The following is a 56,580-nucleotide window of genomic DNA, read 5'->3' on the forward strand; positions in this document are numbered from 1 at the left end:
GGGCCTGAACTGGAGCCGAAGGCAGCGCAGAAAGGCTCTAATCCCGATCGCCCATGGCATGTCCTCAAACAACTCATCCTCGCCATCAGCCGGCACATCCCGATCGTCTGCGCCGCAGGAAACAGTGGCGAGAGCCAGCTGATCTATCCGGCTAGTCTTGCCGCCGACAACAACGGCATCATTGCAGTTGGAGCCGTTACCGTCGAAGGTTTCCGTTCGGGCTACAGCAATTACGGCGAAGGATTGACGGTTGTCTCCCCCTCTGACGACGGGGAGGTCTTCAACAGGCATCAGTTGCGCCTCGACCGGCTTTCTCCATTTGCCGCGCAGCACGACTACAGCGCTTTTCGAACGCGGGAATACTACTATTCGCACTTCTCGCTGCTGACGACGGACCTGCCGGGGATTTTCGGTTATAATCATGGCTCCGATCCGTGGTCGGCCATCGTGCCGTTCGGTACCAATCCGGGCATCGGGGGCGGATACTACACCCCCTTCGGGGGCACATCAGGCGCGTCGGCGCAGGTGGGCGGGTTATGCGCTCTGATACAGCGGGCCCACAAAAGCCGCCACAATCCCGGTGACCGCCTCTCGGGGCCTCAAGTCAAGTCAATTCTGAAAGCCGCCTCTCGCCTGGACGCCATTGTCGCACCCGGAACGAGACAACTGACGGCAGATTGCATGAACGCCGAAAGCGAGGACGCTCTCGACGCGGTCTATTTCTTCGGGTCGGGCCTGCCGAATGCGCGGGCGGCGGTTGAGGCCGCTCTGGCGATCTGACTGCTGCGGCTGCGTTATCCAGAATTCTAAGCCTCCTCGATCTTGGAGGCTTTTTCTTTGTTTACGTCATTTTTACGGATTTTTAACGCCAAACTGGCGGGCCAATGACGCCCTTGGGGAATAGTGCCTCTCAACCGACGACGCGCAACGTTCCGATGCCGGGCAAAGCCGTCCCGAACTCCGGCATTTTTGCCCGAGATGCAACCTTGATCCGCCCGAAGACAAACTCTCGGAGGCTGCCGATGTCCGCGTCCCGCATACAACAGTTGGCAGATGAGGCGCGCCTCCTGCTCAAGCGCAATCCCCTGATGGCAAGTTCCGTCTCCCTCCAGCGCGTGGCAACACGCAACCTTTTGAAGCGACGCTTCCAATATGGCCGCACGCTTGCGGCGGCTTCGAAGCTCGCCGGTTGTTCGGCTGGGGTAGAGGCACTGTCAGGCTATTTCCCCGACCTTGCAGATGGCCGATACACTCGCCTGCCGGAGCTTCCGCCAGCGGTTGCCGGACCGGTCCGCGCCGACCCTTACCGTTCATCCGTACTTGCGGCCTGGATGGATGCGCTCGCGCGCAGTCTGGAATGGCAGGCAGCCCGCCCCGATGTGCAGGTTGTCGGCCGCTATCTGCAGCCGGATCTGATCGCATCGGATCTTGAACTCGAACGTCAGACAGCGTGCCGGCTCTCTTGCGGCATCGGCCTCATGCACATCGAAAGTCCGGCGCGTAGCCGTATCATGCAAGCCCTCCTGCGCCGATGCATGCCGGACTATCCCCGGCCCGGCTTTCCGATCTCCGACGATGCGCAATTGGATCGAATCGCCGACCATCTGGAGAAGGCCTTCGCATTGATCGCGGACTTGGACGAGTATGGCCATCAGCGTCTGATCGCCGGCCTGCACACGCTTTACGTTGGCGTGCGGCGCGAACCGCAGTGCTCCTTTTCGAGTTCGAACGAATTGCCGGGCAGCGCGCTCATCGTCCTTTCCAGCGAGAGATTACGCGCCGGCGATCATGCCGCGACAGCGGCCCAACTGCTTCATGAGGCGGGGAATATCCTGCTCGGGTTCTATACGACCTCGGCGGCGGCATCCCTGCCCGGCGAGTTCCAATATGTTTCCCCATACAAGAAGGACCTACAGACGCTCGAGAGCATCCTGCATACGGCCTACACCATTCCCTGGGAGTGCGCCTTGCGCATGGCATGCCTATCCACCGAGGCGGATCCTAAGCGCCGCTCCCGGAAAGCGGCATTCATAATCGCCTATGCCGCGCGGCAAGTCCCGCTTATCGACATCGCTCGGAAAGGGATCGAACGTCTCGGCGGCGATGTCCTCCTCGACCTCCCAGACATCGCCGCCATTCCTTCCTGGAGTAGTCGGATCTTGTTCCTCGTCAGCCAGTTGCTTGCCGAAGAACCCATTGCGCACCGGCAGGCGCATCTTGCCGAGCGCCAGCGAGTTCTCGATCGCCAAGCCTGGGATATCGGACAGATGCTGCTGCGCGGCAAGGAGCCGATCGATCCTCGGATGGGCCGGCGAGAGATCGATGACAGCGGCGACAATGTCAGCCTGTGGTACGACGGCAAATTCCACGTGATTGTGAAGACACCCGATTATGCGATGGGCGAGGATTACGGTCACTACGCCGCGACGATCCGCGGAGTTGCGCCCCGCGAGATGGAGGCGATGTGATGGTCAATTATCGGTCCAAACGATTATCGGCGGCTGCCAGCGTATCCGTCGACTTCCCGAACCTTGTCACCCACAGCCTGGGGCGGGGCGGCCGGGGGGCTCTGTTCACCGGCAATAGTGCTGATTCTGTCGAGGAACAGAGCCCCCATGTTACCAGGCCTGCATTCGTCGTCTCGTTGGAGGCTCCAGATATGCCGGCGACGGACGAATATGATCCCGCCGCAGTCGATCATCACGACCCCTTCCTGGCGCCTCTTTGCCATCGGCAACGCGACATCGCACTGTTTGGCGACATCGACTTCGTCATCATCGGATGCGGCGGCTTGGGCTCGCAGATCGCCATCCAGCTCGCGGCCCTTGGCGCGCGTCGTTTCCTTCTCGTGGATGCGGATCGTATCGATGAGAACGACTTGAACCATCTCCCATGGGCATGCGAGGCTGATCTCGGCCGGCTGAAGACGGACAGGCTGGCGACCCATCTGGCCGCGGGTTTCTCGGCCACTGTCTTCGCGCTGCCGGAATTTGCGGAAGGCGCCTCGGCGCTGCGGTTAATCGCAAACTACGCCAATAACCCGTTCCTCATCCTCGCCGGCGGCGATTCTCGTCCAACCCAAGATCTCCTGTCAGCCTGCCTGGCATTGGAAGCCGGCCTGCCGCCTCATCTGCATCTGGGCCGCTCTGCAAACTATTGCATGGCAGGGCCTTTGGCCTTGGTGCATGAGGACGCATGTTCCGTCTGCCATTGCGCTACCCAAGTCACGGCCGACGACGGCTTACGCGCGCCGCAGGCTACCGTCGACAGCCCATTGGTCGCCGGCCTTGCCGTGTCGCAGATTGTCCAAAAATGCCTTTCGAGACACTCGCTCGCCCGGGGACGCCAATGGATATTGGACCTCAAAGGCGACCAGGCCAAGCTGCGCTCTCTCCAAAGAACCCGAATGTAAGGTATGTCCATGATCGCGCTATTTTCCTCGGAATATCATTGCTCCGTTGGGGCAACTGCCGGAACGAACGATGAGCTGACGATAACCGAAGCTCTTGGTGATCCACTGATCGCCATGGTGATGCGCGCGGATGGCGTAACCTCCGAAGAATTCAAGCGACTTCTTGAGGCGGCAGCCCGCGAGCTAAAAGCCAAGCTTGCTTCCCACCAAAGGGAAGAAAGGCGACGTGATTGTCGAAACGACACCGAAGATGGTTGACGAGCATGTGTGGCCAATCCCGGTCCGAAACCATGGCCCGGCATTGGCACTGGCCGTCCCGCGGAGTTCAGGGGGCAATGAGATTCGATATGTTCAAAAGTTTCCCAACGATAATTCTGGTTTTTGCGGAAGGGAAAGATCGCAAGGTGATCCATACCGCTCGCGAGGCTGCCCAACTGTTGCTGAAGGAATGGCCCACCGACGACGGTGAGGAATTTCTCACGGCGGTGAGCATCTGTTTGGAGGTCCTTACCGGAGAGAGCGAGCCTGAGAAATTGCATGAGGCAATCGTCCGCGCCGCATATGAGGCGGGTATTGCAGCGATCACGACTGATAACCGCCTTGGGATTTTCAGGATTTATCCCGTCAGCGAGGCCAGGTAGTTAACCGCCGCGCGGGCGCTCATCGCAATCCTAGAACAGTGGCAATCGGACTGATCCGGCCCGTTACTGGAAGCGATCGAGCGTCTTGTAATAGAGCCCGACGAGCGGCAGGAACCACGGCTTGCCGAAATGGCCGGGGACGGCGGGCCAGTCGAGCCCCTTGATCGGATTAAGGTCGGCCTTGCCGAGGATGGCGTCGGCCATGATCATGCCGAGATGGGTGGAGAGCTGGGCGCCGTGGCCGGAATAGCCCATGGCATACCAGACACCGTCGACATAGCCGGCGCGCGGATAGCGGTCCTTCGTCATGTCGACGAGCCCGCCCCAGCAATAGTCGATTTCGACGCCGGCAAGCTGCGGGAAGATTTCAGCAAGGCTGGCGCGCAGAATATCGCCGCTCCTTGCGTCCGAGCGCTGATCCGACGTGGCGGAAAATCGCGCACGGCCGCCGAAGATCAGCCGTTTGTCCGGCGATAGCCGGAAATAATTACCGATGTTCATCGACGTCACGCAGGTCCGGTTGCCCGGCATCGTAGCGGCGATTTCGGCGTCGGTCAGCGGACGGGTGGCGATCAGAAAGCTGCCGACGGAAATAATCCGGCGGCGGAAATAATTAAAAAGCGACGGCGTATAGGCGCCTGTCGCGACCAGCACGTGGTCTGCGGTGACGGTACCGCGTGCCGTCGTCAGGCTGTGGCGGCCGTTGCCCTGCCGGTGGGCGGTCACGGCCGCCTTTTCGAAGATGGTCGCGCCGTGACGCGCGGCCGCCGTGGCGAGCCCCACGACATAGCAGCCCATATGCATCATCGCGCTTTTCTTCGAGAGCATGGCGCCATGGAAGGGCGACCCAACCTCGCTTTTCAGGTCACTCGCCGTCAGAAGTGCCGTGTCGGGATCGACTTCTCTGTGAACAGCCTCGAAATTGCGGGCAATGGCGTCGAAATGCTGCGGCTTGGAGGCAAGCTTCAGCTTGCCGGCGCGGCGGAAACTGCAGTCGATCTCCTCTTCGGCGATAATCGCCTCGATCGTGTCGATGGAATCGTCGAACGCCTTGTAGAGGGCGACGGCCCGCTCCACGCCGAGTGCTGATTTGGCAGACAGGAAACTGTGGGCGAGCCCGTTGTTGAGATGGCCGCCATTGCGCCCCGATGCCCCCCAGCCGACCCGTTCAGCCTCCAGCACGACGACCTTGACGCCGGCCTTTGCAAGCTGGCGCGCCGCGGCAAGCCCGGTGAAGCCGGCGCCGATGATGGCGACGTCATAATGTCCTTCGACGGGGCCCTGAGCGCCGCCGGCAAAGGCTGGTGCCGTGTCGTGCCAGTAGGATTCGAACCACATCCGCGTCTCTCCGTCAGAGCCCGACGACGCCAGGCAGGCCCGAGATATCGGGAATTTCGACATAGCCGTAATAGGGATTGGCCGGCTCGTGGCCACGATTGACCCAAACCTTGTTCTTGATGCCGAGGTCGTGGGCCGACATCAGGTCATAGCGGAAGGAGGACGAGCAATGCAGCACGTCTTCCGGCCCGCAGCCCAGCATATCGAGCATATATTCGAAGCCCTTGAAGCGTGGCTTGTAGGACTGCGCCTGCTCGGCGGTATAGACCGCGTGGAAGGGCGCGCCCAGTTTTTCAACGTTCGACATGATCTGCGAATTCATGGCGTTGGAGAGGATGACCAAGGGGATTTCCTTGGCGACCTTGGCGAGACCGGCCGGGACGTCTGAATGTGGCCCCCAGGTCGGAACCCGCTCATAGACCATCCGGGCGGCTTCGTCGCGAAATGTCACGCCGTTGCGCTTGCATGTCCGCTCGAGCGAATTGTGCACCACCTCGGCATAGGGTTTCCAGTCGCCCATGATCTCGTCGAGGCGATAGGCAGCGAAATTCTTGATGAACTCCGCCATGCGTGGCTCGTCGAGCTCTTCGCCGTAGAGATCGCGTGCCGCCTCCGCCATCTGAAAGTTGGTCAGCGTGCCGTAGCAGTCGAAGGTGATGTATTTCGGACGGAACGTCGTCATTTGAGTATCCTTGAGCGATCGGAACTGGGGACGTGTCACAATCATAGGGACCGCTTCACCCACAGCTCGCCTGAATTGCCGCCATCGGAAGCAGAATCTATCGTATCGAAAGCAGGGTTTGGCAGAAGGTTGTGCGCCTGCCCGCCGTCAACGGCCGGCGGAGTGACGCCTTCAATCGCCGTCGTGATCATCATCGTGATGCGACGGAAGGTCGAGGCCGAAGGTGGTGACGAGATCGGCCACCTGCGCCGGGCTGAGGAAACGGGGATTGAGGTTGCGCAACAGCAGATAGAGCTTCGCCGTTTCCTCCAGTTCCTCGGTCGCAAAGACCGCCGCTTCCAGGCTGTCGCCGGCAACAACAGGTCCGTGATTGGCCAGAAGCACTGACGAATACTTGCCCGCCAGTCCGCGGATCGCGTCGGCCACCGCCGGATCGCCGGGACGATAATAGGGCACCAGCGCGGTTTCGCCGGCGCGCATCAGATAATACGGCGTCATCGGCGGCAGGGCGGCGCGCGGATCGATCTCCGGCAGCATGGTCAGTGCCACCGCGTGGGTGGAGTGAAGATGGACGATGGCGCGGGCACTGCCGCGCGTATCATAGAGGGCAGTGTGTAGCGGGATCTCCTTGGTCGGCTTGTCGCCGGACAGGAGCCTGCCTTCGGCATCGAGCCTGGAGATCCGTGCCGGGTCGAGAAAGCCGAGCGAGGCGTTGGTCGGCGTGACCAGCCAGTCGCCATCCTCCAGCCGCAACGATATGTTGCCCGATGAACCAGGCGTCAGCCCGCGCTCGAACAGCGAGCGGCCGTATCGGCAGATTTCCTCACGCAGGCGCGCGTCGGACATGACAGTTCCTCCAATATTACGCGGTTGCCCCTTCGATCAGTTCAAAGCCGAGATCGACGGCCTGCGGCGGCGCATTCGTGACGACCAACTGCGCGGCCATCTGTCCGGTCGCGACACGCGGCGTTCGGATGGTCGATAAGGGTTGCGGTGTTGCCCGGCCGATATCGAGGCCGTTATAGCCGAAAATGGCGAGCTTCGAGGGGATCGCTATCCCCTCGGCCAGACAATGAAAATAGCCGCCCAGCGCCATGTCGTCGTTGGAGAAATAAACCGCATCGAGATCCCTCGTCCGGGCAAGCAGCCGCTCCAGCCCCAGCCTGCCGTTTTCCACGGATGAAGCGCCGGCGAGAATTTCACGGGCGACGAGCGGGGCGTCATGCGCGCCGAGCGTTTCACAAAAGCTGGAAAAACGCTTGCCGGCACGGGTATCGCGGTTCAGGTCGTGACCGACATAGCCGATCCGGCGATACCCCCGCTTGAGCAGGAAGGCAGCGCTCTCCCGCCCGGCCGCGCGGTTCGAGAAGCCGACGGCGATATCGAGAGCATCACCGTCCAGATCCAGCAGTTCGACGACCCGGCACCCGCTGGCGCGCAGCATCTTCACCGTGCCCTCGCTATGCTCGCACCCCGCCAGCATGACCGCCGCCGGCCGCCAGGCAAGCATCGCAGCGGCGAGCGCTTCTTCCTTGCCCGGATCATAGTCGGTCACCGAGAAAACCGCCTGATACCGGTTTTCCTCCAGAACGGCACTGGCACCGCGCAGCACATCGGGAAAGACGATGTTGGACAAAGAGGGAATGACGAAGGCGACAAGACGCGAACCGGTGGAGGCAAGCGTTCCCGCGATCCGGTTCGGCACATAGCCCAGTTGCTCGACGGCGGCCATCACCCGCTCGCGCGTCTTGTCGGAAAACGAACCATGGTTGCGCAGCACGCGCGACACCGTGCTCTCGCCGACACCGGCGGTTTCCGCGACTTCGGCAAGCGTTACCGTCGGCTGATGTTTGAATTCCATCACTACGTCTGACCCAGCTTGCGGCCTGGTTGCCCGGCCTGTCCGCCGATGGCCACTTCCCCATCACCTGTTTCATCGCTCCCGACAAGAAGCAAGACTTTTTTGGCAGCGCTACCATTTGGAGTTGGCAACGCTGCCAAAATGCTCTAATGAAATTGGCAGCGCTGCCAACGTGCGACTGACGTACCTTCTGCCTCCCAGACCTGACACCCGGAGGCGCAGACCTTTTCTCACAAGACTGGAGAACCTGCTCATGCCACCGCTTGCTGAAAACTCGGGCTCGGCCGTTCTCGCAGCCGTCATCGGTCTTGGCTCCATGGGGCTTGGAATGGCCCGGTCGATGAAGCGCGCAGGTCTCGACGTCGTTGGATATGACATCATGCCGGCGGCAGTAGACCGCTTCATCGCCGACGGCGGACGTGGGGCGGCGACCCCTGCCGCTGCGGCAAAGGACGCCGACATTGTCGTCTCCGTGGTCGTCAACGGCGCGCAGACCGAGGCCGTGATGTTCGGGCCTCAAGGCGTCGCGAGCACAATGAAGCCCAGCGCCGTCTTCATCTCGTCGGCCACCATGGATCCCGCCGTCGCGCGCGATCTGGCCGGGCGGGTGGAGGCTCTCGGCCTGCATTACCTCGACGCGCCGATTTCAGGCGGCGCGGCCAAGGCGGCGCGGGGCGAACTGACGATCATGGCCTCCGGCTCCAGACAGGCCTTCGACACCGCGCGTCCGGGTCTCGATGCCATGGCCGCCAAGGTCTACGAGCTTGGCGACGAGGCCGGAAAAGGTGCTGCCTTCAAGATGATCAACCAGCTTCTCGCCGGCGTCCACATCGCGGCCGCCTGTGAGGCGATAACCTTTGCCGCCAAGCAGGGCCTCGACCTCGACAAGGTCTATGAGGTGATCACCGCGTCGGCCGGCAATTCCTGGATGTTCGAAAACCGCGTGCCGCATGTGCTGGCCGGAGACTATACTCCGCTCAGCAGCATCGAGATTTTCGTCAAGGATCTCGGTATCGTCCAAGACATGGCCCGCTCTGAGCGTTACCCGGTACCGCTCGCGGCAGCAGCCTTGCAGATGTATCTTGCCGCCTCCGGGGCGGGCATGGGCCGTGACGACGATTCCTCGCTCGCGCGGCTCTACGCCAAGCTTTCGGGCGCTGAATTGCCCGGTTCCACCAAAGGGCTGCAGAGCCTGTAAAAGGAACGCTCGACATGCCGGTTTTCGCCGCCAACCTGACGATGATGTTCAACGAATGGGCGTTCCTCGACCGCTTCGACGCCGCAGCCGATGCAGGCTTTGCCGCCGTCGAATACCTCTTTCCCTATGAAGCCGCGCCCGAGGCGATCGCCGAACGGCTTGACCGCAACAATCTGCAGCAGGCCCTCTTCAATCTGCCGCCAGGCGACTGGGCATCCGGCGAGCGGGGCATCGCGGCCCTTCCCGGACGCTTCGATGCGCTGAAAGCCGATGTCGAGCGGGCATTGGACTATGCGGAGGCGACCGGGGTCAGACGGTTGCACCTGATGGCAGGCATCGCCGACCATCATGACGAAGGCGCCTCCTCCTGTTATCGGCGCTCCGTCACCTATGCTGCAGAGCGGCTTGCGGAAAAAGGCATCGATCTGCTGCTCGAGCCGATCAACGGGCGAAACATGCCTGGATATTTCCTCAACGACTTCGGCGCCGCCGAACGGCTGATTGCCGAATCCGGTCTGCCGAACCTGAAGCTGCAGTTCGACATCTATCACCGTCAGATCATCCATGGCGACGTCACCATGGCATTGCGACGCCTGCTGCCGATCACCGGCCATATCCAGATCGCCAGTGTGCCGTCACGCAATGAGCCGGATGGGGAGGAGTTGAACTATCCCTATCTGTTCGGCGAAATCGACCGCCTGGCTTACGACGGTTTCGTCGGCTGCGAATACATTCCGCGCGACCACACTCTCGACGGTCTTGGCTGGTTCAAACCTTTTGCACGGAGCTAGACGATGGCTATTTTCCTCGGATCAATCGCTGACGACTATACGGGCGCATCCGACCTCGCCAACACCCTGACGAAGAACGGTCTGCGCACGGTACAGACGGTCGGCATTCCCGACCCGTCGCTGGCACTACCGGATGTCGACGCCGTGGTCGTTTCCCTGAAGATCCGCTCCGTCTCGGCCTCGGACGCCGTGACGGCTGCCATCAGCGCTGAGCGATGGCTGCGCCAGCGGGGTGCCGGCCATGTGCTCTACAAGATCTGCTCGACATTCGATTCCACCGATGCCGGCAATATCGGTCCGGTCACCGAAGCCTTGAGGGAGGCGGCGGGCGGCGGCGTCGTGCTGGTAACACCCGCCTTTCCGGAAACGGGACGCACCGTCTATCTTGGCCATCTCTTCGTCGGTGGACAGCCGCTGAACGAAAGCCCGCTCAAGGACCACCCCCTCAATCCGATGCATGACGCCAATCTCGTGCGGGTTCTCACCCGACAATCGCGCAACGCTGTCGGACTGGTCGATCTCACGACCATCGCGGCCGGACCCGGCGCCGTCAAGGCGAGGCTCGATGACCTGCGCATGGCAGGTTGCACTGCTGTGATCGCCGATGCAGTTTTCGAACGGGATCTTGAAACGCTCGGCGAGATCGCTCTGGAAACGCCAGTGTCCACCGGTGCGTCCGGCCTCGGCCTCGGCCTTGCCCGCGCGCTCGTCCGCTCCGGTCGGATTTCCTCCGGCGGTGCAACGACGACGGACGCCATTCGCCCGGTGGGCGGGCTTTCCGCGATCGTTGCCGGCAGTTGCTCCAAGGCGACGCTCCGCCAGCTCGACATCGCCGAACGGTCGATGCCCGTCCTGCGGCTCGACCCGGAGCGGCTGCTTGCCGGTCCCGATGAAATCGCCGCGGCGATTTCCTGGGCCGGAGACCGCATCTCCGCCGGCCCCGTCGTCATCGCCGCGAGTGCTGCGCCTGAAACCGTGTCCCGGCTGCAATCGCTCCATGGACGAGAGGCATCCGGCCACGCGATCGAGACCGCGACGTCGATCATCACAGCCGAACTGGTGGAGAGAGGCGTGCGGCGCCTGGTGGTCGCCGGCGGCGAAACCTCGGGCGCGGCCGTCGACAGGCTCGCCATTCCGGCATTTCTGATCGGCCCGGAGATTGCGCCCGGCGTGCCGGTGCTGCGCACGATCGGCAATGCGCAGGGCGACATGCTTCTGGCGCTGAAATCAGGAAACTTCGGAGGCGAGGATTTCTTTACGGCAGCGCTGGCGATGATGCGCTGACAGACCTGGGATCCGATGAATATCGGTCGGTTCTAGCATAAGATGCGGCGCCCCATGACAGCAACGCCATAAGATACTGCTTGAACCATGGCCTTCAGACGATCTGCCCGCCGGCGCTCCGGCAGACTGGCGGGCACGACATGAAGGACGGCCCCATGCAAACAAGTCAGATCGAAATCGTCCCGTTCGGCCCCGATCATCTGGAAGCCGCCGTCGCGCTCTCAAGACAGGCGGGCTGGCCGCATCGGACGGAAGACTGGCAGCTGGCGCTCGCCTTGAGCGACGGGATGGTTGCGGTCGAGGATGGCAGGGTCGTCGGCACCGTCCTCGTCACGCCGTACAAGGGAGATTGTGCGACGATCAATATGGTCATCGTCGACGAGACGATGCGCGGCAGGGGTCTCGGCCGCAAGCTCATGGACGCCGCATTGCTGGCCGCCGGAGACCGGCCGCTGAGGCTGGTGGCGACGACGGCAGGTCTGCCGCTCTACCAGAAGCTTGGTTTCCACGAGACGGGACCCGTGGCGCAACATCAGGGCCTTGCCGGCGACATCGCCGCGCCGGCGGAAACGCAAGCCGCCACCGACGCCGACCTCCCGGCTATCGCGGCACTCGATCGCCGTGCCTTCGGCGCCGACCGCGAAGGGTTGCTCTCTTATTTCGCCGGGATCGGCGAATTCGCCGTCATTCGTCGCGATGGCCGCGTCTCCGGCTTCGCTTGCCTGCGTCCCTTCGGCCGCGGCGAAGTGATCGGACCCGTGGTGGCCGCCAACCTCGGCGAGGCCCGAAAACTCATCGAACATTTCATCGCCAGACGGTCCGGACGGTTCCTCAGGGTCGACACCACTGATGAGACCAGGCTTTCCCGATGGCTCGCCGAACACGGGCTCGCCCATGTCGGCGGTGGGATCACGATGGAAAAGCCGTTGGTTCGCCAAGCTGCCGACCCTGCCGTCACCACCTTTGCCCTCGCCAGCCAGGCGCTCGGCTGATCCGGAGATCTCCATGTACAGCAATTCCCTCATCGAACTCGATCGCGCTCACCTCATCCATCCGGTCGCCTCCTACCGCGGCCACGAAAAGCTCGGCGTGCGTGTGCTGGCCTCGGCCAAGGGCGCGACGGTCACCGACGCCTCTGGCAAGCAGCTGATCGACGGCTTCGCCGGCCTCTGGTGCGTCAATGCCGGTTACGGCCACGAGAGCATCGTCGAGGCAGCGGCCCGGCAGATGCGCGAGCTTCCCTATGCGACGGCCTATTTCGGCCTCGGCTCCGAGCCCGCGATCCGGCTTGCCGGCGAACTCGCCGACCGCGCGCCTGGCGATCTCAACCATGTCTATTTCACGCTCGGCGGCTCCGATGCGGTGGACAGCACGGTCCGCTTCATCCGCTACTATTGGCATGCCCGTGGACAGCCTCAGCGCGATCAGTTCATCTCCGTCGAACAGGGCTATCATGGTTCCTCGACGGTCGGCGCGGGTCTGACCGCGCTGCCTGCCTTCCATGCCGGCTTCGGCGTTCCATTCGATTGGCAGCATAAGATTCCGTCTCACTACGCCTATCGCAACCCGGTGGGCGACAATCCGCAGGCGATCATCGACGCCTCGCTTGCGGCGCTGAAAAGCAAGGTCGAGGCGATCGGGCCGGAACGCGTTGCCGCCTTCTATGTCGAGCCGATCCAGGGCTCGGGCGGCGTTCTGGTGCCGCCGAAAGGCTGGATGAAAGCCATGCGCGAATTCTGCCGCGCGCACGACATCCTTTTCGTCGCGGACGAAGTGATCACCGGCTTTGGCCGCACCGGCCCGCTTTTTGCCTGCACCGAGGATGAGATCGTGCCCGATTTCATGACGACCGCCAAGGGCCTCACCTCCGGCTACGTCCCCATGGGCGCCGTCTTGATGGCCGATCACGTCTATCAAACGATTGCCGAGGGCGCCGGTGCTGCCGCCGTCGGCCATGGCTACACCTATTCGGCCCATCCCGTCAGCGCCGCGGTCGGCCTCGAAGTCCTGAGGCTTTACGAAAATGGCCTTCTCGAAAACGGCGTCAGGGCCGGCGCGCGGCTGATGCGGGGACTGGAGTCGCTGAGGGATCATCCGCTCGTCGGCGATGTCCGCGGCCGCGGCATGCTGGCCGCCGTCGAGCTCGTGGTCGACAAGGTGAACAAGACGCCGTTGCCGGCATCCGCCGAACCCGCCCGCCGCATCTTCGATCGCGCCTGGGAAAACGGCCTCGTCATCCGCGCGTTCGGCAATGGTGTGCTCGGCTATGCGCCGCCGCTCTGCTGCACCGAAACGGAGATAGACGCGATCGTCGAGCGCACCCGCATCACGCTGGACGAGACGCTGGAGGACCCGGACGTGCGGCGGGCGCTGCAGGCCTGAGAATATCGGGAAACGGTCAGATTCGGTATTTTGTGCCGCCTTGTGACGTCTATTCGGCGAATCCGGCGCAGTGCAGGTGACAAACTGAAGTCAACGAAAGGCCTGGATCCCGGCAGATGCGGCCTTCCCATACAAGAGCGGGACAATGACCCCGCCAGCGGAACAGAATTTTCTTCTTCGAGAAGCCGCGCTCCGACAGGAGCCGAAACACTGGGGAATTCACGTGAGCAAGAGCCTTTCGGAATTCAAATACATGACCTTCGACGTCGTCGGCACGCTTATCGACTTCGAGGGCGGTCTCAAGGCCTGCCTTGCCGAGATTGCCACCGAGGCGGGGACTGAAATCAACGGTGAGCAGGCCCTTAGCCTCTACCGGGCAGCCCGCTACTCCGAAGACGCCGATCTTTTTCCCGACGACCTTGCGCGCGTCTACCTCGCGATCGCGCCGAAGCTCGGCCTGCCCACTGAGCAAAAATATGGCGAACGGCTGCGGGACTCGGCGAAGAGCTGGAAGGGTTTTGCAGACAGCGCCGCAGCGCTGGCCAGTCTTGCTAGGCATTACCGCCTCGTTGCGATGACCAATGCCCGCCGCTGGGCATTCGATTTCTTCGAGAAAGAGCTTGGCAATCCCTTTTATGCCGCCTTCACCGCGGATGATACCGGGACTGAGAAACCCGATCCCGCCTTCTTCGAGACGGTATTCGACTACGTCGCCTCGCAAGGGCATTCGAAGGACGACATCCTGCATGTCGCCCAGAGCCAGTACCACGATATCGGGATTTCCCGGAAACTCGGGCTGACCAATTGCTGGATCGAGCGGCGACATGCCGAGAAGGGTTACGGCGGCACGATCGAACCGGCCGAGTTCACCAAACCCGATTACCATTTCACCTCCATGGCCGGCCTTGCCGATGCCGTGGCCGCCGCGCGCGCCTGACTTTGAAAGCAGATCGGGCCTGCCCGCAACGGGCAGCCCGCCACACAAGAAAAGGGGAATGAGATGAACGACAAGATCACCAATTGGACCAGATCCGACGACTCCATGGTCGAAAGCGCCATCCGTCGTGGCGCCACTCGTCGCGAGTTGTTGCATATGATGCTCGCGGGCGGCGTGGCCCTGTCTGCCGGCGGGCTCGTGCTTGGCCGTGCCGGCAAGGCGCTCGCCGCCACGCCCGTTTCCGGCGGCTCGCTCAAGGCGGCCGGCTGGTCGTCCTCGACGGCCGATACGCTCGACCCCGCCAAGGCGTCGCTCTCCACCGACTATGTCCGGTGCTGCTCCTTCTATAACCGCCTTACCTTCCTCGACAAATCAGGCACGCCGCAGATGGAGCTTGCCGACGCGATCGAGTCCAAGGATGCGAAGACCTGGACGGTCAAGCTGAAGAACGGCGTTACTTTCCATGACGGCAAGCCGCTGACCGCCGATGACGTAGTTTTCTCGCTGAAGCGCCATCTCGACCCATCCGTCGGCTCGAAGGTCGCCAAGATCGCCGCCCAGATGACCGGCTTCAAGGCGGTCGACAAACAAACCGTCGAGATCACGCTCGCCAGCCCGAATGCCGACCTGCCGACCATTCTGTCGATGCATCACTTCATGATCGTCGCCGACGGCACGACCGATTTCACCAAGGCCAACGGCACCGGCGCCTTCGTCAAGGAAGTCTTCGAGCCGGGCGTTCGCTCGGTCGGGATCAAGAACAAGAATTACTGGAAATCCGGCCCGAACGTCGATTCCTTCGAATATTTCGCCATCAGCGACGACAATGCCCGCGTTAACGCGCTGCTTTCGGGCGACATCCACCTCGCAGCCTCGATCAATCCGCGCTCGATGCGCCTCGTCGAGACCCAGGGCGACGGCTTCACCTTGTCGAAGACCACCTCCGGCAACTACACCAATCTCAACATGCGACTCGATATGGAGCCCGGCAACAAGCGGGATTTCGTCGAGGGCATGAAGTATCTCGTCAACCGCGAACAGATCGTCAAAGCGGCGCTGCGCGGTCTCGGCGAAGTTGGCAACGACCAACCCGTTTCGCCTGCGAATTTCTATCATGACGCAGAGCTGAAAGCGCGGGCCTTCGATCCCGACAAGGCGAAGTTCCACTTCGACAAGGCCGGTGTGCTTGGCCAATCCATCCCGATCATCGCCTCCGATGCGGCGGCTTCCTCGATCGACATGGCCATGATCATCCAGGCGGCCGGCGCCGAAATCGGCATGAAGCTCGACGTCCAGCGGGTACCTTCCGACGGTTACTGGGACAATTACTGGCTCAAGGCGCCGATCCACTTCGGCAATATCAACCCGCGTCCGACCCCTGATATCCTCTTCTCCCTGCTCTACACCTCGGACGCTCCGTGGAACGAAAGCCAGTACAAGTCGGAGAAGTTCGACAAGATGCTGATCGAGGCGCGCGGCTCTCTCGATCAACACAAGCGCAAGACGATCTATAACGAGATGCAGGGCATGGTCGCCCAGGAAGCCGGCACTATCATTCCGGCCTATATCTCGAACGTCGATGCCACGACAGCCAAGCTCAAGGGCCTGGAAGCCAACCCGCTTGGCGGCCAGATGGGATATGCTTTTGCGGAATATGTCTGGCTTGAAGCCTGATACGGCAAAGGAGACTGGGGCTGCAGCCGCGCCCCAGTTCCTCCATCTGCATTGATGGAACTTAACTCGAACGCAAAGGGAAGACGCCCGTGAACCGCCAGGTCTTATCCCTTGTACTGAGCAGATTGTTCGTCGCCGTGATCACCCTGGTGATCGTCTCCTTCGCCGTCTTCTTCGCGACAACGCTGTTGCCGGGAGATACGGCGACGATCCTGCTCGGCCAAGCCGCCACGCCGGAAGCCGTCGAAGGCCTGCGCAAGGCCATGCATCTCGACGAACCAGCGCTCTTTCGTTTCCTGCGCTGGATCGTCGGGTTGCTGCAGGGCGATCTCGGCACGTCCTATGCCAACGAAATGCCGGTCGCCGCTCTCATTGCGGGCCGCTTCGTCAATACGCTGAAACTTGCCGGCGTCACCGCGCTGTTCTCCGTGCCGATTGCGCTGACGCTCGGGATCACCGCGGCGATGCTGCGCGGCACCCTTTACGACCGGATCGTCACCGTGATCACCATCGGCGTCATCTCCGTGCCGGAGTTCATGGTCGCGACCTCCGCCGCGCTCATCTTCGCCGTCTATCTGAAATGGCTGCCGGCGCTGTCTTTCGCCAATGAGGTGCACAGTCTGACCGATCTGTTGCGCGTCTATGCCATGCCGGTGATCACCCTCACCTTCGTCGTCTCGGCCCAGATGATCCGCATGACGCGCGCGGCTGTAATCGAGACGCTCAACACACCCTATGTCGAGATGGCATTGCTCAAGGGCGCTTCCCGCCCGCGCATCGTTTTTCGCCATGCACTGCCGAATGCGCTCGGCCCGATCGTCAATGCCGTTGCGCTTTCGCTGTCCTATTTGCTTGGAGGCGTCATCATCGTCGAGACCATTTTCAACTATCCCGGTATCGCCAAGCTGATGCTGGATGCCGTCGCCACCCGCGACCTGCCGCTGATCCAGAGCTGCGCGATGATTTTCTGCCTGGGTTATCTGCTCCTGATCACCATCGCCGATATCATCGCCATCCTTTCCAATCCGAGGCTCCGATGACCATGACCAGTTCCGAAACCACCTCCGGCCGGCTGTCCGGAACCCGGTTTGGCTATCGCTTCAACATCGTCGGCGCGATTGGCTTCACTGTGATCCTCTCATGGGCGCTCGTTGCGATCTTCGCGCCATGGGTCATCCCCTACCCCGTCGGCGAGATTATCGATCTCGACTATTTCGGCCCGATGAGTCGGGAACTCTGGCTCGGCTCCGATTATCTCGGCCGCGACATGCTCTCGCGGATTCTGATGGGCGCGCGCTATACAGTCGGTATCTCGCTCGCTGCGGTAACGATCGCCTGCTTCAGCGGCGTCGTGCTCGGCATGATCGCAGCGGTCGCCGGCGGCTGGCTGGACACGATCCTCAGCCGCTTCCTCGACGCCCTCAACTCCATCCCGAGCAAGTTGTTCGGCCTGGTGGTCGTCGCTGCCGTCGGCTCGTCGGTCCCGGTGCTGATCATGACGCTGTCGGTGATCTACATCCCAGGCGCTTATCGCTTCGCCCGGGCGCTCGCCGTCAACATCAATGCGATGGATTTTATCACGGTCGCGCGCATCCGCGGCGAAAGCACCCTCTATCTCATTCGCTCGGAAATCCTGCCCAACATCGTCGGGCCGGTGCTTGCCGATCTCGGCATCCGCTTCGTCTTCATCGTTCTGCTGCTCTCCGGGCTTTCCTTCCTCGGCCTTGGCGTCCAGCCGCCCTATGCCGATTGGGGTGCGCTCGTACGTGAGAACATCGGCGGCCTGCCATTCGGTGCGCCGGCGGTGATGTTTCCCTCGCTTGCCATCGCCAGCCTGACGATCAGCGTCAACCTGCTGATCGACAACCTGCCGCAGAAAATTCGCGACCGGAGCACGTCATGAGCAATTTCATCGAAATCCGTGACCTGAAGGTCGAGGCCACCACCGATTCCGGCCGACGCGTCGAAATCATCAAGGGTGTCAGCCTCGATGTTGCCGAGGGCGAGATCGTTGCGCTGATCGGCGAGAGCGGCTCGGGCAAGACAACCATCGCCCTGACCCTGATGGGCCATACCCGTGCGGGCTGTCGTATCTCCGGCGGCAGCGTTTCGGTCGGCGGCAAGGACATGGTCACGCTCAGCGAGAAGCAGCGCGCCAAGGTGCGCGGCACCGAAGTCGCCTATGTCCCGCAATCGGCGGCTGCCGCGTTCAACCCGGCCACATCGATCATGGACCAAGTGATCGAAGTCACGCGTATTCACCAGCTGATGTCGCCTGATGATGCGCGGGCCCGGGCCGTCGAGCTCTTCCGGGCGCTGTCCCTGCCGGAGCCCGAGACGATCGGCAACCGTTATCCGCACCAGGTTTCCGGCGGCCAGCTGCAACGTCTGGCGGCCGCCATGGCGCTGATCGGCGACCCGACCCTCGTCATCTTCGACGAGCCGACGACGGCGCTCGACGTCACGACCCAGATCGAAGTGCTGCGCGCTTTCAAATCGGTCATGAAAAAGGGCGGCATCGCTGGCGTTTATGTCTCGCACGACCTTGCCGTCGTCGCCCAGATCGCCGACCGCATCGTGGTCTTGAAAGGCGGAGAGACCCAGGAAACTGGCACCACAGACGAAATCCTCAACAATGCCAAGCATCCCTATACCAGGGAGCTGCTCGCAGCCTTCGAACCGAAACCGCGTGGCGCAACTGGCCCCGCCGAACCCGCGACGGCTCCCCTGCTGAGCATCGAAGGTCTTGTCGCGGGCTATGGGCAGCGCCAGGCCGATGGCCTGCCGCTCGTTCGCGCGGTCGAGCATGTGAGCCTGAAGGTGGAAAGAGGCCGCAATCTCGGTATTATCGGCGAATCCGGTTGCGGCAAGTCGACGCTCGCCCGCACAATCGCCGGCATCCTGCCGGCGGCGGTCGGCAAGATCGTCTTCGACGGCACGGAACTGCATCGCAACGCGCGCGAGCGCTCGCGTGATGAGTTGCGCGAGATGCAGATCGTCTTCCAATATGCCGATACCGCACTCAACCCGGCAAAATCGGTAGAGGACATCCTCGACAGACCTTTGGTCTTTTACCACCGCATGGATCGAAAGGCGCGGAACGCCCGGATCGATCAGCTGCTCGACATGGTACGTCTGCCCCGCAACCTGCGCCATCGCCGGCCGGGCGAACTCTCGGGCGGGCAGAAGCAGCGCGTCAACTTCGCCCGGGCACTCGCCGCCGATCCGAAGCTGATCCTCTGCGATGAGATCACCTCGGCGCTCGACACGGTGGTCGCCGCCGCGGTCATCGACCTGCTCAAGGAATTGCAGCGCGAACTCGGCCTCTCCTACATCTTCATCAGCCACGACCTCTCGGTGGTGGAGGCGATCTGCGACGAGATCGTCGTGATGTATGGCGGCCGCAAGGTCGAGGAAATCACATCCCTGACGGTGAAGGCACCGCAACACCCCTATTCGCAACTGCTCTTCTCGTCGGTGCCGACGCTCGATCCGGCCTGGCTCGACGGGCTCCAGCAGGATCCGGAACTGGTGCGGGCCTACTGCCGGCATTGAGCGCCGATTCTACTGCAAAATTTCTCAGGTCGGATTTGCTTCAAGAAATTGTGCGGCAAACTGCACTCCCCTCCTCGAACCAAGAGTTGGGCGCTTACTCGATCAAGCGCGCACCGGGTCAGGGTCGTGCTGGAAAGCCTCGACTCCACGGCAGGAGCCCGGCAAGTGGCAGCGAACATGGCTTTGGAAGGTAAGGCCGAAAATTTTGTCGCAAGTCCTTCCAACCAGTAGAAGCTGATAGTTATAGCGAGAACAACCTACGACAGAGAGAACCTGTATCCGCGCAGGACTGGTGAGAGACGCGAAAAAAATGCGCAGTTTTGCTGAAATAGCTCTAATGCGGAAATAGGGTGGTCAGCGGCATGTGGGCCTTGATAATCGGCGATTTCAGGACAACGAAGCTGAAATATTTGTCGATGCCGACGTCCAGGTCGGTCAGCCGCTCCATGATCGTCTGGTATTCGTCTATCCCGGCAGTGACGAATTTCAGCATATAATCGTAGCCGCCCGAAACCAGATGACATTCGATCACCTGGTCGACCTTCTCGATCGCCGCCAGGAAGCGGGCGAAGTCGATCTGCCGGTGGTTTTTCAGGGTGATCTCGGTGAACACGGTCAGCGTCTGCCCCAGTTTGCTGACGTTGATCTGAGCCGAATAACCTTCGATATATCCCTCCGACTGCAGCTTCTTCACCCGCATCAGGCAGGGGCTTGGCGAAAGATTGACCAGTTCGGCGAGTTCCACATTGGTGACGCGGCCGTTCTTCTGCAGTTCGTAGAGAATTTTTACGTCGATCCGGTCGAGTTTCATCTCACACGCCCTCATTTGCTCGAGATCGCCAATCACGCAGCAGATTATGCTGCTGCTTGCCGGCACCAACCTTAACACATGACGTTGGCCTGTCGATCGCGTTGCAGGACAGGCCGAAGCACAAACGACTGCTGGCATGCTCCCGACACGGAATCTTCTGCTGCCACCAACCGATCTCCGGCAAAGCCGTGGCGTCGGATCCGCTACACTACGCTTAAAACGGAGACTCTCCCATGCCCGCACCGCTCAATCGCGTCGACACCACGCCGGAACTGCCTTCCACCGCTGATGTCGTGGTCATCGGCGGCGGCATCGTCGGCGTTTTCACGGCCTATTATCTCGCCCGGCGCGGATTGAAGGTGGCCCTCGTCGAGAAGGGTCTGATCGGCGCCGAACAATCGAGCCGCAACTGGGGCTGGTGCCGCCAGCAGAACCGCGACGCCCGCGAACTGCCGATGTCGACGAAGAGCCTCGACCTGTGGGAGCGCTTCGCCACTGAGACCGGGGAGGACACCGGCTTCCATCGTTGCGGCCTCTTCTATCTCAGCAATAGCGACGAGGAACTGTCCGGTTGGGCCCGCTGGCGCGATTTCGCCCGCTCGGTCGGCGTCACGACGCATATGCTGAACAGCGCCGAGGCAACCGAACGCGGGCATGCCACCGGCACTTCATGGAAAGGCGGGGTGTTTTCGCCGACCGACGGCACCGCCGATCCGGCGAGCGCTGCACCGGCCGTCGCGCGTGCGATCCTGAAACTCGGCGGCACGGTGCATCAGTCCTGCGCGGCCAGAGGCCTCGACGTCGAAGGCGGCCGGCTCTCGGGCGTCGTCACCGAGCATGGCACGATCCGGACAAAGATCGCCGTCCTCGCCGGTGGTGCCTGGGCCTCCTCCTTCTGTCGTCAGCTCGGCATTCGATTTCCGCAAGCCTCGATACGCTCCTCGATCCTCGCCGTATCTCCAGGCGCGAGCGGCCTGCCGGATGCGCTGCATACATCAGCCGTTTCGGTAACGCGGCGCCGCGATGGTGGTCACACGCTCGCGATCAGCGGCCGCGCCCGTGTCGATCCGACGCCACAGCAGTTCCGCTTCGCGCGGCAATTCCTGCCGATGTTCGCCCGGCGCTGGCGCAGTCTCGCACCAGGCGGGCTGGAGGGCTTTCGCTCCGGCCACGAATCTCTGGCCCGCTGGCGGCTCGACAGACCGACGCCAATGGAGCGCATGCGAATCCTCGACCCGACGGTCGACGAGGCCACCATCGCGCTTACGCATTCGCGGGCGCTCGAGCTTCTCCCTGCCTTGAAGAAAACCGCCATCAGCGCGACTTGGGCCGGCTATGTCGACAGCACGCCCGACGGCGTACCAGGGATCGGCGAGATCGCCACCTTGCCCGGTTTCATCCTCGCTGCCGGCTTCAGCGGCCACGGCTTCGGCATCGGGCCTGGCGCCGGTCATCTGATTGCCGATATCGTCACCGGCGATGAGCCGATCGTTGATCCGAGACCCTACCACCCCGACCGCTTCGGTGGATCCGCCTGGGGCAAAGTGGCCGATTTTTAGGACACGGTCGGCCTTTGCGCGGCGTTCGACGACGCGGATCGGCACGACTTTGGTACCGGCCATAGGAGCCGATGCGTCGCGCTTCGATCGCCACGATCACGAAAAACCGGCGGTCAAGGGAAGGTGTGTCCGCTTCGGTTCCTCACTGGCATTATTAGCAATCAAGGCGCGCAATGCTGCCGCCACAGGCGTGCCGAGGACAGCGAGATCGCGCACCGTGCTCATGTGATTGCCGTCTGCGACCTGCGATGCCCGCACGTCAAGCCCTTGGGCGGCAAGAATGCCCCTGAAGGCATTTGCCTGAATTTTGAACGGACCAGTTTCCTGTTCGCCGGTCATGATGGCGACACGCGTTGCAGGATCGTGCTCATGACGCATGGGCGTAAACCGTCGCACCTCCTCGTCGCTCAGGGCGATCTCGTCCCGCAGGAAAGACGTCTGCAGGGGTTCCAGATCGTATAGCCCGCCAAGCAGGAAAGCAGCGACGACCCCCGAAGGCGCTGAGCGATGAAAGAGAAAGGTTGCAAGATGTGCACCGGCGGAGTGGCCGCTGACGGAAAACCGCTTTGACGTGGCGCCAAAACGATCGGCATGCGCCAGCAGAAAAGCCTTGGCCTTCAGGACCTGACCAACCAGGGCGTCCATTCTCGCCGTGGGCATCAACGAATAATCGACGATGGCTGCGACCGCGCCGGCGCCGGTGATCGTTTCAGCGACGCAGGAATAGTCCTCCTTGGAAAACATCCGCCAATAGCCGCCATGGATGAACATGTGGATCGGCATGTCCGAGCCGGCGCTGTTTGGCAGGAAGATATCGAGCGTCTCGCCAGGCCTATCCCCGTAGGCGATGTTGGCCTCCATGGCGACAGTGCGCCGCGTTGCAAGGCTGCGAGCTCGGATATCGTCAACGATCGCGTCGAAATCTGCGACATGGTCACGAATGCGGAACGGATCGGCGGCCACAGGTTCCTCCCTCAGAAACTTGTCGCAATGTACTTGGCTTCCATGAACTCGGCGATACCGTGATGCTGCCCTCCTTCACGTCCAAGGCCGCTCTGTTTCACACCGCCAAAGGGAGCGGCGGGATCGGAGACCAGTCCACGATTGAGCGCGATCATGCCGGCCTCGATCTTGGAGGCGACGCGCATGCCGCGGCCAATGTCGCGGGTATAGATGTAGGCGGCGAGGCCATATTCCGTATCGTTGGCGGCAGCGATGACTTCTGCCTCGCTCTCGAAACGGTAGAGCGGCGCGACGGGACCGAAAATCTCCTCGCAGCCCATATCGGAGGCCGGGGAAACATCGACAAGCACCGTCGGCCGATAAAAAAAGCCGCGGCCTGCCAATGATCGTCCGCCGCAGAGGACACGCGCTCCCCGCGAAATGGCGTCCTCAACAAGGCGCTCGATCTTGCCCACCGCCTTGCGCGTGATCATCGGACCGCATTCCGTATCCGCATCCACACCCGAGCCTACGTTGAGGGCGGCCATGCGTTGGGTAAATTTTTCGGCGAAGGCATCGTGGATACCGGACTGGATATAAATGCGGTTTGCCGCCGTGCAGGCCTCACCCGCATTGCGCATTTTCGCGACCATCAGACCCTCGATCGCCGCGTCGATGTCCGCATCGTCGAAAACGATGAACGGCGCGTTGCCGCCAAGTTCCATGGAGCAGGAGATGACATTTTTCGCCGCTTCCGCCAGAAGGGTACGGCCGACACCCGTCGAGCCTGTGAAGGAAAGTTTTCGCACGCGCGGGTCGGCCAGCATGGCGGCGATGACGGGGCCCGGCGTCGATGTTGTCATCACGTTCACGACGCCCGGCGGCACGCCAGCCTCCTCGTAGAGAGCCGCAAGCGCATAGGCCGTCAGCGGCGTCTCGCTCGCCGGCTTCAAGATGACGGTGCAACCTGCGGCAAGGGCAGGCGCGATCTTGCGGGTCGCCATCGCGGCCGGGAAGTTCCACGGTGTGATGAGAACGCAGATGCCGATAGGCTGGTAATCGACGACGATGCGGTTTCCACCGGCCGGGGCAATGCCGAACTCACCAGAAATGCGCACCGCCTCCTCGGCGTTCCACCGAAAGAACTCCGCCGCATAGGCCACCTCGCCGCGCGCGTCGCGCAACGCCTTCCCGTTCTCGAGCGAAATGAGCCTGGCAAGCGTTTCGGAGCGCTCCACCATAAGTTCGAAGCAGCGGCGCAGGATCTCGGAACGCTTTCTCGGCGGCGTCTCGCGCCAGCTTTCCGCGGCGCTTGCGGCGGCCTCCACGGCCGCTGCCGCATCCGCAAGGGTCGCATCCGGCACGGCGGCAATGACGGCCTCGGTCGAGGGGTCGATCACCTCGATCCGACCCTCGCCCGCCGCAGGCCGCCAGGCGCCGCCAATATAGAGGCCGCGGGAGAACGAGTGGAGCCCGAAGGGATCGTGGTCTGGATGCGCAGAATGCTGGTTGACGTTCATGATGGTTTCCCAGGTCAGAGGGCGGAAGCGGCCAGGTCGCCGTCATAGGCGGCCCGCACCAGGCCGCGCATGGCGGCCGCATCGAAGGAGCGTGGATTATTCTTGATCAGCCGGCCGATGCCGAGCGCCTGCTCTGCGGCCCAGTCGATCCGGTCTTCCGGCAGTCCGAGCCCAGCAAGCGTCGGCGCGATGCCGATCGCGGCGAAGAGGCGGCTCACCTCGCCGATCGCGGCATCGGCGAGCGTCTCGTCGTCCTCCACACCGGTGGGATCGAGGCCGAGCGCCCTACCGACAATGGCGATGTCCGCGCCCGCGACGCGGCGATTATATGTCATCACATAGGGCAGCATGGTCGCAACCCCGAGGCCGTGCGGCGTATGGGTCAAGGCGCCGACCGGATATTGCACGGCATGGGCCGCAGCAGTACCCGCCGTTCCGAAGGCGCAGCCGGCTGCGAGCGCGCCCATCATCACATCGGCGCGCGCATCGATGTCGGCGCCGTCGACGAAGGCCTTTTCCAGGCTCCGGCTGAGGAGCCGGATGGCATGCAGCGCGAACTGGTCGGAGAGATCGCTCTTGCCGATGAAGACATGCTGTTGCGCGAGTTCTGGATCGCCGGGGCGGCGCATGGCGGTGAAGGCTTCGATGGCATGCGTCAACGCATCCGCACCGGCAATCGCCGTAAGCCCGGGCGGGCAGGATAAGGTCAGTTCCGGGTCGCAGATCGCCGCTGCGGCGATGAGATATGGGCTGGAAATGCCAACCTTCAGGGTACGGTCAGGATCGGAAACAACCGCGACCGGCGTCGCCTCTGAGCCTGTGCCTGCCGTCGTCGGCACGGCGATGACCGGCAGGACGGGCGCCGGCACCTTGAACTCACCGTAGTAATCGGCGAGCGCGCCGCCGTGCGCGAGCAGGAGCGAAGCGCATTTCGCCATGTCGAGGCAGCTGCCGCCACCGATGCCGATCACCATATCGGGCTCAAAGCCGCGCGCGGCCTCAACGCAAACCGCGACAGTTTCTTGCGGCACGTCCGGCAGCGTCTGGTCATGAACCAGCACGACAATGCCGGCTGCTTCAAGCGCGGCGATCATTTCCGCGAAGACCGGTGTTGCGGAAAAACGCGCATCCGTGCAGACGAGTGCGCGCCGGCCGGTTCTGCTGGCGACGCTCGCGAGCGCATGGCGCTGGCCGACGCCAAACAGAATTTCCCGCGGCAGCCTCAAGGCGGCAAACAGGCTCATGATCTTTGTCCCTCGAAGGCCAGAATGCGGGGGTGCGAAAGCGCGTTGAGGTCTTCCCACAGGCGCTGGTCGATCTCGAACCCGTTGCGGCTTGCCGCCGCTCGCCGCCGGCGGGCACGGTCGCCCGGGACGAGAACCGGTTTGCCGGCGCTGGCGGGTGGTGAAGCGCGCACGGCATCGAGATAGGTCGACAGTCGCGCCGGCAATCCCGGCGCCAGACTGGGCTCGATCAAGATGAAGACGTCGCCCTTGTTGCATGGCGACTGGCTGTCGAGCGTGCCGCGCGCATCCGGCGCGAGCGCCGAGCCGGCAAGAGCTGCCACCAGCAGCTCCATGGCGATGCCGAGCCCGTAACCCTTCGCGTCGCCGAAGGGCGCAATCGCGCCGGCCTTCGCACGCCCCGGATCGGTCGTCGGGTTACCGGCCGCATCGCGCGCCCATCCCTCGGGAATGGGCCTGCCGGTCGCCGCGTGATGATGGATGCTGCCCATCGGCACGAGGCTGGTGGCCAGGTCAAGCACGAGCGGTTCCTCGGCCGTCGGCACGGCGATAGCGATGGGATTGGTGCCGAGCATGGCCCGGGTACCGCCGAAGGGATGGACCAGCGCCTCGCTCGACGAGAGCGCGATGCCGACGAAACCCATTGCGGCGATGGCCTCCACATAATGCGCGAGCATGCCGAGATGGTTGGCGTTGCGCACGGCGACAAGGCCGATGCCAAGATCCGCAATGTGAGGCGATAGCCGCTCGATCGCGGCCATGGCGACGACGGGGCCAAGTCCCGACGCCCCCTCCACCTCCAGCACCGCGTCCGCGCGCCAGCGCTGTGTGCCTTTCGTCTGCGGGTCAATGACCCCGGCCTCGATCCGTTCGACCAGCCGCGGAAGCCGGTACAGGCCATGCGACGGGTGCCCCTTCATCTCCGCCGTCACCAGAACGCGAGCCTGCAGGGCCGCATGGTCACGCGGTGCGCCATGCTCATCCAGCAGGCGGGTGGCAAGCGCAAGCGCTGCCGCTTCGGATATGCGCATGATTTCTCCTCCCTATATTAAATCGTATAGGATATAGGATTGTCTTGGCCGCAGCATCGTGCTAGCGATTGAACCTGTCAAGAGGCAAGGCAGCAGATGATTTCGACGAGACCGAAGGAACCCCCAACGGGCACAAGCCAGATACCGCGCGCCAACAGCCTGGCGGGCGACGTCTACGAGGCAATCTTCAACCAGCTCATGTCGTTGAAGATTGCGCCGGGGACGCGCATCACGGTCGACAACCTGGTCAAGGAGTTCAACGTCTCCCATACGCCGATCCGCGAAGCCCTCGGCCGGCTTGAAGGCGAAGGCCTCGTCGTCAAGCAGCATCTCGTTGGCTATCGTGCCGCGCCGCAGATCACGCGCCACCGCTTCGACGAGCTCTATGAACTGCGTCTGCTGTTGGAACCCGCCGGCGCTGCGAAGGCAGCCGAGGCGATGAACGACGAAAAGCTGGCCATTCTCACCGAGGCCGCGGGCGTGATGACCCGCAGCGACGACAGGGACGAACGAGCGAACTATTCGGCCTTCGCGCGCCAGGACGCCATCTTTCACGACCGGATCATGGAATTTGCCGGCAACGAGTTGATCCGCGAGATGCTGACATTCCAGCACACGCATTTCCATATCTTCCGCCTGATGTTCCATCGCCGCGTCACGGAGGAGGCGCTCGCCGAGCATCAGACGCTGCTCGATGCCTTTGCGGCGCGCGACCCGGGCGCGGCTGCGAACGCAATGCGCATTCATATCGAACATTCGCGCGACCGGCTGTTGCCGGCATTCGACGAAATCTGAGCAACCGCGCCGGGCAAGGACGAGCCTGCCCGACCTGACAACGAGGAGGAGAACCCATGCCAGGCAAGAAAATCCTGATGCTCACCGGCGATTTCACCGAGGAGTACGAAATCTTCGTCTATCAGCAGGCGATGGAGGCGGTCGGCCACACGGTGCACGTCGTGTGCCCGGACAAGAAGGCCGGCGACATCCTCAGGACGTCGCTGCACGATTTCGAGGGAGACCAGACCTACACCGAAAAACTCGGGCACAACGTCACCATCAACAAGACGTTTTCCGAGGCCGAGAACCAGCTCGACCAGTATCATGCCGTCTACTGCGCCGGCGGGCGCGGACCGGAATATATCCGCACCGACAAGCGGGTGCAGGCAATGGTGCGTCATTTCCACGAGCAGAAGAAGCCGATCTTCACCATCTGCCACGGGGTCCAGATCCTGATCGCGGTCGACGGTGTCGTTCGCGGCAAGAAGGTGGGTGCACTTGGGGCCTGCGAACCCGAAGTCACCCTGGCGGGCGGGACCTATATCGACCTCTCGCCAACCGAAGCCTATGTCGATGGCACGATGGTTTCGGCCAAGGGCTGGACGGCGCTCGCCGCCTTTATCCGCGAATGCCTGAATGTGCTGGGAACGGAGATTCACCACACCTGAGACGACGGACCAAATAACAGAAGGCCCGGCAGGTGACATCTGCCGGACCTTGTTTGCGGTTGGGCCAGCAATCACGCTCCGCCGCGGTTCCAGCCGCGGCCACGCTCGCCGAACATTTCATAGCCGCCATCGGTGATGGCGAGCGTATCCTCCAACTTGATGAATCCGCGCTTTGGGTGAAGCATCGTCGTCTCGACCGAGATCACGCTCCCGGCTTCCAGCGGCTTGTCGGCATCGATGCCATCATAGGTGACGGGGTGGTTCGTCATGAGGAATGGCGCTTCGTGGGCGATGAGGCCCATGCCATGGCAGAAAAAGTCGGTGAAGGCCGCTGACGGCGAGGCCTTGAGCTCGGCCTCCGCTGCCACGATCATCTCCCTGCCCGCAGCCCCTGCCCTGACCTTGGCGAAGGCCGCTTGCTGGATGCATTCGACTTCGGCCAGAAGATCCTCCAGCTCCGCATCCGGCTCGCCGAGCACACCCATGCGGCACAGGTCACCGATATATCCGTGATAGTTGCCGCCGGAATCGATCGACAGGATCTCACCCTCGACCCAGGCTTGCGGCGAGCCCGCGCGGTTGTGGCTGGAGCCGAGCGTCAGCAGGCAATATTCGAAGTGCAGGCCGCGGTTCGTTTCCTCCCGGCGCAGCTGCTCGATGATCTCCATCTTCGTCGAACCGGCGCGGGCCGCCGCGACCGTCGCCAGCATCGAGTCGGTGATCAGTTCGGAGGCGCGTCTCAGCTTTGCCAGTTCATCCGGCGTCTTGACCGCCCTTAACCGCTCCAACACATGCGTGGCATCGACAAATCGGGCGCCATCCAGCCGATCGGCAAGCAGGTCGCGGGCGTCGGATGGCAGGAAGGCTGGCTCGATGCCAATGCGCCCACCGGTCTTGCCGATTTTCTTCAGGTGCTCGACGGCGAGCCCGGCGGCATCCTGAGTGCCCCAGGTCGCCGTATGCACGGCGGGCGTCCAGAACGGATTATTCTGGTGTTCTGCGCCCTCCATGCGGTTGCCCACATAGGCGGAGTGATCGGGCGCGCCTTTCTCATAAATCACCATCGGCAGATACCGGCTATGCCCGATCGCATCCATGGCCGCGAAGAAGATGAACTTGTAGCCGCCCATGAGATATTGCGTGTTGTGTTTGGAGGTGGCGACAATGACGTCGATACCGGCTTCCCCCATGAGACGGTCGAGCTTGGCCGTATCGAACGGCGTCACGGCGGCCTGCCTTGTTTGCCCTGCATTGTCGTTCATTGTCTTTCCTCCCAGAAAATGGATGCGACGCCTCAAAAGCCCGGCGGCAGCAGGCGGAAGTCCGGCAAGTCGCGAAGCGCAAGCTCCGGCCCCGCCGGTGAGTAGACCACGAAGAGGAGCATTGGCCCGCCGCCAGTGTTCTTCGTCGAATGGAAGCGACTTTCGGGAACATAGATCGTGCAGCCGCTGGCGACCTTCCTCGTGATCGGATTACCCGTCTCGTCCTCGACCATTTGCTCGCCCTCGCCGGAAATCACAAAAATGATTTCCTCCGCGCCAGGATGATTGTGGCGGGAATGGCCTTCGCCGCTTGGCAGTTCGACGACACCGCCCGAAAAGCGACTGGCGCCGTTGACCTCGGGCGCCACGGTCAGTGACAGCTTGCCCCAGTCGAAGCCGAAGGCGCTCACATCCTTAGGATAGATGAAGTACTTGTCCTTTACCATGAAACGGCCTCCTCCACGTCCTTGCTCAGACGACCGCGCCGATGGCGAGCGCCTTGAAATCTTCCGTCTGCTTACGAATTGCCGCCTCTGCCGGCAGGCGCTCCATCGAGCTTGCGCCATAAAAGCCGTGGCAGCCAGGGCAACGCTCGAGAACGTAGCGCGCATCCTCCGGCATGGAGATCGGCCCGCCATGGCAGAGCACAATGACATCGTCGCGCACGGAACGCGCTGCCTTGGCGATCGCGGTGATCTCATCGATGCAGTCATCGAGCGACTTGCCGGAGGTGGCGCCGATCGTGCCGCCGGTTGTCACGCCCATATGCGCCACAATGATGTCGGCGCCGGCGACCGTCATGGCGACAGCCTCGCTCTCGTTGAAGACATAGGGCGTCGTCAGCAGGTCGAGCCCGTGGGCGGTGGCGATCATCTCGACCTCCAGATTGTAGCTCATGCCTGTCTCCTCGAAACTCTGCCGCATCCGGCCGTCGAAGAGGCCGATTGTGGGGAAGTTCTGTACGCCGGAAAAGCCCATTGCCTTGAGGTCGGCGAGGAAGCGCGGCATCAGCACGAAGGGGTCCGTGCCATTGACGCCGGCGAGTACCGGCGTCTTTTTCACGACCGGCAACACTTCGAGCGCCATGTCCCTGACGATCTCGTTGGCATTGCCATAGGCGAGCAGTCCGGCCGCCGAACCGCGCCCCGCCATGCGGTAGCGCCCGGAATTGTAGATAATGATGAGATCGATGCCGCCTGCCTCCTCGGCCTTGGCGGAGATGCCCGTGCCGGCCCCGCCCCCGACGATCGGCACGCCGGCTGCGATCATGCCGTGAAATTTTTCGAGGATGGTGTTGCGCGGTATGACTGGCATCGATTTGTCTCTCAGGGGTTGGCGATGTCACGATAGGCCGCGACGGCGGCCTCGGCGAAATCTGGGTCGTTGATATGGAGCGGCAGGCGAATAATACGTCGCGACGCCGTCGGCTTCACCGTCGCCTCGAGCGCGGCGAAAAGCGCGGCGTCGGCTTGCGGATCGAAGAACGCACCGCCTTCGATGTCGAGGGCCGAAACACCCTTTTCGGGAATGAGGAAGCGTAGGGGGCCGTGGCAGAGATTGAGCTTGTCGCCGATCCAGCGACCAATCTGCGCGCATTCGGCCAGCGTCGTGCGCATCAAGGTGACGTTCGGGTTGTGCTGGTAAAACAGCCGACCGGAATAACGCTCCGGAACGGTCGCCGGCGCCCAGAAGTTCACCATGTCGAGCGCACCAACCGAACCGATATAGGGCAAGCCTTTGCGAGCAATGGCGCCGAAACGGTCCGAGGTGGCCGGCAGGACGCCGCCGAAAAGCAGGTCGCAGACCTCGGTCGTCGTGATGTCGAGCACGCCAGAGATGAGCTCGCTGTCGGCAAGCTTCTCCATCGCCCGCCCGCCCGTGCCTGTGGCGTGGAAGACCAGGCAATCATAATCTGCTCGGAGGCGCTCGACCATGGCCGATACGGCAGGTGTGGTAACGCCGAACATGGTAAGCCCGAGGGCCGGTTTGGATGCAGTCACCTCAGCCGGGCGGTGGGTCATGGCGGTGATCGCCTGAGCGGCGTTGTGAAGGATGACGCGGCTCAGCCGGTTCAGGCCCGCCATGTCCGTGACCGAAGGCATCATCACGATGTCTGAAACATCGACAAAGGGAGCCACATCGCCGGATGCGAGCGTCGAGACCATGATCTTTGGCAGACCGAGCGGCAATTGGCGCATGCCTGCGGTAATGATCGAAGTGCCTCCGCCTCCACCTATACCGATGACGCCGGCGATGTCCTGGCGCTCCACAAGGAAGCGCGCGAAAGCAATGCCCATCGCCGCGACCGCACTTCCGCGGTCCCCGCTGGCAAGAACGGCTCCAGCCCCGTCCGGATGGCACGCCGCCACTGCGTCGGCCTTCACATCGACGGCGGTCGCAGGCTCGCCTATGCCGACGTCAACGCGGACAACACCGCCGCCCGCCGCTTCGATGCAAGCGGCAAGATAGGCAAGCTCCTCGCCCTTCGTGTCGGCCGTGCCGACCACGTAGATCTGCTTCATTTCCCCTCCGAGACCGGGTGGATTTCCTCCCGGCATATCTCACGTTGGGACAAAGCGACGGGCCCTTGCAAATTTGTGAGACGTGCGTATCATAAAGACATGGATGTCTCACGTCAACAGAACGAAACAGCCAGGACCGAGCGAGGCCCGCGTGCCCGAACGCGAAAACTGATGCTTGAAACGGCTACGCGGCTCATGCAGTCCGGCATCACGCCGTCGGTAAGTGAAGTCGCCGAGGCAGCCGAAGTCTCGCGTGCGACGGCCTACCGTTACTTTCCGAGCCAGGCCGTGCTCGTGCATGCCGTGGTGGATGAGGCTCTGGGGCCGATACTCAGTTGGTCATCGGATAGTCCGGACGCACGCACTCGCGTTGCCGACCTCTTGGCGACTGCAATGCCGCGCATCGACGAGTTCGAGGCCACCTTCAAGGCGGCGCTGAAACTTTCGCTGGACCAGTGGGCGCAGCGCCAGGCGGGCACGCTCGGCAACGAGCCGCTGTTCAAGCGCGGCCACCGGGTCGACCTGCTGAAGAGCGTCACGGCCCCCCTGCAGGGCACTGTGCCGCCCGAATCCCGGGAACGCCTTGCACAGGCGCTTTCGCTTGTCTTCGGCGTCGAGGTGCTGATCGTATTGAAGGATATATGGGGCCTGACCTCGGAAGGCGCGCAGTCTGTTGCCGAGTGGGCCGCCAGGGCTCTTGTCGATACCGCATTACGGCAGGCAGAGAGCGGGGCATAACGTGGCGCGCCCAGACTTGGCGCACAACTGGTTAGACCAGTGGCAGTAATATGTTCTTGTATTGTGGTCCGGATCGGCGATGATGAATGTGAGGCGGCCCGCCACGACTGCGTCGGCAGGCCCGGAATTACAGGGGAATGACAGCGAAATCCTGAAGACGAGCCTTTGACGAGAGGTCTCCCAGGTTGCGCTTGACGATAATGGCATTTGGTAATACCAGATCAAGTTAATGACATTCAGGCTTGAGATCTGAAACGAGCTAGGGGTCGAGGAGGACCCCTAGCACGAACACCACCCAGGAGGATCGGGAAGCCAGATCGGGAGGCCCGCGATGAAGCGGGAGGCGTGCATAAATGGGAGGAAACGTTATGCGCAAAACTATGACCGGTCTGTTGGCCGGTGTCGGATTGATGTGGGCGTGCGGAACATCCGCACAGGCCCAGGAACTGACCATCTTCTGGGCCGAGTGGGATCCGGCAAACTACCTTCAGGAACTCGTCAACGAATACGAGGCTCAAACCGGCGTCAAGGTCACGGTCGAGACCACACCGTGGGCCGACTTCCAGACCAAGGCCTTCACCGAGTTCAACGCCAAGGGTTCAGCCTATGACATGGTCGTCGGCGACAGTCAGTGGATCGGGGCAGCGTCAGAAGCCGGCCATTACGTCGATCTGACCGACTTCTTCACCAAGCACAATCTGACCCAGGTGATGGCCCCGGCAACGGTGAAATACTACGCCGAATATCCGTCGAACTCGAAAAAGTACTGGTCGGTTCCGGCCGAAGGCGACGCCGTCGGCTGGTCCTACCGCAAGGACTGGTTCGAAGACCCCAAGGAGATGGAGGCGTTCAAGGCCAAATACGGCTACGATCTCGCACCGCCGAAGACATGGGCCGAGATGCGTGACATCGCCGAGTTCTTCCACCGTCCAGACCAGAAGCGATACGGAATCGCCATCTACACCGACAACTCTTATGACGGTCTCGTCATGGGTGTCGAGAACGCGATCTTCTCGTTTGGAGGCGAACTCGGCGACTACCAGAGCTACAAGGTCGACGGCATCATCAATTCCGAGAAGAACGTCAAGGCGCTCGAGCTTTATCGCGAGCTCTACGGCTTTACGCCACCGGGCTGGGCCAAGTCCTTCTTCGTCGAGAACAACCAGGCGATCACTGAGAACCTGGCGGCGATGAGCATGAACTACTTCGCCTTCTTCCCGGCCCTGGTGAACGAGGCGTCCAACCCGAACGCCAAGGTTACCGGCTTCTTTGCCAATCCGGCGGGCCCGAACGGCGAGCAATTCGCAGCGCTCGGCGGCCAAGGCATATCGGTCATCTCCTACTCAAAAAACCAGGAAGAGGCGATGAAATTCCTCGAATGGTTCATCAAGGACGAGACCCAGAAGCGCTGGGCCGAACTCGGCGGCTATACGGCAAGCGCCAAGGTGCTTGAATCGCCGGAGTTTCAGAACGCGACACCCTATAACAAGGCCTTCTACGAGACGATGTTCAAGGTGAAGGACTTCTGGGCAACGCCTGAATATGCCGAACTGCTGATCCAGATGAACCAGCGCATTTATCCCTTCGTCACTGCCGGCCAAGGCACGGCGAAGGAAGCGCTCGAATCCCTGGCAGCGGACTGGAACGCGACGTTCGCGAAATACGGACGCCACAAGTAGCAAGCGCGCTCAGCGGAGGGGCCGCGGCCCCTCCCATTTCATTCTGCATCTCCGCGTTGAAGGCGCGGCTCAAGAGGGCGCGGCGCCCGGAATTCACTTCGCGCATCGTGATGCCGTTCCGGCATCCGGCGCCGAACTCTCGGAGGAGGAGAGGATTGGCCACCGCAGTCATGACATCGCTGGACACGAAATCGCGTGCCGCATCCCGCGGCATGAGCGACATCCGGATTCGCAATCTCTTCATCATTCCGACGATCCTGTTCCTGATCGTCTTCAACATCTTTCCGCTGATCTATTCGCTCGGCTATTCCTTCACCGACTTTCGCGCTTCGTCGAACGCGCCGGCCAACTTCGTCGGCCTGCAGAACTACCGCGAGTTGCTGAACGATCCTTTCATCTGGTCGAATTTCGCCATCACCGCGAAATATGTGATCGTCTCTGTGACGGGGCAGGTGATCGTCGGCTTCGGCACCGCGATGCTGCTCAACCGCGATATCCCGCTGAAGGGTCTTCTGACGACGCTGCTGCTGCTGCCGATGATGCTCTCGATGGCAGTGGTCGGCCTCTTCTGGAAGCTGCTCTACGACCCGTCCTTCGGCATCATCAACTACGCACTCGGCCTCGGCTCCTTCGAGTGGCTGTCGAATCCGGACATGGCGCTCTATGCGGTCGCAATCACGGACATCTGGATGTGGTCGCCCTTCGTGATGCTGCTGTCGCTTGCCGGCCTTTCGGCCGTGCCAAAGCATCTCTACGAGGCAGCGGCGATCGACCGGGCGGGGCCGTTTTATACATTCTTCCGCATCACGCTGCCGCTGGTGGCGCCGATCCTGATGATCGCAATCATCTTCCGCACGATGGAGGCCTTCAAGACCTTCGACCTCGCGTACATCCTGACCAGCCAACCGACGACCGAGGTGATCTCCATCCGGCTCTACAAGATGGCCTTCCAGGAATGGCAGACGGGGCGCTCCTGCGCACTCGCCTACATCGTCCTGATCATGGTTCTCGCCATCACCAACATCTACGTCAAGTACCTCAACAAAGTGAAGGAGCGCTGAGATGGCTGCCGTCCAAACCCGCTCCGAACGCGCGCTGAACCGGGTGGCGATCGCCGCCGTACTGGTCATCACGCTGATCTTCCTGGCGCCGATCTATTGGATCACCTCGACGGCCTTCAAGCCGCGCAACCTTGCCACCACCATTCCGCCGACGGTGCTCTTCGAGCCGGAACTCTCGCCCTTCGTGAAGCTCTTCACCAAGCGCTCGCAACTGCGCGGGGCGCCGAGCCCTGAAGAATATGCCGCCGCCCCCTGGTGGGAGCGGATGGTGTTCGACGGCGGCGAGAAGATCGTTCGCTCCGGCCGCGGCGAGGTGCAGCCCTCAGGCTATCCGAACCGCTTCATGAACTCGCTGATCGTCGCCATCACGTCCACGGTGCTGGCCGTCGGCATGGGAACCTTCACAGCCTACGGCTTCTCGCGCTTCAAAGTGAAGGGGGAGGCAGACCTTCTCTTCTTCATCCTGTCGACGCGCATGCTGCCGCCCGTCGTCGTGGCAATCCCGATGTTCCTCATGTACCGCGTCGTCGGCCTCAACGACACGCATTGGGGCCTCATCATCCTCTACACCGCCTTCAACCTTTCCTTTTCCGTCTGGCTGATGAAGGGCTTCATCGACGAGATCCCGAAGGAATACGAGGAGGCCGCGCTCGTCGACGGCTACACGCGGATGGAGGCCTTTTTCAAGATCGTCATCCCGGAAGCAGCGACCGGAATCGCCGCGACCGCGGTCTTCTGCTTCATCACGGCCTGGAACGAATATGCATTTGCGCTAATTATGACCAACCGACGCGCGCAAACGGCTCCACCCTTCATCCCGAGCCAGGTCGGCTCAGGCCTGCCGGATTGGACGGTCATTGCGGCCGGCACGTTCCTGTTCCTGCTACCGGTCGCCATCTTCACCTTCCTGCTCAGGAACCATCTCCTGCGCGGCATGAGCTTCGGAGCGATCCGCAAATGACTTTCCGCGCCTTGAACCAGAAATATCTCGAACCCGCTTCACAGTATCTGATGATCCTCGGCATTATCGCGCTCTGCCAGCCCTGGAACCTGTTTCTGCATCGCTACGGCATGACGATGACGCTCGTCGGACTGATCGCCTTCATGGTGACGACCAAAATCCCGCGGGACGCGCAACCAGACGAAGGCAACCATTCATGACGCAGATCGAACTTCGCGGAATTCAGAAATATTTCGGTGCCGTCCAGGTCATCAAAGACCTTAATCTCGCCATCGCCGACAATGAATTCATCGTGCTCCTTGGACAATCGGGCTGCGGAAAGACGACGACATTGCGCGCCGTCGCGGGGCTGGAAACGATCGACGAAGGCGACATTCTGATCGACGGGCAGCCGGTGCAGCATATCAAGGCGTCCGGCAGGGACATCGCCATGGTGTTCCAATCCTTCTCGCTCTATCCGCACATGACGGTCTACGAGAACATCGCCTTCCCGCTCCGCGCTACCCGGATGAGCCGTGCCGATGTCGATGCGTCGGTCCGCGAGATCGCCGGTGTGCTGCGCATCGCCGGTCTGCTGGCCCGCAAGCCTTCGGCGCTGTCAGGCGGCGACATGCAGCGGGTCGCAATCGGCCGTGCGCTGGTGCGGCGGCCAAAGGCCATGCTGATGGACGAGCCGATCGGTGCGCTCGACGCGAAGCTGCGCGAGGAGATGCGGGCGGAAATCAAGCGTTTGCATATCAAGCAGGGTTCAACCACCATCTACGTGACGCATGACCAGGTGGAGGCCATGTCGCTCGCCGACCGCATCGTCATCATGCACGAGGGCATCCTTCAGCAGGTCGGCACGCCGGAAGAGGTTTACGCGCAACCCGCCAACACGTTCGTCGCCCAGTTCGTCGGAAGCCCGGTCATGAACATGGCGCCGGCGACTATAAGCGAAACGGGCAGCCATACCAGCGTGCAGATTGGCGACGGGACGACTGGCTTCGAGTTCCCCGCCGTGCTGGCCAACCGCCTCTCTGACGCAAGAGCCGAGAACGGCAAGCTGACACTCGGGGTCCGGCCTGAGGGCGTGCTTGTTTCACGGGAGGCCCGCGAGGGCTTCATGCCGGTCGAGGCGCATATCATCGAGCCTCTCGGCTCGCACGACATCGTGGACCTGAAGGTCGGTCGCCAGATGATCAGGGCACGCACCAAGAGCGGTTTCGTGCCTGGTCCCGGCGAAGCCGTCTGGGCACGCATCGACCCCGCCCAGGCACATTTCTTCAACACCGCGACCGGCTCGTCGCTGGGGATCAGACTCTGATGGCGCATATCGAACTCAAGGGCATCACCAAGACCTTCGGCAACCACACGGCGCTGAAAAACCTGAACATCGACATTGCTGACGGCGAGTTCTTCGTGCTGCTCGGGCAGACCGGCGCCGGCAAGACGACGACGCTGCGCCTGATCGCCGGTCTCGAAAAGCCGACCGCAGGCCAGGTCTTCATCGACGGGCAGGACGTTGCCGACTGGGGTGCCGCGGAGCGCGATGTGGCCCTTGTGCTCCAGCAATATTCACTTTACCCGCGCTATACGGTACGGGAGAACCTGGAATTTCCATTGAAATCCCGTATCCGTCGCGTTGAGCCCGGAGAAATCAAGGAGCGCGTCGACCGCGTTGCGAAGACCCTGCGCATCGAGCATCTGCTCGACCGCAAGACGGACCGGCTGTCGGGAGGCGAGATGCAGCGCGTATCGATCGGCCGGGCCATCGTGCGCAAACCGCGGGTCTTCTTGATGGACGAACCGCTTTCGGCGCTCGACGCGAAGCTTCGCGAAGCACTTCGCACCGAGCTGAAAAACCTGCAGATGAACCTCGGCGCGACCTTCCTCTTCGTCACTCACGACCAGATAGAGGCCATGTCGATGGGCGACAAGATCGGCGTCCTGAACAATGGTCAACTGGTGCAGACGGGTACGCCGCAGGAGATCTACGGAAACCCGGTCAACACCTTCGTCGCGCGCGCGGTCGGCTCGCCGCCGATGAACCTGATCGCCGGCACGCTTGCCGGCGGCGAAGCAGTGGCGAGCGAGGGCTACCGGCTGCCCCTCGGGAAAGGACACGGGATCGCGACAGACGGTCGCCCGCTCACCTTCGGCATCCGTCCCGAGGACATTTTTCTCGACAGCGGCGCGCCCGGCGAAGCACGGGTCCACGACGTGGAAAATCACGGTGTCGAAAAGATCGTGACGCTGCGCACCGGCGAGAGGTTCATCCACGCGACCGTGCCGACACAGACGGCGCTTCGGATCGAGGATGAGGTTCGCTTTTCGTGGAATCCGGAAAAGGTCGTGCTGTTTGACGCCGGAAGCGGTGTAAGCCTGCGGCACGCGGGCTGACCTGATCGGTCCGAAGGATGCCAGCGGCCTCGGCGGCACGGCAGGGGCAGCGAGCGTTTCGAGTTGTCGCGACGAGGCGCTATGCGGGAAAGCGCCGGCGGTAGTGTTCTACCACTTCGGGATTGCACAAATTGACGGGCAAGTCGCCCTTGATGACGCGCAGGGCTTCGCTCGCCGCGCCTGTTCCCATGCGCATCATGCTCTCTTCCGTCAGACCAGCCAGATGCGGCGTGACGATGACGTTGTCAAAGCCGAAATAGGGATGGTCGAGCGGCAGCGGCTGCGTTGCGAAGACGTCGAGCGCGGCTCCGCCGACGCGACCATCGCGCAGCGCCTCGACCAACGCCGCATCATCGATCACCGGGCCGCGCGAGACGTTGACCAGAATGGCCGCGGGCTTCATGCGCCCGATGCGACCGGCGTTGAGCAAGCCGGTCGTCTCCGGCGTCAGCGGGCAGCAAAGCACCACGATGTCGGCCGTCGCAACAAGCTCATCGATCGTCAGGAAACGCACGCCGTCCGGCACGCTTTCCGGCGACCGGCTCGTGGCCACCACCTCCAGGCCGAAACCGAACTTCGCGATCTTGAAGATCGCCTTGCCGACATTGCCCATGCCGACGATGCCCATGGTGCGGCCGGCGAGGTCGACGGCCGCGTCCGATTGGGCGCGGCCCGCCACCCAGGCGTTCTGACGCAGTTCGCGGTCCATCAGGCGGAAGCGCCGAAGCAGGGCCAGTGTCACGAGGAAGACGTGCTCGGCGACAGTCGAGGCATTGGCGCCCGGGACGTTGGCGACAAGCACGCCGGCGCGGGTCGCCGCATCCATCGGCACCATGTCGAGCCCGGCACCATGGCGGATCGCCGCGCGAAGTGCCGGCGCATCCTCGAAGAAGGCCGGCGGGATCGGCGCTCGTATGACGAGGATGCCCGCGCCGCGGCCTTCCCGCAGCAATGTTTCAGGATCGGGCGCGGAAGCGACGCGCAGATCACCCGCAGCCTCGAGCATGGACCTGGCCGCAGGGTGCAGGGGATGTGTGGAAAAGATGAAGCTCATCGGCCCTCCCCGCCGGTTACGCCTATCAGGCTGCCGTCGCTGGACCGCCGATAAGGCCCTTCCAATAGCTTTCCGCACCTTGAAGATGCGCGCTCATCAGCGCCTGGGCGAGATTGCCGTCTCGGGCAAGCAGCGCCTCGTAGATGCGGATATGTTCCTCATGCGAGCGGCGGCTGCGGGCGGCGTCGGCAAAGTAGATCGGCAGGCGGTGCTCGCCCATGACGTAATAGACGCTGCACACCCGATGGAAGACGCTATTTTTGGTGGCCCGGACGATCTCCAAATGAAAATCCCGGTCCTCGCGCGCCAGCCCCTCGCCGGCGGCAAGCTTCGCCTCCGACGCGGCGAGGATATCGCGCAAGTGCTGGTAATTCTCCTCCGTCGCCCGATTGCATGCGAGTTCCGCGGCCTTGATCTCATGGATCTTGCGAAGCTCCACGGTCTCGTAGATCAGGATAGGGTCAAGTGGCACGCCGGCGCGGGCAAAGAGTGCCATTGCCTCCACGCTCGCCTCCGTGGTCGTCAGATAAATACCCGACTTGGCCCGGCGCTCGACGATGCGCATTGCCTCAAGAATGGCCAGTGCCTCGCGAACCTGGCCCCGGCTGACGCCGAAATGCTCCGCAAGCTCTCGCTCCGAAGGCGTACGGCCGTTGCCGCTCGAGTTCGAGAACAGGTGGGCTGCGAGATCGGAGAGGAGGGAGTTTTCTTTCATCGTCACTGTCTTTGCGCGTGAGTCTCCAGGACCCGCTGATTGATCGTGAAGCCCAGGCCAGGCCTGTCCGGGATCTCTACCATACCGTCCTTCACCGACACAGTGTCCTCGACAAGATCGTGGATCATCGGATTGGCGCCGAGCGAATATTCGATGATGAAGCTTGCCGGGGAGGCCGCGCACAAGTGCAGGCCGGAGAAGAAGCAGGGCGCGCCGGCCCAAAGATGCGGCGCGAAACGGAGGTTGAAGGCGCTGGCGAGCGAACTGATGCGCATCGCCTCCGTAATGCCGCCGCAGAAGGCGGGATCCGGCTGGAATATGTCGGCGGCCCGAAGCATGGCAAGATCTCGGAAAGCGAAACGCGTCGCCTCGCTCTCGCCCGCAGCGATCGGCACGTTCCCAGCCGCGCGCACCTCCGCCATGCCCGGCTTGTCATCCGCTATCACCGGCTCCTCGAACCAGGCGAGGTCGCAATCGGCGACCATCTGGATGAAGCGCTTTGCCTCCGCAACAGTATAGGTGCCGTGCGCATCGACCATCAGGTCGACGTCGGGGCCGATTGCCTTGCGAGCCGCCCGCACGCGCGATGCCGAGACATGCAGCGCACGATCCATCGCACCGACACGCATCTTGACCGACTTGAAACCACCGGCCGCGACATAGGACCGGAGCTGTTCGCCGATCCGGTCCACGCTCTCCCAACCGCCCGAGGCATAGGCGGGCAACCTGTCCGCCTTGCGCCCACCCAGCAGCTTCCAGACGGGGACGCCGAGCGACTTGCCGAGAATGTCCCAGAGCGCTATGTCGACCGCGCTGATCGCCGCGACGGAAAGGCCGCGCCGCGCGATCTCGGGCATGGCGTGACCCGAACTCGCCGCCGTCTCGTGGCGTACGCCGTTATAGAGCATCTCCCAAATGGTGGAGATGTCGGCGGGATCGCGGTCGATGAGCTTCGGCCCAATCTCGTGATTGAGCATGTGGACCAGCGTGCCATAGGTGCCCGAACTGCCCGCGGCATTCTTGCCCTCTCCCCAGCCAACGATGCCGTCGTCCGTTTCGATCCGCAGGATCGCACTATCGAAGGTCGTCAGACGGCCGAAGTCGCTGCGGTGCTGACGGCTCGCCTCGATGGGAATTTTAATCCACCAGGCCTCTACGGTCTTGATGCGCATGTCTCGGATCCCCTGCCCCTCACGGCCCGCGAGCCGCAGGGCATTTGTCTTTCCGTTCGTTACTTGATCAGCGGCAGGATCGTCTCGGCGGTTATCCGCATCTGATCGTCGTAGAACTTCTCAGTGAGAAGACTCGAGCCGTGGTCCTGGATAAATTTCAGTTGCTCCGGGGGAATATCGACGGGGTTGCGCTCGACCATGTCCGGATATTTTGAGGCCGGCGTGCGGTCGACCGGAGCGACGAATTCGTTGGTGACGGCGCCGTCGTACCCGATCTCCTTCAGCGTGCCGATGATCTTCGGCCAGTCGAGCTGTCCGAGGCCGGCGGCAAAACGATTGTTATCGGCGACGTGGAAATCGAACAGGCGCTTTCCAGCGAGCCGGATCGCTTCATACATGTCTTCCTCCTCGATGTTCAGGTGGAAGGCATCAAGGCAAACCCCGCATTCGGGGCTGACGGCATCGGCGAGCGCCAGCGCTTGGGCGGCACGGTTGAAGAAATAGGTCTCGAAACGGTTGAGTGGCTCGACGGCAATGCGCACGCCCCTCTTCTGAGCATGGGCAAAACACTCCTTGGTAGCGTCCACCACCCATGTCCACTCTTCCTCCTCGGTGCCATCCGGCACCACCTTGCCGACGGTCGCCGGCACGAGGGTGACGATCTCGCCCTCGAGTTCGCTGACCATGGTGATGACGCTCTTGACATAGTCCACCGACCTGGCGCGCTGGCCTTCATCCCTGGCGGCAAGATTGCGCTCGCCGAGCGTCAGCGTAACGGCGCCCCAGCAGCGGATGCCATGCTCTTTCAGCAGCGCCCGCGTCTCGTTGACGTCGTACTGCGCCGGCTCGCCGGATATCTCGATGCTTTCGTAGCCATATTTCTTGATGCGCTTCAGCGTGACGGCGAGCGGCTCGGCCCGCATCCAGTTATGTGTCGAAAGATGCATGAGGTCCTCCCAGACAGTTGCAGCACGGTCCACCGCCAATCGGGCGGCAAAAATTGTGTTATCGTTGGCCGCTCTCGCCATCCTGGCAATCTGGTTTGGCCAATTCTCGTTATTTGAAAGCTCTAGCTCAATTCTTGACCCTCTGCAAGGCGGGGCTTAAAGGTCGATATTTCGTTAGCCGGTCGATATTTAAGACTGATTTTCTCACCTAGGCGCGAATCCGGCATCCCAAGCGTGTAATAAACTGGCTTGACCAGATTCCAAGATTTGGTATGACCAGATCTGGAAGTGATAGGACGTTGAAACCATCTCGGAGTGGCCGCAGGCCAAGTGGAGGGGAGATGAAGATCGGCATGTGCATGTTCCTGTGGACGACAAGTGTCGGCCGGAAACACGAGGCACTGTTACGCGATATCAAGGACACGGGGTTTGACGGTGTCGAGATCCCGATCTTTTCGGGCACACCCGACGACTACCATCGGCTGGCAGACATGCTTGACCGGATCGGCCTGGAACGGACCGCCGTTTCCGCCATGGGCGATCCGCAGATGAACCTGATCGCCGCCGACAACGCGACCCGCAGGCGCGGCATCGACTACATGAAATGGGCCATCGACTGCAGCGATGCGCTCGGCGCGACGATGCTGAGCGGCCCGCTGCATTCGACGCTCGGCAAATTTTCGGGAAGCGGGCCGAGCGGGGCCGAACTCAAGCGCTCGGTTTCCTCGCAACGCGCGATCGGCGATCATGCAGCAAAGCATGGCATCACGATCGGGCTTGAGGCGCTGAACCGCTTCGAATGCTACCTGTTCAACACGATGGACGATCTTGCGGCCCATATCGACGCGGTCGGACATCCGCATATCCGCGCCATGTACGACACGTTCCACAGCAATATCGAAGAAGCCGATCCCATTGGCGCGTTCACGCGAAACAGTGACCGCATCGTGCATGTCCACATTTCGGAGAACGACCGCGGCGTACCCGGGCGCGGCAACATTCCCTGGGCGGAGACGTTCCAGGCGCTACGCGCGAGCGGCTATGATGGGTGGCTGACAATCGAGGCCTTCGGTCGGGCGCTCAAGGAACTCGCCGCCGCGACAAAGGTCTGGCGCGACTTTTCCGAGACACCGGAAGCGGTCTATCGCGAAGGCTACCGCCATATCCGCGATGGATGGCACGCGGCGGCATGAATACCAACCGATTCTCGCCGCGGTCGATCAGGGAACCATCGGGCTGAACGCCGCACTGGCAGGCCACGCCTTACGCCTGAGCAATCACCTTCTGCCTGCTCTCATCGAGCGCCCCGATTCCCTTGCACATCGAAGAGATTTCCGAAGGCGCCCGCTCAGGAGACATCCCGTCAGGAAACCAGGGACATCGGCGGGCGGGCGGCGGGCGATGCCTTGCGGATATCGGTGGTCTGAAAGTGGGAGATTCTTTCGTTCAACACTTCCACCTGATGCCGGAGCCGATGAATCTCCGCGGTGTTTTCCTCCACCATGGCGGCATTGTGCTGGGTGATGTGTTCGACATCACGAACGGCATTGTTGACCTCGTCGATCCCCTTGTATTGCGTGGTCGTCGAAGACGAGATGACTTGCACCAGCCCATTGATCGAGGTGAAGTGTTCCATGATGGATGAAAGCGCCTGGCCGGTCTCCTCGACGAGTTGGACGCCTGTGCCGACCTGCGATGCGCTGGTGGAAATCAGACCCTTGATCTCGCGGGCAGCCGTGGCGCAACGTTGCGCAAGCTCACGCACCTCCTGGGCTACGACGGCAAAACCTCTGCCCGCCTCTCCTGCCCGCGCCGCTTCCACACCCGCGTTGAGCGCGAGGAGATTGGTCTGGAAGGCAAACTCGTCGATCACGCCGATGATGCTGGTGACTTTTTCGGATGACCGGTTGATGGCGCCCATCGCGTCGATGGCCTTGGCGACAACGGCCGCGGAGTGCTCCGCCTGGCGGTGCGCCTCGGCGACCGACAGCGACGTCTGACGGGCATTTTCGGCCGTCGTCCGCACGCTGGCGGTGAGTTCGCCCAGCACCCGCGAACTCTCCTCGAGGGACGCTGCCTGCTGTTCCGTGCGGCGGGCCAGATCGTCGGCGGCGCCAGAAAGGTTGGTGCTGCCCTCGGCGATTTCGTAGGTGGTGTTGCGCACCTCGGAGAGCGTCAGGCGGAGCGCATCGATGGCGTGATTATAGGTGCGGGCCATGGCGACGTAATCGGCGGCCAGATCCTCGCTCATCACGGCTGCGAGGTTGCCATCGGCAAGTTTGCCGAGCATATCAGACAGAGCGGTGAGCGCCTCGCTCTGTTCGGCCTCGATGCGCGCCTGCTCCGCCGCGCGGCGGGTCTGCTCCAGTTCGTCTCGCCCCCTGTTTGTTTCGGCAAGCTCTTCCAGCCTGGTCTTCTCAAGCGCATGATCGCGAAAGACGGTGACGGACCGGATCATGTCGCCGATCTCGTCGCCGCGCTTGCCGTCGCCGATCGGGACGTTCAGATCGCCGTCGGCCAGTCGCATCATCGTCTGGGTGATCCGCTTCAGCGGTCCGCGCAGAGTTTCGATCAGCATGAGACCACCAATGATCGCAAGCACGGTGCCCGCAATCATCGCCGACAGCGACATCGTCGCCGAGCGCTGGCTGATTTCCTTGCCGCTCTCCTGCGCCGCACTGACGAACTGCTCGAGTGTATGACTTGCCGTCGCCACCAACTCTGTCGCAGCCTGCTTGTTGGCCTGCCAGCGATCGGCGATCGATATCAGAAGCGACGTGTGCTTTTCAATTGCAGCAAGCGACGGCTCGATTTTCTTGGCAAGATCCTCCAATGCGGCGTTCCTCCCGCTCAAGGGTACAAGCTTTGCAGCGTTTTCACGCAGTACCTTGAGGTCGGCAAGAATAGCATCCCTCGCCTTAGCATCGACCCGCCTGTTCAATTCGCTCAAGTGCAAGCGCAGATCGTCAATAGATTTGAAAGCGGCATTGACGATCGCCACCATCGAGCGAAGCGTTGATATACTCGCGTCCATGCCGGCAAAACGCTCGATTGCCGTGTCCGCATTGGCAGCGGCGAGCTTTGCAAACTGCTCCTCGAGGCGTTGCAGTTCCTGGTCGACGGGAGCGTAACTGTCGAGCGACAGATTGCTGCCTTCCTTGGCCATAGCAGCGAGCCTGTCCAATAGCGGCTTCAGCAAGGCGATCTGGGTTTGGGCCTTCTCCGACGCAAGCGCCTCACTCGCCCCCGCTTCTTTGACGAGCGGCGGCAGCAGGCTGCCGAGGGCCTTGACGAGATCCTCAGGAGTGGCAGCGCGTGTGGTTGCCTTGTGCAATTTCGCAATGCGCTCTCCGAGGCCTTTATAGGCCGAGGCATCGAGGAGAAGGGCCCGGACGAAGGCCTCTTTTCCGTTCGCCTGATCCTGAAGCACGTCGAGTTGCTGACGGGCGCTCTGACTTTCCTTGAACAACCCGGCCACCTCGTCGTCGATCGCCTGTTCGGTATTGGCGCGCTCCTGTGACACCGCCCATAACGCGTCGGCGCCGCCCTGCATCTTGGTCCCGAGTTCGCGCACGGCGGAGATCTGCTGCTTCTGCGCCGGATCGGCCAACATCGCATCAAGCGTCGCCGCGCCCTTTTCCTGATCCGAAATGCTGACGATCAACCGATCGCGCGTGGCCGCACTCGGCAGATCGGTAAACGCCGTCAGCGAGGATCGCAGTAGCTGAAAACTGGAAAGGGTTTCGATCGTCTGCCGGGTCAGGGTCATCTGGCCGTTGAGCGTACCGGCAGTGAAATAGCCGAACAGGCCGATCCCGGCTATCAGGACGATCAGCGGCACCACGAAGACCAGAACCTTCGTAACGATCCGCATGCGTTGCAACAGTCGATCAATCAGCGCCATAGATGGCCCCCACCCCAGGAAAATTGGCTCTTCTTCCGGCGCGATCCCTCGCCTCGACTTGCAGTGGCATGGGTCATTTCATGATGACCGCCGGTAGCAGCGATCGCGCCAGACCATCACAGTAGTCACAACTGTTAAAAAAATGATCAATGGTGTCGAGTTTGGCGCCGGCGCATGCCATGTGCGGACGAGGGCGCATTTTCTGCGCCCTCGTCTTGTCACTCAGCTGATGGCTATAAGGCTTGCATTGCCGCGGGCAGCCACCATGTTGCTCGACGTCGACACCTCCTCCAGCAGCCAATTCAAGCAATAGGCTTCGGGATCGCCCGCCAATTCGTCGGACGTCGCGGTGTGGACCAGCAGAAGCGCTCTGGCAGGTGAGCGATGAAGCTCAAACCCCAACGCTCAGGATGTAAGCCCAGAGTCTCTAAGAGGTAGCCTGAGCCTCCTCGAAATCCCTGGTTTGAGCCAACGCCCTACATCCCAAGCCCCAAGGACTTGCCGCGCTTCAGTGAGCGCTTCAACTCCATCTGTTGCGTGAGTTCGGCACGATGACTACGATCGGCAAGGCGAGCAACCTGGCGGATACGCTCGACGTCACCATCCCGATCGGGCCCGACGCGCTTCAGCTGATCCGCGAGATCTGCGGGATCGGCGCGACCGAAGCGCGTTTCGATCGCAGTCACGATGTCCTTTGCCTCGGCAAGCGCTCGACGACCCTCCGGTGTCCCCGCCAGTCGTTCGACGAACTTGGCCTTGTCGCTATAGGGGAGATCGTCGAGCTGGCGCAGCAGCGCCTCGCTCCGGCGGCTCGGCCCCAGAACCTCGACCACGTCCTGCTTATCCCGCTTCCAGCGCTCCGAGCCGCATTCAGCCGCAAGGCGACGCTGCCAGGTGTTGGCGGATTGGCGAACATGTGAAGCCAGCGCATCGATCCGGGAAAGCGCGTGTTTGCGATCGGCGTTGTCTCCGAACAGGCCGGTCTTGCCGGCGAGCGCGCCGATCGTCTCGGGCAAAGTGCTGAGTTGACTGGCAAGCGCGACCGGATCTGCATTCTCATCCAGGATGCGGCCGCGCAACACGTCCATGGCCGCTGGCGCGTCTTTGAACACCTGCGGCGCGAGCTGCTTTGCCGCGGCCCAATCTCGGTCGAATGCCGGCATTGCCCTTGACCGTCCAACCTCTTCGACGCTCATCGCATAAGTCTTCACGGCCGCAACGAGGACGCGGCGTTCATCGTCACGTTCATCGACATTGGGATCCTGGTGCGAAGAGCCGCCATCGGCGATGCTGCGGGCTGCGAGCGGTGTCGGCGGCCGCGGTTCCTGCGTTGGCTTGGGAACCGCCGTGTCCGGGATGCGCTCTGCCTCCCTGGTGATCGCAGCCGGGGCGACATCACTCTCGCCCTGCCCCCGGCGATCCTCCATGCCGCGCCGATTGGCAAAGTCATGCGTATAGTCGAGCGTCGTCTCCTTGACGCCTGAGCGGCTCAGTGTCTCTGTCAGGGATCGCTCCGTCTTGAACGCATCGAGCCCCGCATAAAGCTGTACCGCCTCGCGATGACGGGTCATCGCCACGTAGGTCAGATGCCGGTCCATCGTCGTCGACGCCAGGACAAAACTCCGGTCGACGGTAGCCCCTTGCGTCTTGTGGATCGTCGTGGCGTAGCCGTGATCAAAGGCTTGGTAACGATTGACCGGTACGGTCACCTGGCGTTGCCCATCTTGCGTCTGCGCCTTGCCGTCAAGCCGAACCTGTATTGCGTCCGGTTGGACGGCGATCACCTCGCCCAGCATGCCATTCTTGACGCCGAGATCACGATCGTTCTCCAGGAAGACGATGCGATCGCCACGCGCAAAGGATCGCTTCCCATTGTTGGTCTGGTAGGTGAGTTCCTCACCTTTATCGTCAGACGGGTTGCTGCCCGTTGCCAGCTCACCGCGCTCCTGCAACCGAGCGCGAATGCCGGCATTGATGGCACGGACGTCGTCGCGTCGATGGGCCATCGCAATGCGCGTGTCGTTGGGATTGGCCGATCGGTCAGCGACGTAATCGGCAATGATCGCCTTCAGCGTTTCAGCGCGATCCGTCTTCAGATGAAGGTTTTCCCGTGCAGCATAGGCCGACAGCCCGGCTGCGGTCCGGTGAGATGCGAAGTCGATCGAGGCCTGCTTTTGCCAATCGGCTTTTTGCCGTCGCACTTCCGAAAGCTGCGCATGGCCCACGGCTTCCGCGATCGCCCGAAACGGCGCGCCCGCTCCGATCGCCTGAAGCTGTTCATGATCTCCGACCAGGACGAGCTTGGCGCCGGCCCGTTTGACCTCGTCGACGAAGCGGGCGAGCTGACGACTTCCGACCATGCCGCCCTCGTCGATGACGAAGACGTCACGAGCATTCAGCCGACCCCGATCAGTCTGCCAGCTGTATTCCCACGACGCCAATGTGCGGCTGGCGATCCCCGACGATTGCTCCAGGCCTTCCGCGGCCTTGCCGGCCAACGCCGCGCCATGAACGCGATAACCTTGCGCTTCCCAGGCCTGGCGGGCAGCTGCCAGCATCGTGCTCTTGCCGGCACCGGCAAAGCCGATCACCACGGCGATCTGCGAGGCGCCGGTGACATGCTCGATCGCCTGGCGCTGTTCCGCCGACAGCCCCTGCCCCGGTGAAGAATTTCCCGCCTGGATCGATCTGTCCTGTTCGGCGATTGCCGCATCGACATAGCGCTTCGCCACACCGTGGTTTTGGCGCGCCTTCATCGCCATGACATTGCTGGCGATCACGCCCTCGATCGCCACCATCTCGACCGTCGAATAACGTGCCTCGCCATCGCGACCCCGACGGCCCGTGCTTTCGGGCCTCAACTCGACGAGAGCCTTCGACGCCATGACCGATGCAAAAGCATTCTGGAAGGTCTGCGGATCGTCGTTGATAGTGCGATGCAAAGCCCTGGCAATGTCATAGCGGCTGAAGACGCTTTTCTCGTTGGTAATCAGCTTCAATATCTCTTCGGGTCGCCGGCGAATGGTCTCGGCATTGCGATCGGCCGATTGCGGTGAGATGCGCACGCGCGAGACTGCCCCACCCTGCCTATTGATCTGAGTGGCATGCACACCGACATGTTCGCTCGGCTCGATCGTGATCCCGGCCTCCAGATGCGAGCGATGATCGATGCGGATATCGTGGCCGGCCCTCTCAAGGTGCGTGTTGGCAAGATGCTCCCAGGCCTGGCGCAGGTCCTTCAGCTGCAGTTGCGATGGCGGCAGGTGATTGGCGAGAAGCCATCTGTTCTCCCGCTCGAGCAGCGTCTTGTCGCCAAGACCGGTTTCCCTCACCTCACGCGTCGTCATCATCAGATGCGCGTGGCTGTTTCTGATATCGCTTGCCCCACCCGGCCGATGGATCGCGAAGTCGACGGCGGCGCCATAGCGATTGGCGAGATCTTCGGCAAAGGCCCGCGTCAGCGCTAGGCGTTGATCCGGCGTCAGTTCGTGCGGCAGCGCGATTTCGAATTCCCGGGCAATCCGGGCGTCGCTGCGTTTCTCGGCACGCTCGGCGGCATTCCACAAGGCCGATCGCTTCATCGCCCAATAGGCGGAAGACCCAGTCGGCAAGACGATCTCGGCATGCTCGACACCTTTCCTGTTGCTAAAATCATGGGTTAGCCCATCACGCTCGTTGGTCAGCCGCTCGGCCGCACGATAGGCGGCGGACGCGACAGCGCTGCGGCCACCGCTGCGGGCGATCGGCTTCATGCTGAGATGATAGATCGCCATCGCTTGTCCCCCTTGTTAGCGGGCTGCCGGCCCGCGCCTTGAGTTGCCCGGCAACTCGTAAGTGCGCCCTTGTGCCTTCGTCGCTTCGCGCCTTCGGGCACTGGTGGGAGCACGCGGCAATCGCCCGATGACCTCGTAAGCCGTTCAGCCCGTCGCTTCCACGCGCAGATTTGCGGGTAGCCGACATGCCACCCATCGTCGCAGCATCTGCGCATGCGATCCCGTGCGGTCATTGTCCTGATGCCGCGGGTTCAATCGCTCATCGACGAGAAGGGAGACAATGACAGTGGCACGTAAATCCATCGGCGAACGGCTGGCGCAGCTGGAAGCCCAGCGAAAGACATTGCAGATCCGGCTCGGCAAACAGGAACGCGCCATCGATACGCGCCGCAAGGTGTTGATCGGCGCACTTGTGCTGCATCGGCTGGAGAATGATCGCGATGTGCAGATCGGCGGAGGACTGGCAGCCTGGCTCAGATCCGAACTGCCAAAGTTTCTCACCCGCGATGGCGACCGGGATCTGTTCGACGATCTGCTAAAGCCGCAGGCAAACGAGCCGACTGTCGGCGATATCGGCAACGGGAGTGCGGCATCATGATCCATGCCAACGAGATCAAAACTGCCTTCGCAAACATGATGCGCATGGCGGCCCGCGATCCGCTCTGGGCCATCGTCGCCCTGATCACGTTTCCGCTGCGATATGCCAGGTCGTTTGTCATGGGTGCATCTGGCTACTTGCTTGTCGTGTTCACCGGCTACTTCGGGATCGACTACCTCAGACGCGTGATGCTCGGCGGCCACAGGGGTGACGTCATCTGGCATATCGGCGACTGGGTGGTGATGGCCTTTGCGGTCGTGCTGCTCATTCGATTGTTGTCGGTTCCGTTGATCACGCATTTTGGCACTGCGAGCGACGCCGACACGCACGGCACGGCTCGGTTCGCAGGTACACGAGAGATCGCGCCTCTGACAAAGGCAGAAGGCGGATTGCTGATCGGCCGCGCGCCGGGTTCGGCTCGCTTGCTGCGATATGACGGGCCTGCTCATCTTCTGACCATGGCGCCGACGCGCAGCGGCAAGGGTGTCGGCACCATCATCCCGAACCTTCTGACCGCCGACCGCTCGATCATCTGCATCGATCCGAAGGGCGAGAACGCGATCATCGCCGGTGATGCACGAGAGAAGTTCGGGCCGGTTCATATCCTTGATCCGTTCGGCATCACCGGCAGACCAACGGCAGCCTTCAATCCGATGGAGGATTTTAATCCCGCCGGCATCGATGTCGCCGAAGACGTTTCCACCTTGGCCGACGCACTGGTGTTCGACGAACCCGGTCTTTCGGGTGACGCCCATTGGAACGAGGAAGCCAAGGCGCTGATCGCTGGATTGCTGCTGCATGTGCTCGCCAGCCAGCCAGACGACAGGCGCACGCTGACGATGCTGAGGCACTTCCTGACGCTGGCACCGGAAGCCTTCCGTGCCTTGCTGGGCGAGATGCAGAGAAGCGACGCGGTGAACGGACTGATTGCGCGGGCCGCCAACCGTCATCTTGGCAAGTCGGATCGCGAAGCCAGCGGCGTGCTGTCGGCGGCCCAGCGACACACGCATTTCCTCGACAGTCCGCGCATGACCGGGGTGCTGTCACGCTCGGATTTTCGGTTCGGTGACCTCAAGAAAAACAAGGCGTCCGTATTCCTGGTCTTGCCGCCAGACCGGCTTGCGGCCTACTCGCGTTGGCTGCGCTTGCTGGTGGCCCAGAGCCTGACGGAGATGGCGCGAACGCCACCCTCGTCGCATCCATCTGCGCCGCCGGTTCTCTATCTGCTCGACGAGTTCGCCGCCCTTGGTCATCTGGCACCGATCGAACGGGCCATGGGATTGATGGCAGGCTACGGTGTGCAACTCTGGCCGATCATCCAGGACATTCATCAGCTGCGCGCCACCTATGGCCAGCGTGCCGGCACGTTTTTATCCAACGCCGGCGTGCTGCAGGTGTTCGGCGTCAATGATCACGACAGCGCCCGTCTGGTCTCCGATCTGCTTGGCCAGGAGACGGTCGTCTTCAACACGGCGGCACGCGCGCTCGATTCGGAAAAGACCGGCCTCTCCTTTGCCGAGCAGCATGTCGGTCGCCCTCTGCTGACGCCCGACGAAGTGCGCAACATGCATGCCGAAACCGAGCTGCTGTTCATCGCCGGCCAGCGGCCGATCGTTGCGACAAAGTTGCGCTATTATGCCGATCCGGAATTTGCCGGATTGTTTGCCAACCAGGAGAGATAAGCCAGGAGAGATGAACCAGGAGCGATGAGGCAGGAGCGATGAGCCAGACGGTTCACATCACCCCGATGAATCGATCGGGCCTCATCGATTCACAAATGTCGTTGGACGCCGCCGCCTGGTCCTTGCGATTCTGCCAGCATGACAGTTCAGCCCTATCGTCTCTACATTGAACGCATCGATCCATCGAAGAACATGGCTCGCTTTTATGCGCTGTCGATCGAGCCGAACCTCTTCGGCGAGACCTCGCTTGTGCGCAGCTGGGGACGCATCGGCAGCCGCGGGCAGCAGAAGATCCATGTCTTCGACAGCGAGGCAAAAGCCGTCGATCTCCTGCTCAGCCTTTTGCGCAGGAAGCGGTCGAGAGGCTATCGGGTCCTGCGGTGATCGGCATCCGCGTCTCGCATGCCTGAGTGAAGGAAGAGTCAGTTGAGTGAAGGAGGAGACGGCTCACGCCGCCGCCTCCTCGTCGAGTTCCGGCTGCAAGGAATGCAGGTAATCGACGGCGCGCTGCGCATGTGCCGCCGCCGAGAAGATGGCGCGCTTGTCGTTGGCCAGAACCTTCAGCCAGCCATCGAGATAGCTTGCGTGGTCGGGGCGTGGTTCGAGCTCGGGGACGATGCCGAGATCGGCGCAGAGAAACGCGCTGCCGAGTTCGGCAATGAGCTCCTCGCGGGCGCGTTCGCTCCGGTCTTTCGCGTAGCGGCTGAGATCGCGATCAAGCCGTCGCGGTGCGGCGGTCCAGTGCGTGATCTCGTGGCTGAGGACGGCGACATAGGAAGCATCGTCCCTGAAGGCATCCAGGCATGGCATCTGGATGTAATCACGCTGAGCGGCATAATAGGCAGCCGATCCTCCGTGCCGGATCAGCGCGCCGGTATTGGCAAAGAAGCGGCCGGCATTGCCGATGCGGCTCATCGGATCCTGGTGAGGTGCGGTGTCGTCAAAGCGGCCATTAAGACCGGCGATCTGGTCGGTGTTGAACACCGTGTAGGCTTTGAGGAATGGAACATCCTGTTCGATCTCGCTGCCCGTCTCGGTCGTCTCGGTGCGGACGAACGAACTGGCAAAGACGACGGTTGTGCCGGTTTCGCCCTTGCGAACGGCGCCGCCGAGTTCGATGGCCTGGCGAAACGTCATCCAGCGTGATGAGGCAAAGCCACGGGCGATAGCTTCGGACCACAGCAGCAGGACGTTGATCCCGGTGTAGGGTTGGCCGTTGTGGCGCAGTGGCCGGCTGACCTCACTTGCCGCATGTCCCGTCGTCCAGGGTTTGGTCCATGGCCGCACGCCCTGTTTGAGATCGGCGATGATCGTGTTGGTGATGCGGCTGTGGATATCGGATCGTTGATTGGACTGCTGCCTGCTCATGTTGGAACCTCCGTTTCGAGGTCGCGGCCATCGCGACCTGCTACGGCGGTCCGAAAGCCGGGCTGCAAGCGTTGCCTGCACCCCGCGGGGCCGCAACGCAGTGGAGGACGGCAAAGCCGTTGCCGGCGGCGCGAGCCTGGCAGGACCCAAGCCGGGGCAGGACGCGATGGCCGAAGTCTAGTGGGGGGTTTAGACGGAGGCAGACGTGGCAGATCCGCGAAGCGGCTTCATGTCGCTCGCGTCACAGATGAACCGCAGCGGAGACCGTTTACCTGGCCGGCCGTGCCAATGAGCGGGCGATATCGACAATGTCGTCGCGCGAGGCGGTTGGATCCTCCTTGTTCCAGGCAACACCAAGCCCGATCCTGAAGTCGATGCCTCTGACCGCCTTCAGTTCGAAGGCCCGGTTCGGCAGGCCCTCGGTCCATTCCGGCGCAAAGCCGATGCCAAGGCCGGCCGAGACCAGCGACACCAGTGAATAGGTGTCGTCGCAGCTATAGGCGATGTTGCGGGTCAGATCGTATTCCTCGAACTTCTCGTTGAAGTACCGCTCTGTGTAGGAGAGGTTCTTGCGATTGAAGGCGATGATCTTCTCCCCGCGCAGATCGTCGATGCCAATCTCCGTCCGCTCCGCCAGCCGGTTGGTCCTGGCCACCGCCAGCAGATAGCGCTCATGGGCGATCGAGGAGAAGCGCAACGAGCCGATGTTTTCCACCGGTCTAATGAAGCCGAGATTGATCTGGCCGTTTTCCAGGCCGCGGATGATGTCGCCGGTATTGCCGCTTGAGATATGGATGCGGATATCCGGGTACTTGCGGGCGATCTTTGCCAGAAACGCCGGCAGCACGCCGGTGGTCGCCGGATAGACGGTGCCGATCCTGATCTGCCGGATCGTCTTGCCGGCCACCGCCCTGGTGATCTCGGCGGACAGATCGACCTCGCTGAGGATCCCGACGCAGCGCTCGTGGAAGATCTCCCCTGCCCGCGTCAGTTCCACCCGTCTGGTCGAGCGGATGAACAGCGCGCAGCCGAGCTCCCGTTCAAGCGCCTGTACGTGATTGGAGAGCGCCGGCTGGGCGATGCGCACCTTGGCGGCCGCCCGGCCGAAATGCAGTTCCTCGGCCACCGCGACGAAGTAGGAGAGCTGGCGTAGTTCCATGAACCCGACCTTTCAATTTCTAAAACTACAGTTTGTAGTAATAACACTCCATATCGTTCGTGGCCAGATCGTTATCAATGAGGAACAAATCGTTCCCATGGATATTCTTTCAAAGCGGCTTCGTGAAAGAGCTGAACAGCTAGGCATTTCGAACGCCGAGGCCGCGAGGCGGGTAGGCCTCGATGAGCGCCGATATGCGCACTATGTGGCCGGCCGAAGAGAGCCCGACTTAGCGATACTGGTAAGAATAGCGTTGTCGCTGGGCACAACACCAAATTGGCTGCTGGGCGTCGCAGGACACGCCGACGCAGTTGCTGAAACGACAGATCTCCTGGAACGCTTTGCAAATGCCGCGAACGGCATGACGCTCGAAGAACTACAGCTATGTATCATACTGGCGGAAGCGATCGTCGCAGCAAAAACACGGCGCTAGTATCTCAGATGGATGCTGCGGGGCGGCCGGCGCAGGAACGGGAGTCGGTGCAATCAGAGAGCCGGCGGTGGGGACCGGGTCGCGCCTGTGGACATCTCGTTCCGGCCGAGAGTCGCTCGTTTTGGCAAGCCCGGCCTCGATCTGTAAGATCAGTCGCCGGAATTCTGACGGACGGCTTGGCCGCCGGCCCTCTTGCGCCGACGCCACGGCAAGGAGGCTCCTCCAAACAATGAGCATACCAGGAAAGGCGCGTCCGCGCCGGCGCCAGTTCGCGCACGGCTTGACCGGTTAAAAGGGCAGCCGCAGGAGGGTTAGCGGAGCGCCGCTCGGGAACGAGCGGAACCCAGGACCGACTGCCCCCGGCAAGCCGTTCCGCTTGGGGTGTACCCGTGGCGCCCCCTCGCCTCACCTGCCCGGCCGTGCCAATGACCGGGCGATATCGACGATGTCGTCGCGCGAGGCGGTTGGATCCTCCTTGTTCCAGGCAACACCGAGCCCGATCCTGAAGTCGATGCCCCTCACCGCCTTCAGCTCGAAGGCCCGGTTCGGCAGGCCCTCGGTCCATTCCGGCGCAAAGCCGATGCCAAGCCCGGCCGAGACCAGCGACACCAGCGAATAGGTGTCGTCGCAGCTGTAAGCGATGTTGCGGGTCAGGTCGTATTCCTCGAACTTCTCGTTGAAGTACCGCTCTGTGTAGGAGAGGTTCTTGCGATTGAAGGCGATGATCCTTTCCGAGCGCAGATCGTCGATGGCGATCTCCGCCTGCTCCGCCAGCCGGTTGGTCCTCGCCACCGCCAACAGATAACGCTCATGGGCGATCGAGGAGAAGCGCAACGAGCCGATGTTTTCCACCGGTCTGATGA

Annotated in this window: 52 protein-coding genes (2 of these 52 cut by a window edge); 30 read left to right on the forward strand and 22 right to left on the reverse strand. The window is 62.2% G+C overall.

Going from position 1 to position 56,580, the window contains the following annotated elements; translation table 11 throughout:
• From ACM5SV_RS01330 to ACM5SV_RS01350, 5 genes are all read left to right on the forward strand, one after another.
• A protein-coding gene (locus ACM5SV_RS01330) for a S8 family serine peptidase (protein WP_017996392.1) crosses the window boundary here: on the forward strand, window positions 1-780 show its end. It extends 915 nt beyond the left edge of the window; the window shows 780 of its 1,695 coding nt (coding positions 916-1,695); its start codon lies beyond the left edge, outside the window; the stop codon is at window positions 778-780.
• A 104-nt stretch (window positions 781-884) separates the two neighbouring features.
• Window positions 885-2,468 carry an aKG-HExxH-type peptide beta-hydroxylase gene (locus ACM5SV_RS01335; protein ID WP_128439679.1) on the forward strand — a complete coding sequence of 528 codons (1,584 nt, stop codon included), beginning with the start codon at window positions 885-887 and terminating at the stop codon, window positions 2,466-2,468.
• 191 nt (window positions 2,469-2,659) lie between these two features.
• Window positions 2,660-3,412 carry a ThiF family adenylyltransferase gene (locus tag ACM5SV_RS01340; RefSeq protein ID WP_260686088.1) on the forward strand — a complete coding sequence of 251 codons (753 nt, stop codon included), beginning with the start codon at window positions 2,660-2,662 and terminating at the stop codon, window positions 3,410-3,412.
• A gap of 3 nt (window positions 3,413-3,415) precedes the next feature.
• Window positions 3,416-3,670 (forward strand): hypothetical protein, encoded by a 255-nt coding sequence (locus ACM5SV_RS01345; RefSeq protein ID WP_419424924.1) that lies wholly within the window; start codon window positions 3,416-3,418, stop codon window positions 3,668-3,670.
• A 77-nt stretch (window positions 3,671-3,747) separates the two neighbouring features.
• Entirely contained in the window at window positions 3,748-4,053 is a 306-nt protein-coding gene (locus ACM5SV_RS01350) for a DUF982 domain-containing protein (RefSeq protein ID WP_003562905.1), read from the forward strand.
• 63 nt (window positions 4,054-4,116) lie between these two features.
• Here the strand turns inward: ACM5SV_RS01350 and ACM5SV_RS01355 are convergent, their stop codons facing one another.
• From ACM5SV_RS01355 to ACM5SV_RS01370, 4 genes are all read right to left on the reverse strand, one after another.
• A complete protein-coding gene (locus tag ACM5SV_RS01355) occupies window positions 4,117-5,391 on the reverse strand; it encodes an NAD(P)/FAD-dependent oxidoreductase (protein WP_003562907.1) in 1,275 nt (424 codons plus the stop codon).
• 13 nt (window positions 5,392-5,404) lie between these two features.
• Window positions 5,405-6,073, reverse strand: coding sequence for a haloacid dehalogenase type II (locus ACM5SV_RS01360; protein WP_003562909.1), 669 nt, complete (start codon window positions 6,071-6,073; stop codon window positions 5,405-5,407).
• A 171-nt stretch (window positions 6,074-6,244) separates the two neighbouring features.
• Window positions 6,245-6,919, reverse strand: a complete 675-nt coding sequence (locus tag ACM5SV_RS01365) for an aldolase (RefSeq protein ID WP_419424925.1) — start codon at window positions 6,917-6,919, stop codon at window positions 6,245-6,247.
• A gap of 16 nt (window positions 6,920-6,935) precedes the next feature.
• Window positions 6,936-7,934, reverse strand: a complete 999-nt coding sequence (locus ACM5SV_RS01370) for a LacI family DNA-binding transcriptional regulator (RefSeq protein WP_012755396.1) — start codon at window positions 7,932-7,934, stop codon at window positions 6,936-6,938.
• Window positions 7,935-8,187: 253 nt separating this feature from the next.
• On the opposite strand from ACM5SV_RS01370, the gene ltnD reads away from it, so the two are divergent.
• From ltnD to ACM5SV_RS01420, 10 genes are all read left to right on the forward strand, one after another.
• The gene (gene ltnD / locus ACM5SV_RS01375) at window positions 8,188-9,132 is read left to right on the forward strand and encodes an L-threonate dehydrogenase (protein ID WP_419424926.1); all 945 of its coding nucleotides are present in this window, start codon (window positions 8,188-8,190) and stop codon (window positions 9,130-9,132) included.
• 14 nt (window positions 9,133-9,146) lie between these two features.
• Window positions 9,147-9,923 carry a 2-oxo-tetronate isomerase gene (gene otnI, locus ACM5SV_RS01380; protein ID WP_017996397.1) on the forward strand — a complete coding sequence of 259 codons (777 nt, stop codon included), beginning with the start codon at window positions 9,147-9,149 and terminating at the stop codon, window positions 9,921-9,923.
• 3 nt (window positions 9,924-9,926) lie between these two features.
• The gene (gene otnK / locus ACM5SV_RS01385) at window positions 9,927-11,207 is read left to right on the forward strand and encodes a 3-oxo-tetronate kinase (RefSeq protein ID WP_419424927.1); all 1,281 of its coding nucleotides are present in this window, start codon (window positions 9,927-9,929) and stop codon (window positions 11,205-11,207) included.
• Window positions 11,208-11,362: 155 nt separating this feature from the next.
• Window positions 11,363-12,199: a GNAT family N-acetyltransferase gene (locus ACM5SV_RS01390; protein ID WP_419424928.1), complete on the forward strand. Its 837-nt coding sequence runs from the start codon at window positions 11,363-11,365 to the stop codon at window positions 12,197-12,199.
• A gap of 13 nt (window positions 12,200-12,212) precedes the next feature.
• A complete protein-coding gene (locus tag ACM5SV_RS01395) occupies window positions 12,213-13,589 on the forward strand; it encodes an aspartate aminotransferase family protein (RefSeq protein WP_419424929.1) in 1,377 nt (458 codons plus the stop codon).
• Window positions 13,590-13,812: 223 nt separating this feature from the next.
• On the forward strand, window positions 13,813-14,526 hold the full coding sequence (locus tag ACM5SV_RS01400; RefSeq protein WP_419424930.1) for an HAD-IA family hydrolase: 714 nt from the start codon (window positions 13,813-13,815) through the stop codon (window positions 14,524-14,526).
• 63 nt (window positions 14,527-14,589) lie between these two features.
• Entirely contained in the window at window positions 14,590-16,200 is a 1,611-nt protein-coding gene (locus tag ACM5SV_RS01405; RefSeq protein WP_419424931.1) for an ABC transporter substrate-binding protein, read from the forward strand.
• 89 nt (window positions 16,201-16,289) lie between these two features.
• Window positions 16,290-17,240 carry an ABC transporter permease gene (locus ACM5SV_RS01410; protein ID WP_012755388.1) on the forward strand — a complete coding sequence of 317 codons (951 nt, stop codon included), beginning with the start codon at window positions 16,290-16,292 and terminating at the stop codon, window positions 17,238-17,240.
• Window positions 17,237-18,103 carry an ABC transporter permease gene (locus ACM5SV_RS01415; RefSeq protein WP_003562928.1) on the forward strand — a complete coding sequence of 289 codons (867 nt, stop codon included), beginning with the start codon at window positions 17,237-17,239 and terminating at the stop codon, window positions 18,101-18,103. Before ACM5SV_RS01410 ends, ACM5SV_RS01415 begins: the two co-directional genes overlap by 4 nt.
• Window positions 18,100-19,755, forward strand: coding sequence for an ABC transporter ATP-binding protein (locus ACM5SV_RS01420; protein WP_017996403.1), 1,656 nt, complete (start codon window positions 18,100-18,102; stop codon window positions 19,753-19,755). Before ACM5SV_RS01415 ends, ACM5SV_RS01420 begins: the two co-directional genes overlap by 4 nt.
• Before the next feature lie 334 nt (window positions 19,756-20,089).
• On the opposite strand, the gene ACM5SV_RS01425 is transcribed toward ACM5SV_RS01420, so the two are convergent.
• The gene (locus ACM5SV_RS01425) at window positions 20,090-20,566 is read right to left on the reverse strand and encodes an Lrp/AsnC family transcriptional regulator (RefSeq protein ID WP_003562931.1); all 477 of its coding nucleotides are present in this window, start codon (window positions 20,564-20,566) and stop codon (window positions 20,090-20,092) included.
• A gap of 233 nt (window positions 20,567-20,799) precedes the next feature.
• Here ACM5SV_RS01425 and ACM5SV_RS01430 point away from each other — a divergent pair, with 233 nt between their 5' ends.
• Window positions 20,800-22,125 carry an NAD(P)/FAD-dependent oxidoreductase gene (locus ACM5SV_RS01430; RefSeq protein ID WP_419424932.1) on the forward strand — a complete coding sequence of 442 codons (1,326 nt, stop codon included), beginning with the start codon at window positions 20,800-20,802 and terminating at the stop codon, window positions 22,123-22,125.
• A 96-nt stretch (window positions 22,126-22,221) separates the two neighbouring features.
• On the opposite strand, the gene ACM5SV_RS01435 is transcribed toward ACM5SV_RS01430, so the two are convergent.
• From ACM5SV_RS01435 to ACM5SV_RS01450, 4 genes are read right to left on the reverse strand one after another with little or no spacing between them, the layout of a single operon-like run.
• Complete coding sequence (locus tag ACM5SV_RS01435; protein ID WP_419424933.1) at window positions 22,222-23,088, reverse strand: alpha/beta hydrolase; 867 nt, start codon at window positions 23,086-23,088, stop codon at window positions 22,222-22,224.
• Window positions 23,089-23,099: 11 nt separating this feature from the next.
• Window positions 23,100-24,587, reverse strand: coding sequence for an NAD-dependent succinate-semialdehyde dehydrogenase (locus ACM5SV_RS01440; protein ID WP_419424934.1), 1,488 nt, complete (start codon window positions 24,585-24,587; stop codon window positions 23,100-23,102).
• 14 nt (window positions 24,588-24,601) lie between these two features.
• Window positions 24,602-25,831 (reverse strand): iron-containing alcohol dehydrogenase, encoded by a 1,230-nt coding sequence (locus ACM5SV_RS01445; protein ID WP_419424935.1) that lies wholly within the window; start codon window positions 25,829-25,831, stop codon window positions 24,602-24,604.
• Complete coding sequence (locus tag ACM5SV_RS01450) at window positions 25,828-26,862, reverse strand: Ldh family oxidoreductase (RefSeq protein WP_419424936.1); 1,035 nt, start codon at window positions 26,860-26,862, stop codon at window positions 25,828-25,830. The genes ACM5SV_RS01445 and ACM5SV_RS01450 overlap by 4 nt, the downstream gene beginning before the upstream one ends.
• A 96-nt stretch (window positions 26,863-26,958) precedes the next feature.
• Here ACM5SV_RS01450 and ACM5SV_RS01455 point away from each other — a divergent pair, with 96 nt between their 5' ends.
• Both ACM5SV_RS01455 and ACM5SV_RS01460 read left to right on the forward strand, forming a co-directional pair.
• Window positions 26,959-27,657, forward strand: coding sequence for a GntR family transcriptional regulator (locus tag ACM5SV_RS01455; protein WP_221995429.1), 699 nt, complete (start codon window positions 26,959-26,961; stop codon window positions 27,655-27,657).
• A 56-nt stretch (window positions 27,658-27,713) separates the two neighbouring features.
• Window positions 27,714-28,307 (forward strand): DJ-1/PfpI family protein, encoded by a 594-nt coding sequence (locus ACM5SV_RS01460; RefSeq protein ID WP_419424937.1) that lies wholly within the window; start codon window positions 27,714-27,716, stop codon window positions 28,305-28,307.
• A gap of 71 nt (window positions 28,308-28,378) precedes the next feature.
• Here the strand turns inward: ACM5SV_RS01460 and ACM5SV_RS01465 are convergent, their stop codons facing one another.
• From ACM5SV_RS01465 to ACM5SV_RS01480, 4 genes are read right to left on the reverse strand one after another with little or no spacing between them, the layout of a single operon-like run.
• Window positions 28,379-29,569 carry a M24 family metallopeptidase gene (locus ACM5SV_RS01465; RefSeq protein ID WP_419424938.1) on the reverse strand — a complete coding sequence of 397 codons (1,191 nt, stop codon included), beginning with the start codon at window positions 29,567-29,569 and terminating at the stop codon, window positions 28,379-28,381.
• A 32-nt stretch (window positions 29,570-29,601) separates the two neighbouring features.
• Window positions 29,602-30,015: a cupin domain-containing protein gene (locus ACM5SV_RS01470; protein ID WP_003549741.1), complete on the reverse strand. Its 414-nt coding sequence runs from the start codon at window positions 30,013-30,015 to the stop codon at window positions 29,602-29,604.
• Between the two features lie 25 nt (window positions 30,016-30,040).
• Window positions 30,041-30,883 (reverse strand): phosphoenolpyruvate hydrolase family protein, encoded by an 843-nt coding sequence (locus ACM5SV_RS01475; protein ID WP_419424939.1) that lies wholly within the window; start codon window positions 30,881-30,883, stop codon window positions 30,041-30,043.
• An 11-nt stretch (window positions 30,884-30,894) separates the two neighbouring features.
• Window positions 30,895-32,091 (reverse strand): Tm-1-like ATP-binding domain-containing protein, encoded by a 1,197-nt coding sequence (locus ACM5SV_RS01480; RefSeq protein ID WP_003562950.1) that lies wholly within the window; start codon window positions 32,089-32,091, stop codon window positions 30,895-30,897.
• 99 nt (window positions 32,092-32,190) lie between these two features.
• Here ACM5SV_RS01480 and ACM5SV_RS01485 point away from each other — a divergent pair, with 99 nt between their 5' ends.
• The 7 genes from ACM5SV_RS01485 (at window position 32,191) to ACM5SV_RS01515 (ending at window position 38,912) form a co-directional block, all read left to right on the forward strand.
• Window positions 32,191-32,829, forward strand: a complete 639-nt coding sequence (locus ACM5SV_RS01485; RefSeq protein ID WP_017996408.1) for a TetR/AcrR family transcriptional regulator — start codon at window positions 32,191-32,193, stop codon at window positions 32,827-32,829.
• Window positions 32,830-33,197: 368 nt separating this feature from the next.
• Entirely contained in the window at window positions 33,198-34,508 is a 1,311-nt protein-coding gene (locus tag ACM5SV_RS01490; protein ID WP_003562954.1) for an ABC transporter substrate-binding protein, read from the forward strand.
• A gap of 155 nt (window positions 34,509-34,663) precedes the next feature.
• Window positions 34,664-35,569, forward strand: coding sequence for a carbohydrate ABC transporter permease (locus ACM5SV_RS01495; RefSeq protein ID WP_003562956.1), 906 nt, complete (start codon window positions 34,664-34,666; stop codon window positions 35,567-35,569).
• Window position 35,570: 1 nt separating this feature from the next.
• On the forward strand, window positions 35,571-36,530 hold the full coding sequence (locus tag ACM5SV_RS01500; RefSeq protein ID WP_003562958.1) for a carbohydrate ABC transporter permease: 960 nt from the start codon (window positions 35,571-35,573) through the stop codon (window positions 36,528-36,530).
• Window positions 36,527-36,730, forward strand: coding sequence for a hypothetical protein (locus ACM5SV_RS01505; RefSeq protein WP_003562960.1), 204 nt, complete (start codon window positions 36,527-36,529; stop codon window positions 36,728-36,730). Before ACM5SV_RS01500 ends, ACM5SV_RS01505 begins: the two co-directional genes overlap by 4 nt.
• A complete protein-coding gene (locus ACM5SV_RS01510; protein ID WP_012755377.1) occupies window positions 36,727-37,836 on the forward strand; it encodes an ABC transporter ATP-binding protein in 1,110 nt (369 codons plus the stop codon). Before ACM5SV_RS01505 ends, ACM5SV_RS01510 begins: the two co-directional genes overlap by 4 nt.
• Window positions 37,836-38,912 (forward strand): ABC transporter ATP-binding protein, encoded by a 1,077-nt coding sequence (locus ACM5SV_RS01515; RefSeq protein ID WP_017996410.1) that lies wholly within the window; start codon window positions 37,836-37,838, stop codon window positions 38,910-38,912. The genes ACM5SV_RS01510 and ACM5SV_RS01515 overlap by 1 nt, the downstream gene beginning before the upstream one ends.
• Window positions 38,913-38,991: 79 nt before the next feature.
• Here the strand turns inward: ACM5SV_RS01515 and ACM5SV_RS01520 are convergent, their stop codons facing one another.
• From ACM5SV_RS01520 to ACM5SV_RS01535, 4 genes are read right to left on the reverse strand one after another with little or no spacing between them, the layout of a single operon-like run.
• On the reverse strand, window positions 38,992-39,966 hold the full coding sequence (locus tag ACM5SV_RS01520; RefSeq protein WP_419424940.1) for a hydroxyacid dehydrogenase: 975 nt from the start codon (window positions 39,964-39,966) through the stop codon (window positions 38,992-38,994).
• A gap of 25 nt (window positions 39,967-39,991) precedes the next feature.
• Window positions 39,992-40,681 (reverse strand): FadR/GntR family transcriptional regulator, encoded by a 690-nt coding sequence (locus tag ACM5SV_RS01525; RefSeq protein ID WP_003562968.1) that lies wholly within the window; start codon window positions 40,679-40,681, stop codon window positions 39,992-39,994.
• A gap of 2 nt (window positions 40,682-40,683) precedes the next feature.
• Entirely contained in the window at window positions 40,684-41,853 is a 1,170-nt protein-coding gene (locus tag ACM5SV_RS01530; RefSeq protein WP_003562969.1) for a mandelate racemase/muconate lactonizing enzyme family protein, read from the reverse strand.
• 59 nt (window positions 41,854-41,912) lie between these two features.
• Window positions 41,913-42,800, reverse strand: coding sequence for a sugar phosphate isomerase/epimerase family protein (locus ACM5SV_RS01535; RefSeq protein WP_012755374.1), 888 nt, complete (start codon window positions 42,798-42,800; stop codon window positions 41,913-41,915).
• Between the two features lie 341 nt (window positions 42,801-43,141).
• Between ACM5SV_RS01535 and ACM5SV_RS01540 the strand changes: the two genes are divergently transcribed.
• On the forward strand, window positions 43,142-43,993 hold the full coding sequence (locus ACM5SV_RS01540; protein WP_221969010.1) for a sugar phosphate isomerase/epimerase family protein: 852 nt from the start codon (window positions 43,142-43,144) through the stop codon (window positions 43,991-43,993).
• Window positions 43,994-44,163: 170 nt separating this feature from the next.
• On the opposite strand, the gene ACM5SV_RS01545 is transcribed toward ACM5SV_RS01540, so the two are convergent.
• Entirely contained in the window at window positions 44,164-46,704 is a 2,541-nt protein-coding gene (locus tag ACM5SV_RS01545; protein ID WP_419424941.1) for a methyl-accepting chemotaxis protein, read from the reverse strand.
• Window positions 46,705-47,180: 476 nt separating this feature from the next.
• Window positions 47,181-50,477, reverse strand: coding sequence for a Ti-type conjugative transfer relaxase TraA (gene traA, locus ACM5SV_RS01550; protein ID WP_419424942.1), 3,297 nt, complete (start codon window positions 50,475-50,477; stop codon window positions 47,181-47,183).
• 280 nt (window positions 50,478-50,757) lie between these two features.
• Between traA and ACM5SV_RS01555 the strand changes: the two genes are divergently transcribed.
• The 3 genes from ACM5SV_RS01555 to ACM5SV_RS01565 all read left to right on the forward strand — a co-directional run bounded on the left by ACM5SV_RS01555 (window position 50,758) and on the right by ACM5SV_RS01565 (window position 53,141).
• Window positions 50,758-51,075: a mobilization protein gene (locus ACM5SV_RS01555; protein WP_419424943.1), complete on the forward strand. Its 318-nt coding sequence runs from the start codon at window positions 50,758-50,760 to the stop codon at window positions 51,073-51,075.
• Window positions 51,072-52,757 carry a type IV secretory system conjugative DNA transfer family protein gene (locus tag ACM5SV_RS01560; RefSeq protein ID WP_419424944.1) on the forward strand — a complete coding sequence of 562 codons (1,686 nt, stop codon included), beginning with the start codon at window positions 51,072-51,074 and terminating at the stop codon, window positions 52,755-52,757. Before ACM5SV_RS01555 ends, ACM5SV_RS01560 begins: the two co-directional genes overlap by 4 nt.
• A gap of 138 nt (window positions 52,758-52,895) precedes the next feature.
• Entirely contained in the window at window positions 52,896-53,141 is a 246-nt protein-coding gene (locus ACM5SV_RS01565) for a WGR domain-containing protein (RefSeq protein WP_128439750.1), read from the forward strand.
• A 63-nt stretch (window positions 53,142-53,204) separates the two neighbouring features.
• On the opposite strand, the gene ACM5SV_RS01570 is transcribed toward ACM5SV_RS01565, so the two are convergent.
• Entirely contained in the window at window positions 53,205-54,125 is a 921-nt protein-coding gene (locus ACM5SV_RS01570; RefSeq protein WP_419424945.1) for an ArdC family protein, read from the reverse strand.
• A gap of 268 nt (window positions 54,126-54,393) precedes the next feature.
• Window positions 54,394-55,284 carry a LysR family transcriptional regulator gene (locus ACM5SV_RS01575; RefSeq protein ID WP_419424946.1) on the reverse strand — a complete coding sequence of 297 codons (891 nt, stop codon included), beginning with the start codon at window positions 55,282-55,284 and terminating at the stop codon, window positions 54,394-54,396.
• Here ACM5SV_RS01575 and ACM5SV_RS01580 point away from each other — a divergent pair.
• On the forward strand, window positions 55,283-55,717 hold the full coding sequence (locus ACM5SV_RS01580; protein ID WP_419424947.1) for a helix-turn-helix domain-containing protein: 435 nt from the start codon (window positions 55,283-55,285) through the stop codon (window positions 55,715-55,717). The two genes, ACM5SV_RS01575 and ACM5SV_RS01580, sit on opposite strands and share 2 nt — an antisense overlap.
• Before the next feature lie 405 nt (window positions 55,718-56,122).
• Here ACM5SV_RS01580 and ACM5SV_RS01585 read toward each other — a convergent pair whose 3' ends face one another.
• Window positions 56,123-56,580, reverse strand: the 3' portion of a protein-coding gene (locus ACM5SV_RS01585) for a LysR family transcriptional regulator (protein WP_419424948.1). Its footprint extends 433 nt past the window's final position; 458 of the gene's 891 nt are visible here — the last part of the coding sequence; its start codon lies beyond the right edge, outside the window; its stop codon occupies window positions 56,123-56,125.

It is taken from the genome of Rhizobium sp. CRRU65, from assembly GCF_048551595.1.
GTDB lineage: Bacteria > Pseudomonadota > Alphaproteobacteria > Rhizobiales > Rhizobiaceae > Rhizobium > Rhizobium leguminosarum_J.

Excerpts from the sequence above, each read along its gene's own strand:
- ACM5SV_RS01335 (WP_128439679.1), top strand. The coding sequence starts at position 885 with ATGACGCCCTTGGGGAATAGTGCCTCTCAACCGACGACGCGCAACGTT.
- ACM5SV_RS01340 (WP_260686088.1), top strand. The coding sequence starts at position 2,660 with ATGCCGGCGACGGACGAATATGATCCCGCCGCAGTCGATCATCACGAC.
- ACM5SV_RS01345 (WP_419424924.1), top strand. The coding sequence starts at position 3,416 with ATGTCCATGATCGCGCTATTTTCCTCGGAATATCATTGCTCCGTTGGG.
- ACM5SV_RS01350 (WP_003562905.1), top strand. The coding sequence starts at position 3,748 with ATGAGATTCGATATGTTCAAAAGTTTCCCAACGATAATTCTGGTTTTT.
- ACM5SV_RS01355 (WP_003562907.1), bottom strand. The coding sequence starts at position 5,391 with ATGTGGTTCGAATCCTACTGGCACGACACGGCACCAGCCTTTGCCGGC.
- ACM5SV_RS01360 (WP_003562909.1), bottom strand. The coding sequence starts at position 6,073 with ATGACGACGTTCCGTCCGAAATACATCACCTTCGACTGCTACGGCACG.
- ACM5SV_RS01365 (WP_419424925.1), bottom strand. The coding sequence starts at position 6,919 with ATGTCCGACGCGCGCCTGCGTGAGGAAATCTGCCGATACGGCCGCTCG.
- ACM5SV_RS01370 (WP_012755396.1), bottom strand. The coding sequence starts at position 7,934 with ATGGAATTCAAACATCAGCCGACGGTAACGCTTGCCGAAGTCGCGGAA.
- ltnD (WP_419424926.1), top strand. The coding sequence starts at position 8,188 with ATGCCACCGCTTGCTGAAAACTCGGGCTCGGCCGTTCTCGCAGCCGTC.
- otnI (WP_017996397.1), top strand. The coding sequence starts at position 9,147 with ATGCCGGTTTTCGCCGCCAACCTGACGATGATGTTCAACGAATGGGCG.
- otnK (WP_419424927.1), top strand. The coding sequence starts at position 9,927 with ATGGCTATTTTCCTCGGATCAATCGCTGACGACTATACGGGCGCATCC.
- ACM5SV_RS01390 (WP_419424928.1), top strand. The coding sequence starts at position 11,363 with ATGCAAACAAGTCAGATCGAAATCGTCCCGTTCGGCCCCGATCATCTG.
- ACM5SV_RS01395 (WP_419424929.1), top strand. The coding sequence starts at position 12,213 with ATGTACAGCAATTCCCTCATCGAACTCGATCGCGCTCACCTCATCCAT.
- ACM5SV_RS01405 (WP_419424931.1), top strand. The coding sequence starts at position 14,590 with ATGAACGACAAGATCACCAATTGGACCAGATCCGACGACTCCATGGTC.
- ACM5SV_RS01415 (WP_003562928.1), top strand. The coding sequence starts at position 17,237 with ATGACCATGACCAGTTCCGAAACCACCTCCGGCCGGCTGTCCGGAACC.
- ACM5SV_RS01420 (WP_017996403.1), top strand. The coding sequence starts at position 18,100 with ATGAGCAATTTCATCGAAATCCGTGACCTGAAGGTCGAGGCCACCACC.
- ACM5SV_RS01425 (WP_003562931.1), bottom strand. The coding sequence starts at position 20,566 with ATGAAACTCGACCGGATCGACGTAAAAATTCTCTACGAACTGCAGAAG.
- ACM5SV_RS01430 (WP_419424932.1), top strand. The coding sequence starts at position 20,800 with ATGCCCGCACCGCTCAATCGCGTCGACACCACGCCGGAACTGCCTTCC.
- ACM5SV_RS01440 (WP_419424934.1), bottom strand. The coding sequence starts at position 24,587 with ATGAACGTCAACCAGCATTCTGCGCATCCAGACCACGATCCCTTCGGG.
- ACM5SV_RS01445 (WP_419424935.1), bottom strand. The coding sequence starts at position 25,831 with ATGAGCCTGTTTGCCGCCTTGAGGCTGCCGCGGGAAATTCTGTTTGGC.
- ACM5SV_RS01450 (WP_419424936.1), bottom strand. The coding sequence starts at position 26,862 with ATGCGCATATCCGAAGCGGCAGCGCTTGCGCTTGCCACCCGCCTGCTG.
- ACM5SV_RS01455 (WP_221995429.1), top strand. The coding sequence starts at position 26,959 with ATGATTTCGACGAGACCGAAGGAACCCCCAACGGGCACAAGCCAGATA.
- ACM5SV_RS01460 (WP_419424937.1), top strand. The coding sequence starts at position 27,714 with ATGCCAGGCAAGAAAATCCTGATGCTCACCGGCGATTTCACCGAGGAG.
- ACM5SV_RS01465 (WP_419424938.1), bottom strand. The coding sequence starts at position 29,569 with ATGAACGACAATGCAGGGCAAACAAGGCAGGCCGCCGTGACGCCGTTC.
- ACM5SV_RS01470 (WP_003549741.1), bottom strand. The coding sequence starts at position 30,015 with ATGGTAAAGGACAAGTACTTCATCTATCCTAAGGATGTGAGCGCCTTC.
- ACM5SV_RS01475 (WP_419424939.1), bottom strand. The coding sequence starts at position 30,883 with ATGCCAGTCATACCGCGCAACACCATCCTCGAAAAATTTCACGGCATG.
- ACM5SV_RS01480 (WP_003562950.1), bottom strand. The coding sequence starts at position 32,091 with ATGAAGCAGATCTACGTGGTCGGCACGGCCGACACGAAGGGCGAGGAG.
- ACM5SV_RS01485 (WP_017996408.1), top strand. The coding sequence starts at position 32,191 with ATGGATGTCTCACGTCAACAGAACGAAACAGCCAGGACCGAGCGAGGC.
- ACM5SV_RS01490 (WP_003562954.1), top strand. The coding sequence starts at position 33,198 with ATGCGCAAAACTATGACCGGTCTGTTGGCCGGTGTCGGATTGATGTGG.
- ACM5SV_RS01500 (WP_003562958.1), top strand. The coding sequence starts at position 35,571 with ATGGCTGCCGTCCAAACCCGCTCCGAACGCGCGCTGAACCGGGTGGCG.
- ACM5SV_RS01505 (WP_003562960.1), top strand. The coding sequence starts at position 36,527 with ATGACTTTCCGCGCCTTGAACCAGAAATATCTCGAACCCGCTTCACAG.
- ACM5SV_RS01510 (WP_012755377.1), top strand. The coding sequence starts at position 36,727 with ATGACGCAGATCGAACTTCGCGGAATTCAGAAATATTTCGGTGCCGTC.
- ACM5SV_RS01515 (WP_017996410.1), top strand. The coding sequence starts at position 37,836 with ATGGCGCATATCGAACTCAAGGGCATCACCAAGACCTTCGGCAACCAC.
- ACM5SV_RS01520 (WP_419424940.1), bottom strand. The coding sequence starts at position 39,966 with ATGAGCTTCATCTTTTCCACACATCCCCTGCACCCTGCGGCCAGGTCC.
- ACM5SV_RS01525 (WP_003562968.1), bottom strand. The coding sequence starts at position 40,681 with ATGAAAGAAAACTCCCTCCTCTCCGATCTCGCAGCCCACCTGTTCTCG.
- ACM5SV_RS01530 (WP_003562969.1), bottom strand. The coding sequence starts at position 41,853 with ATGCGCATCAAGACCGTAGAGGCCTGGTGGATTAAAATTCCCATCGAG.
- ACM5SV_RS01535 (WP_012755374.1), bottom strand. The coding sequence starts at position 42,800 with ATGCATCTTTCGACACATAACTGGATGCGGGCCGAGCCGCTCGCCGTC.
- ACM5SV_RS01540 (WP_221969010.1), top strand. The coding sequence starts at position 43,142 with ATGAAGATCGGCATGTGCATGTTCCTGTGGACGACAAGTGTCGGCCGG.
- ACM5SV_RS01545 (WP_419424941.1), bottom strand. The coding sequence starts at position 46,704 with ATGGCGCTGATTGATCGACTGTTGCAACGCATGCGGATCGTTACGAAG.
- traA (WP_419424942.1), bottom strand. The coding sequence starts at position 50,477 with ATGGCGATCTATCATCTCAGCATGAAGCCGATCGCCCGCAGCGGTGGC.
- ACM5SV_RS01555 (WP_419424943.1), top strand. The coding sequence starts at position 50,758 with ATGACAGTGGCACGTAAATCCATCGGCGAACGGCTGGCGCAGCTGGAA.
- ACM5SV_RS01560 (WP_419424944.1), top strand. The coding sequence starts at position 51,072 with ATGATCCATGCCAACGAGATCAAAACTGCCTTCGCAAACATGATGCGC.
- ACM5SV_RS01565 (WP_128439750.1), top strand. The coding sequence starts at position 52,896 with ATGACAGTTCAGCCCTATCGTCTCTACATTGAACGCATCGATCCATCG.
- ACM5SV_RS01570 (WP_419424945.1), bottom strand. The coding sequence starts at position 54,125 with ATGAGCAGGCAGCAGTCCAATCAACGATCCGATATCCACAGCCGCATC.
- ACM5SV_RS01580 (WP_419424947.1), top strand. The coding sequence starts at position 55,283 with ATGAACCCGACCTTTCAATTTCTAAAACTACAGTTTGTAGTAATAACA.
- ACM5SV_RS01575 (WP_419424946.1), bottom strand. The coding sequence starts at position 55,284 with ATGGAACTACGCCAGCTCTCCTACTTCGTCGCGGTGGCCGAGGAACTG.